Source organism: Priestia sp. KCTC 13724 (assembly GCF_056820425.1).
This window is the reverse complement of record NZ_JBXDLD010000040.1, coordinates 1-52,901: the sequence shown is the minus strand read 5'-3', so window position 1 is coordinate 52,901 and position 52,901 is coordinate 1. Positions and strand designations below refer to the sequence as shown.

Sequence of the window (52,901 nt, the reverse complement as noted above, 5' to 3'; positions counted from 1 at the left end):
CCGTATCATACCAAGAGGGCTCTTTTTTGTTCAAGTCCCCGAAAATCCTTCTAACAGGAATGCTCCTTTTAATAAATTACTTCGCTAACTATCTCTTGAACCAACAGCCTAGTCACCAGTAAAGAAACAGGATAATAGAAATGAATAAAAAGTTTTAAACAAACCGAAGTTTAAATGTTTTTATCACTTACTAATCTACTTATCCTTGGCGACGTGCTGAAAAAATCACTCAGTTAGACCTACTTCTTATTGTATGGAAATTTTATGTAGTTGTAAACCGAAGCAGGAATTTTCAATATAAACTTCGAATTTTAATAAAGTGAACAGATATCCATTTTCTAAAGGAGAGGTCTTCATGACAATGTATACGCTAACAGTTTTTGGAAAAGACGGAGAAAAACTATTGGATGAAACGTTTGAAGCTGCAAGTGAACGTGATGCAAAAGAAATTGGAATGAGTAAACTAACGGAGCTAAATTACCATGAAAAAACGCACCGATGCGTACAAGCTAACGGGAAGCTTGTATTATTTCATCGTTAAAATAAAAAGAGTTTGGGACACAACAAAATGATGGCTTCTAAAAGACGAACACTAGCTGTTCCCATCTCTTTAGTTTATCTCAACTCGTTCGTTCCATTGCGCTACGGCCACTCGCTTTCCTCGGGGAGGAACCTGAGCTTTCTCGCTGCGCTGCGGGATCTCCGTTTTCCCTCTCTTTCCCGCAGGAGTCGAGTGTCTCACGCTCCATTCCACCCTGTTTCCAACATTGTTTTCACAATCAACCAAAAAACCTGAACGATTAAAAGTTATGAACTCTCAATCGTTCAGGTATAGTAGAAGCTGAACTATTTATGTCTCAGTCTCTTTTTTATTCACTTTACAGCTTCTTTTAATTCTTTACCTGCTTTAAATGCTGGTACTTTAGAAGCTGGAATTTGCATTTCTTCACCAGTTTGTGGGTTGCGCCCTATACGAGCTGCGCGCTCACGAACTTCAAATGTACCGAAGCCGATAAGCTGAACTTTTTCACCTTGACCTAATGTTGTAGAAATTGTGTCTAATAGTGCATCTACTGCTCTTGATGCGTCTGCTTTTGTTAATTCCGATTTTGAAGCTACTGCATTTACTAAATCTGTTTTATTCATCTTTCAATCACCTCATTAATTTCTATTATTATCTTTTGATACCACTGATGCTAATTTTTTAAACATGCTCTATCTACATGATAGACAAAAACACTTGCTTTTAAACTAGTTCACTTAATTTTCGGAAATATCTTTTGAACGCTGATTAAACACCGGCAAACGTTTCGCCAAAAATGCTTCAATCCCCTCTTGATGATCATCACTTTGGCTCATGCTAAACTGACTTCTTTTCTCTAACTGTAATACAGTCTTCAGCTCTTCAATTGACGTTTCAACGAAAATTCGTTTCGTCTCTTTTAAAGCGAGCGCTGGCTTTTTGAGCCAGTATGAAACATAATCTTCTACATGCTTCGCCAAATCTCCTTCTTTTATTTCATCAATTATCCCAATTTTATACGCTTTTTCTGCTGATAGCGTTTCCCCCCGCCAAATAAGCTGTTTTGCACGGTGATTACCGAGGCGTTTTGCTAATAAGAAGTGGCCTCCTCCATCTGGAATAAGTCCGATTCCAATAAAATTCATAGCAATCTTAGCATCTTTTTGCGCAATGATATAATCACTCGCGAGCGCAATGCTAAGCCCTAAGCCAGCCGCTGCTCCGTGAATAGCGCTAATGGTAAGCTGAGGAAGCGTGTATAACCTTAGCGTCACTTCATTGATTAAATCCATTACCTTACGAAATGAGTCTGCTCTGTTTGGATCCAGCATCATTTTGATATCACCACCTGCAGAAAATACGTTTCCTTTTCCTTGCAAGACGACAATATCTGCTTGGCTCTCTTCTACTTCTTTTAAGCATTGAACAAGCTGTTGCAGCACTTCTATATTGAGAGCATTTAATGATTCCGGTCGATTTAAAGATAAAATAGCCACGCGTTCTTTCATTTCTAATTCAACAACTTTTAAATTTACAGTCATCTTCCTTCACCCTTTCAATTCATAGCGTTCTAGTACTTGTTCACGAAGTGCTCGTTTTAGAAATTTACCGACGGTTGTTTTCGGAATTTCATCCATAAAAATCACATCGTCTGGAAGCCACCATTTCGCAAATTGAGGCGAAAGGAAAGTTAAAATATCTTCCTTGTTTACTTGTGCTGTATATCCTTCTTTTAAAACGACGCACGCCACTGGGCGCTCTTGCCATTTTTCATGAGGTACAGCAATAACCGATGCTTCAAAGACACCTTCATGCCCCATCAATGCATTCTCAATGTCGACCGATGAAATCCATTCTCCACCGCTTTTAATCAAGTCTTTTGTACGATCAACAATTTTAATAAAACCTTCTTCATCAACTGTAACCACGTCTCCTGTATATAACCAACCATCTTTAAACGCTTCGCTCGTACGGTCATCTTCATAGTATTCTGAAGCAATCCAAGGTCCCCTGAGCAAGAGCTCCCCCATTTCATTACCATCCCAATCTACTTCTCCATTCTGACCGATTACTTTCATTTCAACGCCAGGAACAAGGAATCCTTGCTTAGCTTTTAACGCTAATCGCTCGGGAGCAGACTTCTCTTCTTGATAACTTTTTAATCTAGATATCGTGACAAGGGGACTGGTTTCCGTCATGCCGTACGCATGCATAAATGGAATATTAAACTTTTCTTCAAAACGCTGAATAACGCTCAGCGGTGCCGCAGACCCTCCGCATAAAAACGCACGCACATGACTGGTATCATACTCACCTTTTTCAAGCTCTTGCAGCAAACCTAGCCATATTGTTGGTACTCCAGCTGCAATCGTCACTTTTTCATTTTGAATCATCTCCGCTAAGATAGTCGGAGTGAAAAAAGCTCCCGGCATTACAAGGGTTGTGCCAAGCCAAACAGCAGCAAACGGTAAGCCCCATGCATTAACGTGGAACATTGGAACTACCGGCATAGCAATATCAGCTTCAGACAGCTCTGCACCATCTCTTAATCCGAGTGCCATGCAATGCAAATAAATGCCTCGATGTGAGTAAACAACGCCTTTTGGCTTACCTGTGGTAGCGGAAGTGTAGCAGATTCCTGCTGGCTCTTCTTCTTGAATATCTGAAAGAAAAGCAAACGTTTCATCTCCACGCTTTAGCAGCTCTTCGTAATGATAAATTGGCTTTACACTACTTTCAGGGAGCGAGGGTTCGTCAGACATAATAATATAAGCTTCTACGTGAGGTAATTCTTGGTGGATTTTTTCAAAGAGCGGTAAAAAGCACTCATCAATTAAAAGTACTTTATCTTTTGCATGATTAATAACATAAATAATTTGCTGAGGATCTAAGCGAATATTAATCGTGTGCAACACGGCACCGATTCCTGGAATTGCAAAATAAGCTTCTAAATGGCGATGATGATTCCAAGCAAACGTTCCAACACGGTCACCTCGTTCTACTCCCAGCTCTACTAGCATGGAAGACAATTTTCGCGTTCGCTTTCCCGTTTCTTCATAGGTAAAACGTTCCATACCTTTTGTGGACCTTGAAATAACCTCCTTCTTCTTAAAAAACGTCTCTGCTCGCTCCATCATTGAAGGAATCGTTAATTGTACATTCATCATTGAACAGCACCTCACTTATTTTTAGAAAACGCTTGCAACAAATTATATATTCAATCGTCTTCGACATATTTCCTTCTCTTTATGCAAATTAAAAAACTGCCATGTATTTTCGGAATAAATACACGGCAGTTTCTATTAAACATTGAATAAATCAGTTAGAATTTTAATTTTTTCTTCTGTATAATGCTTAAACCCATCATTATATGACTTCGGATCTTTCGGATTAGCAAAACGCGTAATCACACCTGTCTTTGGATGAACAAATTTACTAGAAGCCCCGCAACCTAATCCAATAATCGTCTGTTTCTCTTCCATAATCATGATATTATAGATACTCTCTTGGCCTGGAAAAGCATAGCCCACATTTTCAAGATTACCTAAAATATTTTTTTGGCGATATAGATAGTAAGGCTTATAGCCGTTTTCTTTTGTCCACTCTGTTGCCATATCCATCATTTGGCTGATTTCATAACGATCAGCCACTTTATATTTACGCTTATTTTGCGTCATTTCAGATGCACGCTTAAAGGAAAGCGTATGAACCGTCAGCGATTCAGGCAACAGCTTCTGTGATTCTTTTAACGTATGTGAGAACTCCGTTACGCCTTCATTTGGTAACCCAATAATCAAATCCATATTAATATTGTTCATGTTCATTTCACGAGATAAATGGAATTTTTCAATCGTCTCTTCAACCGTATGATGACGCCCAATTGCTTTTAACGTCTCTTGCGTATACGACTGTGGATTGACGCTAATGCGGTCGATATTCCATTTTTGCAGCACTTTTAACTTATCAGCTGTAATGGTATCAGGGCGCCCTGCTTCCACCGTAATTTCACGAATGTTTTTCACATCAGGAAAAGATTCATACATTTCTTCATACAGCATGTCCATTTCCTCAGCAGTAATGCTTGTTGGCGTCCCTCCACCGTAATAAACAGTTGTAATTTTGATATTGTTTTCTTTTAACCATTTTCCAATTTCACGCATTTCGTAGTGAAGGCCACCCAGAAATGAATTAACCGAACCTTGACGCCCGTTAATCGCATAAGCAGGAAACGTGCAGTATGCGCACTTTGTCGGACAAAAAGGAATGCCAATATAAATGCTTACTTCACCAGATAACTCATGAAGATCAGGAACAGCGGCTAGTTGGCGATCGACGATATCCTGCATCAGCTGAATTTTATCGTCCGTAATTAAATACTGCTCTTTCAACTCCTGGTGAGCTTCTTCTTTTGTTTTTCCAGCTTGAAGCTTCATATGAAGAAGCTTTGTTGGACGAATTCCCGTTAGAACTCCCCACTTTTGTACGATATTCGTATATTCTTGGAGCACAGATAAAAAGACGCGGAGGACAACATTTTTCACTTGCTTGAACTGTTCTTTTTCAGATAAACCTACTAAGTTTGGCTTTGTTAGTTCTTCTTTATATACTTTATCATGGTCTCGAGCCTTTAAAGCAATATGTGCTGAAATCTGCTCATTGACAGTTAGTGTAAACGTAATTTGTAGGTCTTCTTCTTGATTTGAAGTAAAAGAAACATCGCTCTCTTCAAAGAATAAGTCAGAAATGAGCTGAAGCGGTCGAAGAAATCGTTCGTCTTCTAACCCTTGAACATATATTTTCACGATAATCACCTTTCAATTTTAAACATAGATAAGCTTCTATCAGTTTACAGAACATCAATGACTCGGTCAATTGCTGCTAAATTAAAAAACGAATTATGCCTTTTCTAACATGTTTAGGTTATCATAACTAGTTCGTTCCATTGCGCTAGTTCTCTAAAATTGGTTTCACAATCAACAAAAAATCCGAACTATAAAAGAGTCATTACCTCCCAATAGTTCGGATTGATGATTGACTGAAATACTTATGTCCCAGCCTCTATGCCTTAGTTTAGTCTCGTTCCATCAAGCTGGTTCAAGTAACCTAATCGCTGCTGTTTTCTAAACAGCTCTTTAATCATATATGCCACTCCGTTTTCATTGTTTGACCTTGTGACCCAATCGGCCAGCATTTTGAGATTTGTTGGCGAATGCCCCATAGCTACACCCATACCGGCTTGCTCAATCATTTCGATATCATCATAGCAATTGCCAATTGAAACGACATCTTCCATCGGAATGCCTAGTTGACTTGCTACATAGCGAATACCGGATGCCTTATTCGCTCCTTTTGGCGTAATGTAGCATCGATTTTCGTTGGGGTAAGAAAACCATTCAATGTCCTTCACCGCAGATGCAATGGTTTGTTCTGCATATTCCTTTTCTCTTTTATCTGCAAAATACACTTCAATTTTTGGAGTCGATACTGGCTCATCCCTTAGCGTATCTCCCAATGAGTCTACAAACTGAACAGGATAAAAAAGTGGTTCTCCTGTTTTTAACATCGTTTTAGCCACGATATTATTTGGAAGCTTGACACGATTACCAATTGAAAAGCGTTCATGTAAAATTCGAATATGACAGTTAAAGTTCTCTAACAGTTGAATAAGGTTAAACGTTTTTTCTTCGCTTAATCTTCGGTCTAATACCGGCTTATCAACGGAAGAAGCGATAAACCCTCCACTGTGCGTAATGAGCATTGTTGGATGAATTTTCAAGGACCTTGCAATCTTTCGCGCAGATGGAAAATGGCGATTTGTTACGAGCGTAACGTAGACGCCTTTATTTTTGACGAACTGAATTGCTTCTTTCGTTTCTTTTGTAATACGGCCTTGACTATTTAAAATGGTACCATCAATATTTAACGCCAGTAATCGATATGTCATTGTTAAATCCCTTCCTTCTCAGATGTCTCTCAGCTTATTACTACGTTAGAACGTTGGTATTTATTAAAAAAAACTTGATAATTAGTTATATGAGCATATGACTATAATTAGAAGGGATTAAAATGTGATTTTATCGTACGTTATACGAAATCGTTGATGCTTTTCTGAGCAATAGCCATGTTGGAATAACTGTTAAAACGGCCAGTACCGATATTGTACCTAGGTTAGGAGTGACCTGAAACGAGTCATTTATTGTGACAAACAGTTCAACAATCCAGTCTCTTGTAGTTGAAAATAAAAACAGCCCAAATAGAAAAGCAATGACACTTGCTCCTCCAATCAAACCCGTTCGGTAAAAGACGCTTCCTAACAAAAGCCCCGCTGATAGCAAAAAGAAACAAAGAATGCAGTCAAATAGAAGTTGGTTATACCAAGTAGAATTCATAGTAGTAGCTTCAATGGTACTAAAAATCCTGACCTGTGTAGATGTAATGTCAATGACTAGACGAAATAGTGCATTTACAAAAGCTTGAATAATGGATATCCCCGCCGCTAACAGTATGTTGAATAAAAAAACGCTTGTTAAAAAACTTTTTCGCGTCATGCCCATTTTAATACAAAAAGGTAGCGACTCTTTCACCATTACAAACCCTGCAATCCCGCAGAAAATAAGGATTGGTAAGCTTGGTGATACGACCATAACAGAAGTATCAGCAGCCGTCGTAATTGTTAAAATAGCCAAGATGCTCCCAATAAAAATGCCCCAAAAGATCAAAATTGACGAGCGATGGTCAAGAAATAAATAATACAGCATTGCTTTTGTATCTTTAAACATAAAGCTTTCCACTCCTGTTCTCTTCTGTGAGATAAACCATCAACTGCTGAACGTTAATACTCTCAATCGTTAATCTATGCTCACGTACTTCAGCAAGGTTATATGGTCCTCCAAACAACACTGCTGATTTTCTACCTGCGATAACAGATTGATGGATGACGTTTTGGTTTTTAATAAAAGCGTCAACTACATCTTCTTTCCCGCTAATATGAAGAGCCTTATTCATCATATTTTCTGCTGTTTCATGCAGCAACTTCTGTCCTTTTTGAATAACGACTACTTCTTCAAATAAATTGCTTACTTCATCAATTAGATGGGTAGATAGAATAATCGTTCGTGGCTTTTCTTGATATGCTTCCAAAATCAAGTCGTAAAACAAATAGCGTGCCGACGCATCTAAGCCGATGTATGGTTCATCGAAAATGGTAAGCGGTGCTTGACTAGCCAAGCCAATTGTAATACCTAAAGCAGACTCCATTCCTTTTGATAAACCTTTGGTACTCATTTTGCCATTAAGATTAAAGCGTGCTAATAAATCATTAGCAACCTCTTGTGACCAGTTTGGATACACAAGAGATGACACCTTCAAGACATCTTTAATTTTAAGCTTTTTCTTGAAGTTGTTATTTTCACTAATAAAGCAAATATTCTTCAAAACCTCACGATTTTCAAAAGGTGATAGCCCCTCAACTTTTACCTCACCATCAGTTGGCGTTATGTGTCCTGCTAGCATTTGCATAAGCGTGGTTGTTTTTCCTGCTCCATTTCGTCCAAGCAGACCATAGATCTTATTAGCTTCTAGACTTAAACTTAAGTCATTTAATGCTTTTTTCTCCCCAAACGTTTTTGTAACGTGTTCAACCGTAATATTCACCCTTATTCCTCCCTCTTTAATAAAGACTGTAGTTCTTCAAGTTGAATTCCTAACTTTTCAGCTTCCTGCTTTGGCGGGACAATATATTGATTAAAAAATGCTTTTTTTCGCTTTTCTAAAATAATACTCTTAGCTCCATCTGCTACAAACATCCCTACGCCCCTTTTTTTAAACAAAATCTCTTGGTCAACAAGCTGGTTAACCCCTTTAGCAGCAGTGGCTGGATTAATTTGATAGTACTTGGCAAACTCATTCGTAGAAGGAACGCGATCACCTTCCTGAATGGATCCGTCCAAAATACTTGTTTCAACCTGCTCTGCAATCTGCTGGAAAATTGGCAGATCCTCTCTTAATTTAAAATCCATACGACCACCTTCTAAGTTAATTGGTTAGTTACTAATGTAACTAACCAATTAACTTATGTATTTATTTGTAAATAAGTTCCTGTTATTTTTTTGAAATTTTTGCATGTACATGATCAAGCCCCTATCTTCTAGCAAAAAGGTACAAAGATGAGTGCTTCTTTTCCTATAACAGAAGCTGGTGATTGAAACGAAGGATGCTTGACTCCTACGGGACTAGCGAGGCTGCTTGAGACCCCGCAGGAGCGTAGTGACGAGGAGGCTCAACGCTCGCCCCGTGGAAAGCAAGCAATCCGGAGTGAAGATCAACCTTTTTGCATGTGTTCCTTCTATACAAAAAAGCGACTAGAACTAAAATTAGTTCTAATCGCTTTGATTTTCCAAGCTATTATTCAGCGTATAACTCTTCTAATGGCTTCATGATAACTTTGTTTAGCTCACCGATTACCATGCTCATACGTTGCTCAGCTTCCATTAACTTCGCGATATTTTCATCTTGTTGAACAATCGCTACTGTTTGCTGTGCTCGTTGAACTTCTTCTTCCGTAATCTCTTGACCCGTCATTTGTTTTTGCTGTAACTCCATTTGTAATGTACGAAAGCGCTCAAATAATTGTTTTGAACCTTCGTCATTGTTTACAGCCGCATACAAGCTCTTTAGATTTGTATAATCATCGCTTTGACGAATGGCTCTTTCTAATTCATTTGCTACATCGTACAAGTTTACAGACATATAAACGTCCTCCTAAATTTTTTTACTATAATCATCTTCCCAACTACTATAACAAATTATGGCGAGAAATTCAGCTTAAGACCTTTATTTCTCAAAATCAATCAAATAAAGTAAAAGCTCAATTAGTAAGATCGTTTTTTCTCTCTTGAAGTAAATACTTAAGCAATAAACAAAGCAATAACTCCTTGAACCACTCCAATTATCCCTCCAAGTAACGCTCCTAGATACGTAATCATCTTAAACTCACGTTTTGAAATCCCTAAAATCAATTCCTCAATGCGCTCCACTGAAAACGACTCTACCTGTTCACGAACAATATCTTCTAATTTAAGCTGGCTCATTAACGAATCAATGCGCTCTACTAAAAAATCCCCTGCTTTTTCAACGACTACCGGAACAACCTTCTGCACATACGAATGAGCAGGTGCCACAAGCTCAGAAACAGGCTTCGCAAATAAGGTATCTACCGATATAGTTCGATCAACAATACTCTGAATGCCTTCTAACATTGTTTCTCTGCCGATAAACTCTTCCGCTTCATCCACCGTCTTCTCTTGCAGCTTCTTCCACTCTTTTTCAATCAAACTTTCAAAAAGCTCACTCGTTCCTTCATGCTTGAAAAACTTAATAATTTCTGGCTGGACCTTATCGATGACTTTTGTATTTCCAAGAAACATTTGAATCATGTTTCCAAGCATCCCTTTTTTCATTAAAAAGTCATCAATCATGCGTTCTAAGCGACGTTTTCCCTCTTCGCTTTCAAAATACTCCACCGCTTTTTCACAAATTTGCTTTGCGATAACAGGAATGACTTGATCTACCTTTTGCTTTGTTCCCTCACTTAATAAAGAAGAAAGTGACTCACCTGATTTGCTCGTCATAAACTCAATATACTTCTTTTCTACAAGCTTACGAACAGCGTTCTTTGTTTTATCTTGAGCTTCTTTAATACCAATAGCGTCAAGCACCTCGGCTAACGTTTGCTTCGTTGTAAATACCTTTTCAAGCCCGTCATTTGCCATTCGTAATAAGATTTGATGAAAGGCTGGATCTTTTAACTTTCTCTTTAAACTTTCTGGTGTTAATAAATGATCAACCACCGTTTTCCCAAGCTGAACAGCAAGTTCATCTCGCCTTTTTGGAATAAGCCCAGGAGTAAATGGAATTCTTTTCCTAAATAAATATTTGGCTTCGTATGGGTGAAACAACATTTTAATAGCCAAGTGGTTCGTAACACCACCGATGACCGCCCCAATGACGGCCATAATAATGATTGTAATAAACTGTTCCATTATTTTCTTCGACCTTTCTGTAACAAATTCTCTCACATATTCTCTTTGCAAATCATACCATATATCAGCATTCGCCTATAAAATTAAAAAATGAGGACGTATTTATGAACCCTCCATGCGTAATGATTAAAGCATCTCAGTCAAAACTGGGTAAGAATCAGATCTATATGAGTCAGGGACTTTGCCAACAACTTAGCTGCGATACTCATATTACCATCACATTCGGTCGTATGCACCAAGAAGTAAGCATTATACCATTTACAAGCTCTGATTACTCTATTATGTGTTGCAAAACCCTTTTACAAGAATGGGGGCTATTTGAAGACGAAACCGTTCTACGATTTTCTTCTCCATCTAAGGATGAACTATTAATTGGTCCCGTTATTTGTGTCGTCACGGAAATTAAGTCATCGCTAGATCTCTTTGGAAGTATAACAACCTTCTGTAAAGAGTTTGCATCTCTTAGCGATTTGGAAAACTGCTTCTTTTATGTCAGTACACTAGATGATTTACTTAACGGAACGAAAAAAGGCTATACGCTTCAATATAATTCTTGGGTACTACAAAATGTACCTCTCCCAAATGTCATTCATAACCGAATCCATAATCGAAAAACGGAGCATACGGCTAAATTTCAAGAGCTTACTACAAAAGCGATTGAAAATGAAATTCCCTTTTTTAACGCTCACTACTTAAACAAGTGGAAGGTGTTCGAACGCTTGTCTCAAACAGTGCACTTAAACACCTATTTACCCGATACGTATCAGCTCCGGTGTAAGCAAGATCTATTGGATGCACTATCATCTTACCAAACCATTTTTCTAAAACCCATACACGGTAGCCAAGGTAAACATATTTTTAAAATCGCGCACGTCAATGAACAATATCACCTTGATTATACTACGATTGGACACGAGTATAAAAAAGAATACGATTCTGCACACGACGTATTTGAAACTTTATTTCACACGTTAAAAAAACAAGGGTTTATTATCCAAGAAGGAATCGACCTTCAAACATATAAGGGGTGCCCCTTTGACTTTCGTATCCTTTGTCACAAACACTCCCACTCCAAATGGAAAGTAACATCGGTTATAACGCGAGTTTCTCAAAGAGGTTGTTTTGTTTCAAATGTTGCACGTGGAGGAGAAATCTATTCACCCAAACATATACTCACTTCGTTATACGATGAGCATACTGCTAAACATATCATCGCTTTATTAAAAGAGATTGCGCTTGAAATTTGTATTAATTTACCATATCAAGACGAAATTTATGCGGAGTTTGGCATTGACTTAGCTATTGATGCCAACGGGCAGCCTTGGATTATTGAAGTGAATACAAAACCTTCTAAACAAAGTGACGAAGCTTCTCAAACGATTCGTCCATCCACTAAAGCCCTTATGAATTATTGCCTTACCATTACACGTTTTCATTAAGATGAGGAGGTCTTTCTTATGATTTCATTAGGTTTTATTACCATTCATCCCGAACAGGAAGTAGAATATGCAACCAATCTTGCAAAATACGCAGCTGCGTACAATATTGAATTTTATCGATTTACTCCCTTTCAACTTCAGCCGGTATCGCAGAAAATAACAGGATATAAATATAATTCAGAAATAAATGAGTGGCAGTACGATACATTCTCTCTTCCTATGTTTATTTATGATCGATGCTTTTATCGCGGTGATTCCCTCTCTAAAAAAGCTATACCCATTGTCAACTGGCTGAAACAGAATCCAACGATTACGTTCCTTGGATATGGTCTACCAAATAAATGGGATGTTTACACAGAGCTCATAAAAGATGATGACCTGTCTCCTTATCTTCCTTCGACAACTAAAATCACGGCTGAAGAGCAGATAACGCAGCTGTTACGCTTACATGACGCTCTTATTCTAAAACCGATTGCAGGTGCACAAGGAAAAGGAATTGTTAAGCTTGTTCAACGCTTTCGAATCATTGAAGCATCTTTTCATTCCAAAAAAGGTCTTCAAACAAAGCAGTTCACACAGCTAGCGGATTTTCATGCTTGGCTATTTAACATCATGCAAAATGCAACTTATCTCGCTCAGCCTTTCATTCCACTATTATCACTTCAGTACTCTCCTCTTGATGTTCGCGTTTTATTGCAAAAAGATGCAAGCGGAGATTGGAATGAGATTGGAAGAGGCGTTCGAAAAGGAAAAGAAGACTCATTTATTACAAATATTAGCCACGGGGCTTCTATTTCACCATTTGAAGAGTTAATGAAGCGACTTCCACCTCATAAAGCTACATTTATCACAGGTGAAATTAGCAGCTTATGTGAACGAATACCGCTTGTGCTAGAAGCTCAGCTCCCTTCTCTTTTTGAACTTGGCTTAGATATTTGTATCTCTAGAGACTATAGCATTTGGCTTCTTGATTTAAATTCAAAGCCTGGAAGAAAAACAATCATTGAAACAACTCCAGAATCTACTGAAAAGATGTATGAAAATGTGATGGCCTACTGCTCATATTTGGCTACTTTACCTTCATCTCAACATAAGGAGTAGAACAATGACGAACTTACTTTTTCAATTAAAAGTGTTACCAGAACAAGAGGATGTACTCTATGTACCATCCTCTCTTTATCATCATCAACTAAACACTATTTATTTCGGTACGTTTTCTTCTATTTGTCAGGTTTACGAAGACCCTGAAGCGGTGAATGAAATCAAAATCTCACAAAACCTGTTGGACTTATTACACCTTCCTATCCATAATGATGTTCACATCTATACCGATGAACATAGCGTCTATATCGGTCCTTTAATCGGCATACTATCAGCAGGATTTACCGGTTCGTTATTACGCCCAATCGGCAAACGATCTTTATTGTTTGCAAAGCTTTTGTCAACTGCTTCCATTACGGGAGGAATTCCATTTTTATTTGGCATTCATCATATTCAATGGGATTCTGGCACAATCTTAGGTTATTTTTATACATCAAACGGCTGGGAACAACGTGAAGTTCCTCTTCCAAACGTAATTTACAATCGATTACCGAATCGAAAAACAGAAAGCCTTGATGCCTTTCAAACGATTAAAGAAAAATTAGCCGATGAATATCAAATTCCACTCTTTAATCCTAACTTCTTTAACAAATGGACGGTCCACACCCTGCTACAGAAAGATGCGACGGTAAGAGATTTCTTACCTTATACAATTGATGCACCTAGCCTCGAGCAGCTGTCTGAGATGTTAGAACAGTACGAATCAGTCTATTTAAAGCCAAAAAACGGTAGTCTCGGACGTGGTATTTATACACTTTCTTATTGTTCTACTCAGCACGTTTATCAAATTTGTTTTAAAGAAGAGAAACTCATAAAAAAAACACATGCTTCGTTAGCTGTCTTAGTCGATGAAATATTTAAAACAAACGAGCGCGACCACTACATTGCACAGCAAGCAATCCCACTATTTAAAAAGGATAACCGAATTGTTGATTTTCGCGTCCATACGAATAAAAATTTACACAATGAATGGGAACTATCTGCCATTGCAGCAAAAATTAGCGGTGGCGAAACGGTCACGACGCACATGACAAACGGAGGGGAAATTGAATCCTTACAGCGGGTTTTTACGAATCCAGAAACACGAAAGAAAACAGAAAAGCTATTAGAAAGTACGGCTCTTCTCATCAGCTTAGCATTAGATCATCAGGTAGAAGGCCTTATTGGTGAAATCGGATTCGACTTCGGCGTTGATACGAGAGGAAACGTGTGGATGTTTGAAGCTAACTCAAAACCAGGTCGTTCTATCTTCTTACACCCATCTCTACGAAAAGAAGATCAATATACAAGAAAGCTGTCGTTAGAATATGCCATTTTCTTGTCAAAGCAAGCCATTTTATCCCTTGAGGCTTCATATCCATGATTACTGTTTCTTACAGTAAAACAGACGACACTTGGTATCATCAAGAAGCACATTCCTCCTACGTATGGGGTTCACAAAACATCGAGCTTCCTGTTAAGCTTGAACCTACTGAGGCTTCCGTTCGCTTGCGAACTAGAGGAAATAAAGCAGGTCCCATAATTGGGATTGTTACGAGCAGCGCTGTTTTAAACAGCTTGAACCAGAAGCAACACCTCTACTTCAAGGAAATCCATCGAGCGCTGCAGACAACCGGAGGAATCCTTGTTTTATTTTCTCCTGAACAGTTCTATGAGCGCTACGTATATGGTGTTTATTTTGAGGAGATAAGCGGTGAATGGCGACAAGCCACGCTTCCTCTTCCTGATTTTATCTACAATCGCTTTCCCAATCGCTATACCGAACGTGAAAAACTTAAAGAATTAATGTCTCAAAGCGAGCATCTTCATATTCCTTTTTTTAACACCAGCTTTTTTTCAAAATGGGAAACGTATGAGCTATTATCAAAAAACACCGTTACACAAAAGCACCTCCCTGATACTCGGCTACTTTTATCGATTGAAGATGTACGTATTATGCTTAAAAAACATCAAAAAGTTTACTTAAAACCAATTCATGGTAGCAAAGGGAGAGGAATTTTCACCTTAACAACTCTTCAAGATGGAAGCATTCACTATGAAAGCTCTCGTCAAAAAAAGATTTATTCTTCCCTTGAACATGTGCCTCTCCCTACTCGTTCTTACATTGTCCAAGAAACGATTGAAACCGATACCCTTCAAGACATGCGCTATGACCTTCGCATACTAGTTAATCGCTTTAAGAAGCGATATATCATCAGTGGAATCGGAGTTAGACAAAGCGAGCGTCAGAGTGTAACAACTCACACATTAAATGGAGGAATTCTTAGATCTATTGAGGAGCTACCTTTTGATATAGACACTTCTTTTTTAACATCTCTAATAGATGCATGCGGTCAGCAGCTTCATCAGCATTTTCAATTTGTTGGAGAATTTTCGCTTGATATCGGAAGAACAAAAACCGATGATTATTATATCTTTGAAATCAACGCAAAGCCGATGATTTTTGATGAACCTCACATTCGATCCATTGGAATTAAGTACCTGATACGGTTATTCTATAAATTAACGAATTTTTAAAATAGTTGCTTTCCATTTCCTCTTCTCATGATAAGCTTATTAAAAAGCAGTGAAAATGAGAAAGGGGATTTTTTATGATTACACACTTTCGAATCAAGCCTTTGTATCAGCAAAAAGAAATGCCAGGATGGTTTATCTCCTTTTATATAAGCGGTACTTACTACGAAGCGAACTATCTAAAAACAGGAGAAATTCAGTTTAAACATCAACTCTCTCCCGCTATCAATCAAGAGGAAGTTACTTCCCTTATTCATGAACTAATGTTATTTCATGTCTATCAAGACTAGTTAAAAGTACAGAGCAGAAAGGAGTTTCATGATGGAGCAACTAAAAAGCATCTTTGGCAATAAACTACTATATTCAGATGTTCCCTACCACTTTCACCAATATAAATGGTTTCGAAGCGATGAATATCATTTTATTGGAATTGAACAAGACGCACTTTCTGAGAAGGAACTTGCTCTACTCTCAGCGTTTCTTATTCCTTACGAAGCAATGACCACCACGCTGTCAGCAGAACAATCATATTGGTATCAGCTACTATTCGAAGACAAGCCTGCGGTGATAGATGAGCTGGATAAATTCAAGCTTATTCGCTTTACTTACTTTTCAATTAAACGTTTGTTTGAACAGCGCACAGAGTTTGAAGATGCCCTTTCATCCATGTATGCAACGCCTATTACCATCTTATGGGACAACTTACAAAGCGGAGTAATTATTGAAAAAGTAGCGGACTCATCAGAATTAACAAGAGATTTACAGGACAGCGTAACGATTTTATCACATGACTTTGAAAGTGATATGCAGTTTTTTGAAGGACAGCTGCACTCTTTTCCTTTCTCACCCTCTCGTGCTTTTCACATGGAGAAAAGCTGGTTTGAACAAGTTCAAAAAGTGTTTGAAAAAGAAAAGGTGATCAAGCTTTCAACGACGCTCCCCTATTGGTTGATTAAAGAGATGTCTCCCGCTGCCAAGGAACAAATGAATACCATTTTATCGTTAATAAAAGATGATGAAACTTTGCTTAACACTGTTAAATGTTATTTAGAGTGCAACCTGAATGTATCGCTTGCTGCAAAGAAGCTATACATGCACCGGAACAGCTTGCAGTATCGCATTGATAAGTTTATTGACCGAACGGATTTAGATATTAAAAACTTTCAAGGGGCCGTTTCAGCTTACCTTGCTATCTTAGCAGCTGAGTCTCTAAATCAATAAAATGAAAAGGTTTTCGTAAACATGCACGAAAACCTTTTCATTTTTTTGTGCACATCTTCCATTTACCAGTTTTTCTATTCATCGTACACTATTCATACAGAAAGCGGTTTCATAATAACAAGGGCACATATTCAAGGGGGAGAATGAGAAATGGCTGAATTAAAATTAGAGCATATTTATAAAATTTATGATAAAAACGTAACGGCTGTAAAAGATTTTAATCTTCATATTGAAGACAAAGAGTTTATCGTATTTGTTGGGCCATCTGGCTGCGGTAAATCAACAACTCTACGTATGGTAGCAGGTTTAGAAGAAATTTCACAAGGTGATTTCTATATTGATGATAAGCGCGTGAACGACGTTGCTCCAAAAGACCGCGATATTGCGATGGTATTCCAAAACTACGCATTATATCCTCATATGACTGTATATGACAACATGGCGTTTGGATTAAAGCTTCGTAAACTTCCAAAAGATGAAATTGACCGTCGTGTAAAAGATGCTGCGCGCATTCTTGGGTTAGAACAATACCTAGATCGTAAGCCAAAAGCTTTATCAGGAGGTCAGCGTCAGCGTGTAGCATTAGGACGTGCAATCGTTCGTGATGCAAAAGTATTTTTAATGGATGAGCCGCTATCAAACTTAGATGCAAAACTTCGCGTGCAAATGCGCTCTGAAATTGCTAAGTTGCACCAACGCTTAGGTACAACAACAATTTACGTTACGCATGATCAAACGGAAGCAATGACAATGGCTAGTCGCTTAGTTGTTATGAAAGACGGTATTATCCAACAGGTCGGAACGCCTAAAGAGGTATATGAAAAGCCAGAAAACGTATTCGTAGGCGGATTTATTGGTTCACCTGCAATGAACTTCCTAAAAGGAAACTTATCAGATGGTAAAATTACGGTAGGCGATTCTGTTCTGGCAGTTCCAGAAGGAAAAATGAAAGTATTACGTGACCAAGGTTATGTAAATAAAGAGGTTATCCTAGGTATTCGTCCTGAAGATTTCCATGACGAGCCTGTCTTCATTGAAGCTTCAGCTGGCACAAAAGTAACCGTTAATGTTGATGTGTCGGAGCTAATGGGAGCTGAAACAATGGTTTATGCTAAAATTGGCGAACAAGACTTCGTCGCTCGCGTAGACGCTCGTTCTGAAGTAAAAGCCCAGCAAAAGCTTACTTTAGCATTAGACTTAAATAAAGCTCACTTCTTTGACGCGGAAACAGAAAGCCGCATTCGTGCAGAAAAAGAATAAGAATAAAAAAGAGAAGAGGAAAACTCTTCTCTTTTTTATTCTTTAATGAACTTAATCTCTTCGTGCTGACATCTCTGACAATAGAAAAAATGTGTGCACATATGCTGCACGTAATCATTTGAAATGCCATTTTCAAGCTTTAATTCATCAATTTCCATATACGCGCTGTAATCATCGAAATAGTCGCTAACCTTTCCCATATCGCTTAACTCATAGCCACATACCTTACAATATTCAGATAAAGTGGACAGCCCATTGCAAAGCTCACATATATGCATCATTTCCTTACCCCTTCTTCACTTCGATAAGATATACATAATATGTGCAACTCCATTATTTCTACTCTACTGATTTTCCTTTAATTTACCAATAATTACTAATATTTTCTGATGTATAAACTTTTGAATGCTTTATCATACTACTAGTAACAACAAAGCAAACATCTACTACTGGGCTACGCCTAGGTAGGCAGATAAGTTTCTTGCTAAACTTATCCACGCTGGTTCAATTCCAGCTAGCTCAACCATACTACTATTATTTTATCTAACGAGGAGATGAATAAACATGGCAAACTACCAAAAAGCATCAAACAGCAATTCATCAAACAAGTTAGTAGCACCTGGAGCTCAAGCTGCTATCGATCAAATGAAATTCGAAATCGCAAGTGAATTTGGCGTAAACTTAGGGCCAGACACAACAGCTCGTGCAAACGGATCTGTTGGTGGCGAAATCACTAAGCGCTTAGTACAATTAGCTGAGCAACAATTAGGTGGCGGCAAGTACTAATTTCACACAATTTTATAACATGGCTAGAGCACCTCAACAGCTGTTGAGGTGCTCTTTATTTTCACGACAGTAAGATACCGTCTTTAGTCTGCTACTTCCATTTCGCTTTCGTTGTTTAACATTGACTGAATTTGAACGTTGACTTTACGAATCCGACGATTTTCAACCTCTTTAATTGTAAACGTTACGCCTTCATAACTAAAGAAATCTCCTGCAACAGGAACTCGTTCAAATTGTTCGAAAATCCAGCCGCCAAGCGTATGGTAAGAACTTTCTAGTGCCGGTACCTCAACATACTTTAAGAAATCATCAAGCGGAATTTCTGTATTAAATTCAAATTCTGTTTCACTAATTTGATCAACATAGCGAACAGCTTCATCATGTTCATCCCAAATTTCGCCTACTATTTCTTCTAAAATATCTTCAAGCGTCACTAGACCGGAAGTGCCACCAAATTCATCTACAACGATTGCCATATGTACTTTGTTCTTCTGCAATTCAGGTAGTAAAACAGAAATCTTCATTGATTCGACTACAAACATTGGCTCACGTACTAATTCACGAAGATTTACTTCTTTTTCTTGAACTAAGTATGTTAAAAAATCGCGCTCTGATAAAATCCCAATAATATTGTCAATATTGTCCTCATAAACTGGAATTCGCGAATATCGTTCTTCTAAAAAGATTTCTTTTATTTCATCAATCGGCTGATTGACCTCTATCGCTACCATATCGATTCTTGGTTTAAGAATTTGTCCAACAACAATTTCATTAAACTCTAACGAACGATGAACAAGCTCTTTTTCTTGATTATCAATAACGCCTTCTTCTTCACTTAAATCAACCATTACTTTAATTTCTTCTTCAGTAACCGAAGGGCTATATTCTTTACCTGTAAATAGCTTTGACACACCAGACTTCAGCAAAACAAAGAGATAAGAGATTGGTGTTAGTACTTTGATTAAAAAGTATAAAATACCGGATATCATCAATGTGAAGCTTTCCGCATGCTCTTTTGCTAATGATTTAGGTAATACTTCACCAAAGATTAAAATTAAAATGGTCATAACTACTGTACTGATGACAAGCGCTGAATTACCGCCGAATAAATCAATTGCTACTTTCGCCGAAATAGACGATGCAGCAATATTTACAATGTTGTTTCCAATTAAAATGGTGGATAACGCTTGGTCAAAGTTTTCAGTAATCAACAGCGCTTTTTTGCTTCCTCGTCTTTTTTCATCAGCATAGTTTTTCAGACGTATTTTATTTACGCTCGAAAAAGCTGTCTCAGCAGATGAAAAGAAAGCTGATAATAAGATAAGAACTGCCAACAAAATAATTTGACTCAGGGGTAGGTCTACCAAAGGTCATTCACTCTCCTAAAAAAATAATAAAATTTTATACTACATAATTGCGTTTACCTTTTAGTGCAAAATAGTACAAATATATCATATCAGAAACCTTCTTATTTGAAAATGAATGTCAACTGCTATTACAAACCATTTTTCATTTGGTTATTTCTAGAAACTACTTTATTATATTCTATGAAAAAAAGATTCATGCCCTTCGTATATTTACATAAAGGAGAGATGAGATATGAACATTGCTTTATTAGGCACAACAGGCCGCGTTGGCCAACAGCTTCTTGAACTATTATTGGAAAACAATCACAAAGTAAAAGCTTTGGTTCGGAACATACAGCGCCTATCTATTTCACATGCTAACCTCACAGTCATTGAAGGAGACGCTCGTGAAGAAAAAGTGCTGGATTGCTTATTTCACGGGCAAGACGTTGTCATTAGTACACTTGGTACAGACGGAGCTAACGTTATTTCAGAAAGCATGCTTGTTATTGTGAAAGCAATGAATAATCAAGGTATTGAACGAATTATTACTGTCGGCACAGCAGGGATTTTACAAACACGAACGGAACCTTCACTATATAGATTTCAGTCTAGTGAATCAAAGCGTAAGCTTACAAGAGCTGCTGAAGATCACCTAAAAGGGTTTCTGACTTTGAAAGAGAGTAACCTTCTTTGGACGATTGTATGCCCTACTTACTTACCTGATGGACATATTACAGAGCGCTACCGCGTTGAAAAAAACGTCCTTCCCTTAGATGAAAAAAAAATATCCACAGGTGACACCGCTCATTTTATTTATAAAGAACTGTTAGATCCTCAATTTATCCGTTGCCGAGTGGGTCTGAGTGAATAGTAAACAGCATCTCAAAAGTAGAGATGCTGCTTTTTGCTGTCATGTTGTTTTACGTAAGCTTGCGATAAGCCCAATGGTTTGTAGGTCCATGCCCGCTTCCAATTTGTAACGTGTCCTTAATCGCAGCTTGAACAAAATCTGAAGCAAGCTGGACGGATTCTAGAAGAGTTGTCCCTTTAGCTAACTCGGCTGCTATACAAGCAGCAAACGTACAACCTGTTCCGTGCGTATGCTTCGTATCTACACGCTTATGAACAATTTCATGAAAGAACTGACCGTCGTACACTAAGTCAACCATCTCCTCTTGTGATTTGTCATGTCCCCCTTTTATCACCACATTTTTCACTCCAAGGCTATGAAGACTTTTGGCTGCTTCTTTGCGCTGTTCCATTGTTGTAATTTCATATCCCGTCATAATTTCTGCTTCAGGAATATTAGGCGTCACGACTTCAGATAATGGTAACAGTACATCATTTAGCGCAGCAATAGCTTCTTGCTGAAGTAGTGATTGTCCCCCTTTTGCAATCATAACCGGATCCACTACTACATTTTTCAGTTCATACTTACGTAGCTTATCCGCAACAATACGAATAATATCAGAGCTAAAAAGCATGCCAGTCTTAATAGCATCCGGACGCAAATCGGTAACAACTGAATCAATTTGCGTGGCAATTGCTTCTTCAGTTAACGGATACACACCTTGAACACCTAAAGTGTTTTGAGCCGTTACTGCTGTGATAGCGGACATTCCAAATACCTTACGCTCTTGAAATGTTTTTAAGTCTGCTTGAATTCCGGCTCCTCCTCCGCTATCAGATCCAGCGATTGTCAATGCTTTTGCTACACTCATAAAAATCTTCCTTTCGTCATTTACCCGATATAACGGTGATAAAGATTCTTTGCTTCTACTGTATCTTTTGTGCCGTGTACAAAGATTCTTCCATCTTGAAACACAACAAGGCGATAATCATCAATTGCTACGGACAAAAGATACGGATTTCGGTCCACTCGGTACCCTTTACCTTTTAAATGCTGTTCTAACTCCACTATGTTAGGTGCTTTTGTTGCCTTTGCAGGGCGAATTTGTACAGTATCACGTCCGCATAGTACCGCTGTTTTTAACTGGTTTTCAAATTGAAGCGCAGGAAAAACTGGCTGTTGACCACACGATGAACATTCATCCGATTTTAGAGCATGAACATTTATGGTACGGTATTCATTTCTCCAAACGTCAAATGATACTAGCTGTGACCGTAGCGCCTCATGATCTTCTACAAGAATCTTTAGTGCCTCCGTGACTTGATGTGAAACAACCATTTGGACAGCAGGGCTAATAATCCCTACCGTATCACACGTAACTCCACCTAAAGGTACTGATTCCAGCAAACATGCTAAGCATGGGGTTTCTCCAGGAACAATCGTATAGCTAATTCCATAGCTCCCCACACATGCTCCATAAATCCAGGGAATTCGGTGTTTTTGTGATAAGTCATTTATCACAAGCCGTGTATCAAAGTTATCCGTAGCATCGATTATTAAATCCACGTTTACCAACAGCTGTTCAATAAATTGAGAAGTCCCGTCCGCTACGTGCGCTTCAATATCAACATCTCCGTTAATTTCGACGAGCCTTTCCGAAGCAGCTACTGCTTTTGGAATACGATTAGCTGCATCCCTCTCGCTATAAAGCTGCTGACGTTGCAAATTACTCCACTCCACATAATCTCGGTCAATTATTGTTAACTTTCCAACTCCGGCTCGAACAAGCGCTTCCGCATTTCCTGTCCCTAACGCACCTGCTCCAATTAATAAGACATGCTTTTGTGATAACTTTTTCTGTCCTTCTTTACCTATTGGAGAAAAGAGCTCTTGACGTGAATAGCGCGCTGTCACCCGATGCTCATCCCTTCTGTTGGGCTACTGGCTACCGCATATTCTTTAAATGGAATGCGACCAGCTAAGTAAGCATCACGCCCCGCTTCGATTGCAAGCTTCATCGCGCGAGCCATTTTTACAGGATCTTTTGCACCTGATACAGCCGTGTTTAATAGAACACCATCTGCACCTAACTCCATTGCTTTGGCAGCATCAGAAGCTGTACCGATACCCGCATCTACAATCACAGGCACATTAGATTGCTCAATAATAAACTGCAGGTTCAGCGGGTTAATAATTCCTTGTCCTGATCCAATTGGAGAAGCTCCAGGCATAATAGCATGAACGCCTAATTCCTCGAGTCTTCTAGCAAGTACAACATCATCAGACGTATACGTTAACACTGTAAATCCTTCTTTTAGCAATTCTTTACTTGCTTTTAATGTTTCAATTGGGTCTGGCAATAGCGTTTTATCACAGCCAATTACTTCAACCTTGACCATATCACACAGCCCAGATGCTTTTGCCAACTTTGCAATCCGAACAGCTTCTTCAGCATTTTTGGCTCCAGCTGTATTTGGTAAGAGCGTAAATCTTTTAACATCAAGAGCTTCAAGTAAGTTAGGCTGAGACTGATCAAAAATATCCATTCTTCTCACTGCAAATGTTAAAATTTCTGTTTCTGATTCTTCCACTGCTTGACGCTGCGTTGTGTAATCTGGAAACTTCCCTGTACCTAAAAGCAAACGAGATGCAAATTCATATTTTCCTATTTTCAACATAACTTTCATCCTCCTCCTACAAATGAAACAATCTCTAATAAATCGCCTTCTGATAGCAACGCTTTTTCATGATCTTGCTTTTGTAAAATTTTTTTATTTAACTCGACAATAACCACTTTCTCGTGTAAATCTCTTGATTCCAATAGTTGAGAAACCGTCTGAATTGAGGAATCTATATCAACGCTTTTCCCATTAATTATTAAGTTCAATACGTTCCCTCCATTTCTCTTTGTAAGCGAAAAGCCGTAAAAAAGGAATGTTTTGGATGTTCACCCATCATTTGTTCCGCCATAATTTTCCCTGTAATCGCACTTAGTAAAATACCGTTTCGGTAGTGCCCACAAGCTAAGTAAACATTATCTAGCTCAGGGTGCTGTCCTAAATACGGCCACCCATCTACTGTTTGCGGACGAAGTCCTGCCCATGCTTTTTCAAACGATGCATTTGCAAGTGATGGAACGAGAGAAATCGCTTTGCTAATTAGAAATTCAATAGCTTCTGCAGATACGTGCTTCGTGTAATCATGGGCGCGCTTTGTAGCTCCAATCACTACTCTTCCTCCTGCTTTTGGAACAATATAAAATCCTTCATCTAAAAAAATAGTCTTTTGAATGCTTGGCTGATTCGTCGTGAGAGATATACACTCACCTTTAATAGGAAACAGATGCTTTGGATGAATAGCGGCCACCAGCTCTTTTGTCCAAGCACCTGCACTTACCATCACTTGGTCGCTGTAAAAGTTGCCCGCTGATGTCCGAACGCCAACTACCTTTTTGTTATCGTATATAAAGTGATGGACATGACAGTTCTCATAAATTGCCGCTTGATGGTATAAAGCTCCGTGTGCCAAAGCATGAGTTAGCTTAGCTGGCATCAGCTGTCCATCTTTTGGGATGCTAATCGCCCCGTATGTATCAGGGGTTAAGAGCGGTTCAGCTTCACTTGCTGCGTCAGGAGATAACCACCTAACGTCTGAATCCCACCGTCTGTGGCGCTCCGCTTTGTCTTGTAGCACGTTTGCTTCAGCTTCAGTTGTTGCTACTTTTAACAAGCCTTTTTGAATGAGCTCAACATCAATATTTGTTTTTTCTTTTAATTCAGCTACCAGATTCGGAAAAAGTGCTCTACTTCGAATGGCTAGTTCCAAAAGAGGCCCTTCTTCATCAATTTCAGCTTGTGCTCCTAATATTCCAGCAGCTGCTCCCGATGCTTCACAACCAATCTGATTTTTTTCCAAAATGGCTACCTTATACCCCATTTTAGAAAGCTGATACGCAGTTGAAGCTCCAATAACTCCACCACCAATAACGAGCGCATCATAATGTGCCTCCATATGTATCACTCCACTTTCGTAGTTGTTCACCGTATTCCTTTGCCGCTTGTAACGGGTTTTCATCTTTAAATACACCAGCCATGACAGCGACGCCATGTGCCCCTGTACTCAATACCTCTCTTACATTGCAAGGCATAACTCCCCCGATTGCAATTACCGGTATCTGCACTGAATCAACGACTTGTTTCAGCTGTTCAAGTCCCCGAGGTGTTTGACCCAGTTTTGATTGCGATGGATAGATATGACCATAAATGACATAGTCGACGCCTGATTGTTCAGCTTCCTTTGCTTCTTTAACGCTGTGTACAGATTTACCAACAATCAATTGCTGAAAATGTGCTTTTACTCCTTGAGCACTTAGACTGTGATAAGCCAAATGCACACCTTTGACTTGAGCAGCAAAAGCTACATCTACTCGATCGTTAACAATTAGCTTTGAAGCCGGAACTTCTTTTTTCAGGTCTCCAATAAGCACTTCTAACTCTCGTGCCGTTCGCTCTTTTTCTCGAATATGGATAGCTCCTACATATGGTTCAATGTCTCTGATAATTTTCAAAAGCTGTTCAAGAGGCTGTTTCCCTGTTGACACAGCGTGTAACTTGGGTACCATAGCATCCTCACCTTTATTTCGACATAAACGTAAAAAACCACTCTACAACGTAGAGTGGTTTGGCATGCATTAATTATGTAAACATGGCTCATCCACTTCCCTACGCTGGTACAAACCAGATCAGGTTCAAAGGGTCCGAATTTTTCGTCTCAGCCATAAAGGCTCCCCTAGTGATTTTTTCTAATATTTTCACTTTTCATTTAGAAGTATAACATATTTGTGAGTGATTACAACCTACTGGACCATTTTTCTCATGTATTGAGCTAATAATCTTCGAGCTCTTTTTCTTTTTCCCTATGCTCTTCCCACAGAAATGAGCTCAGTAAGATGGCAAATGTTAAAATATAAAATCCGTAGAATAACAAAGCAGCTATACTGTTGACCATTAAAAAGATAAAACTAATGACTTGTCCCGCAATTGTTACAATCAATAAAATATATTTCCATACTTCACGTTTTCTCATTAAACTTATCTCCACTTTTCAAATCCTAATTTCAATGCTCTTCTCTCTATTATAACAAGTTTCGAGTATGAGTAAGGAATATCTGATCAAAATAAAACAATTGTCCCAAAAACGATAAGAGAAGAGCGTCACGTTTGTTAAAGTATCATCGGCTATCTACTTATTCCCTTTCCTTTTTACCCTTAAACTAATCATCTTAAATGTGCTAAGCCCCCTCTTCCTTTTTTAGTCTTCACCCTTTTTCTGATGGTCTACAAAGTACATAAACCCATTGAAAAGCCATACTATCTATTAGAAGTTTTTTTATTGACTTTTAACTTCTTCTTATTTAATATCAATTACGCTATCAAGGAATATAATTCCTATCAAATTACTGGGTGTTTAACAAAAAATGAAAAAATCAGTTGCATTTTTATTCCTTTTATTAGCGTTCACAGTTGTCCTAGCAGCTTGTGGCTCAAATGACAAAGAAACAAATAACGCAAGTAAAAGTGATCAAGATTTATACGAAAAAGTAAAAGAGGATGGCGTTCTGACAATTGGAACAGAAGGTACGTATCCTCCATTTACGTTCCATGACGACGCTAATAAGCTAACAGGCTTTGACGTTGAAATTGCACAAGAAGTTGCAAAACGTCTTGGCGTGAAAGCTGAATTTAAAGAAACACAGTGGGATGGAATGTTTGCTGGTCTAGACGCAAAGCGCTTTGACATGATTGCTAACCAAGTTGGAATTCGCCCAGACCGTGAAGAAAAATACGACTTCTCTGACCCATACATTGAGTCTGCAGCGGTGCTGGTTGTTCGTGAAGACAATAATGATGTTAAATCATTTGAAGACATGAAAGGTAAAAAATCAGCACAATCACTCACAAGTAACTATGCTGATTTAGCAAAAAAATATGAAGCTGAGCTAGTGGGTGTTGAAGGATTCACGCAATCAGCAGAACTAATCGTTTCAAAACGTGTAGACGGTACAATTAATGATAAATTATCATTCTTAGACTATAAAAAGCAGCGTCCAAATGCACCTGTAAAAATTGTGGATGAAGCAGAAGACGCATCAGCAAGTGGATTAATGTTTCGCAAAGATAGCGGTAAGTTAGTGGAAGAAGTAAATAAAGCTTTAGCAGATATGCAAGAAGACGGCACATACGCTAAAATTTCTGAGAAATGGTTTGGTGAAGATGTTTCTCCTAAATAGTATCTTTACTGACCCTGAGCGTGCAGAGCGCTTACTCTCTATCGCTCAATCCTCCCTCTATCCAATGATAGAGGGAGCTATTCAATATACCATTCCACTAACGCTTATTTCATTTGTATTAGGCCTTATTTTAGCTATTCTTACAGCGCTTGGTCGCTTATCTTCTATAAAAATATTTACTATAATTGCGCGCGTATACGTGTCACTTATTCGTGGGACACCTTTACTTGTGCAATTATTTATTATTTTCTATGGATTGCCAACGCTAGACATTACAATTGATCCATTTATTGCTGCAATCATTGGCTTTTCATTAAAAAAGGAGTTTATTAGCGTGATTAACATTACGAACCTTCATAAATCATTTGATGATTTACACGTATTGCGAGGAATTGATTTAAACATAGAGCAAGGTAAAGTAGTGGTTCTAATTGGTCCTTCAGGTTCCGGAAAAACAACGTTTCTTCGCTGTTTAAACTTACTGGAACTTCCTACTAATGGTAAAATCATCATCGATAACCAAGAAGTCAGCTTTGAGAAAAATTTACCGAAGCAAAAGATAACGTCTTTTCGCAGCTTAACGGGAATGGTTTTTCAAAGCTACAATTTGTTTCCTCACAAAACAGCGCTTGAAAATGTCATGGAAGGACCTGTTATTGTAAAAGGTGTTCCAAAACAAAAGGCAAAAGAGCGCGCTGTTTCCCTACTACAAAAAGTTGGTCTAGGAGACAAAGTAAACTTTTATCCATTTCAATTATCAGGAGGACAACAGCAGCGTGTAGGTATCGCGCGTGCAATGGCTATGGATCCTAAAGTCATGCTATTTGATGAGCCTACATCTGCTTTAGACCCTGAGCTTGTAGGTGATGTGCTAAAAGCTATGAAAGATTTAGCAAAAGAAGGTATGACCATGGTCGTGGTTACACATGAAATGCGCTTTGCTCGCGAAGTGGCAGATGAAGTAATCTTTATGGACCAAGGCGTTATTATGGAGCGTGGAACACCAGAAGAGATCTTCCAAAAACCTAAAGAAGAGCGAACTCGTCGCTTTTTAAATATGATTCAGTAAAAGGCTGCTTAACCGCAGTCTTTTTCATTATCTGCATTACATTATACTTTTGACTTTTTGTCTTTTATAATAAACATAAGATTTATGATATGAAAGGAGACAAGAGGACATGCAAAATTTTAAAGCTCTTGTATTAACAAAAGAAGAAGAACAGGTTCATTCTCATATCAAAACGCTCACACTTGATGATTTACCACAAGGTGATGTCCTCATTAAAGTTCACTATTCAGGTATCAATTATAAGGATAGCCTAGCTAGCATTCCCAATGGAAATATCGTCAAAGCGTATCCATTTGTACCAGGAATTGATTTAGCAGGTACGGTTGTTACTTCGGATAACCCTCGCTTTAAAAGCGGTGATGAAGTGATTGCAACCAGCTATGAAATTGGAGTGTCTCATTACGGTGGCTATAGTGAATACGCTCGTATTCCTGCCGACTGGATTGTTCCTCTTCCCGATGGATTAACCTTAAAAGAAGCTATGATAATTGGAACAGCTGGTTTTACAGCTGCTTTATCTGTAAAGAAGCTAATTGATTCGGGCTTGAAACCACAAGATGGTCCTGTCCTAGTCACTGGCGCTACAGGTGGTGTGGGAAGCTTTGCGGTTTCTATTTTATCAACGCTGGGCTATGAGGTTGCTGCGAGCTCTGGAAAATCTTCTAGTGCCACCTATTTAACCAATCTTGGGGCTACCACTCTTTTAACTAGAGAAGATGTTTACAACGGAAAGGTCAAAGCACTCGCCAAAGGAAAGTGGGCTGCTGCAGTCGATAGCGTAGGCGGTGAAACGCTCGCAAGCGTGCTATCACAACTTCAATACGGTGGATCTGTTGCAGCTAGTGGCTTAACGGCTGGAACAGCTGTCCCAACTACAGTTTTCCCATTCATTTTACGTGGTGTGAACTTACTCGGTATTGATTCTGTCTATTGCCCAATGTCCCTTCGAAACGAGACATGGAGGCTGCTAGCAACAACTTTTAAGCCCTATCAGCTTGAAGACTTCATTCAAGAAGAAATCTCTCTTAATGATGTACCGAACCATCTTCCAACACTGCTTGAAGGAAAGGCTCAAGGTCGTATCCTCATTAAACTGTAAATACGCTAAAAGGAGAAGCGAATGCTTCTCCTTTCATTATAAGTGCTTTCGATGCACCGTTTTCCCGTCGTACGTAAATGCAATTGGCTTTTCTTCCATTACGGTTTCTAGATGCACTGGTCTCCCCCACAATTGATACAAGTATGGCACAACTTTTTCTAGATATTTAACATCCAGTTCAATTCCTTCATACCAATGTTTTAAGTATAACTCTCCATTTTTTAAGTAATCACCATTCGTGACTGTAATATATGGAAAACCACCATTTACGCGCATGTTAACAAGCTGATCTCGCACTTCTGTCCAGTCTTTATCCACAATTTTATAATCTTTCCCCTGTTTTTGAAATAAGTACATATCCTCTCTCATGACAAGGTCTTTTGTTAGGTAGTTTCGAATGAATGAAATATCAGATTCAACTTCCCTGACTTCAAACATTTTCTCTCGCCCTGAGCCTTTTTGAATGCCACGTCGTTGCATTTCAGCAGTAGGATTATCATAACGTTCTTCAATATCCTCAAAGATCTTCAAGCCTAAATAATAAGGGTTGATGCTTGTTCTGGACGGTTGGACAACACCTGCATTTAGCTTTGCAAACTCAATGGCCTCATCGCTTGTTAAGTCCATCTCACGAATGATTCGCTGATGCCAATAGGATGCCCAGCCTTCGTTCATAATTTTTGTTTCAAGCTGTGGCCAAAAATACAGCATCTCTTCTCTCATCATCGTTAAAATATCGCGCTGCCATTCTTCTAAATATGGGCTGTATTGTTCGATAAACAAAAGAATATCCTTCTCAGGTTGAGGTGGAAATTTCTTAAACGTTTCTACTTGACGGCTCTTCTTTTTCCCACGTGAATCCAGGTTCCATAAATCATCGTATGGTGATGACACCTCTTCCTGTTCTTCTTCTACATCATCCATGCTCCATGACAGCTTTGCTCTCATTAAGGATGGGTCAATATGCTCTTGAACCGATAGAATGGCATCTAAGAACTTCTCCACTTCTCGCTTTCCATATTGTACTTCATATTCTTTAATACGATCTGCAGTTGCAGCCATGCTTTCAACCATATCTCGCTTCGAGTTTGCAAAACGGCTGTTGTTTTTAAAGAAATCACAATGAGCTAAAACGTGGGCTACAATAAGCTTGTTTTGAATCAGTGCATTTGAGTTAAGTAAGAATGCATAGCAAGGATCTGAGTTAATAACCAGTTCATAAATTTTGCTTAAACCAAGGTCATAGTGGAGCTTCATTTTATAAAACTGCTTTCCAAAGCTCCAGTGAGAAAATCTTGTAGGCATGCCATATGCACCGAATGTATAAATAATATCAGCTGGACAAATTTCATATCTCATTGGATAAAAATCTAAACCAAAACCTGTTGCAATTTCAGTAATTTCGTCAATCGCTCGATGTAGTTGTTTATAGTCCGCTTCCTTCACTACAACTCCCCCTTTATATCCCTTAATTCAATCTATGTCCTAATGACACAAATCATGTGTTTTGAATCAGGTTCTTTATAAAAAATTAGGAAGGTAGTGTTTTACTTTTAGAAAAAATAATCGATTCTAATTTCATTTTGGCTCCCTAACCTTTATTTATACATTGGTCTTTTGACCAACATTTACAGGGGAACAAATTTCGTAAATGTCATACACTAATTTCAACTCCTCAAAAGGAGGACTGTTAATGGACACAATTGATTATGACCGTGCTTTATATTACACGAATCGATCACAATGGGATAACTTGTTAATTTTAATGGTTCGCACTCAAGATGATTTTCTTTCAAAGAAAATCGAACATTTTTTACACGCCTACAACTTTGAACGAAACTATCGAGTAATTCAAGAAGAACTGTATTCGTTATTGCGTTATATTGACCATGCTTCAGAGCTTTCAGAGCACAACCTGAATGATTTTGTGGCAGTGGATCCCTTAACGTAACATTACCTATAGATAAAAGAAGAGGCTTTCCTCTTCTTTCTTTTTTGTGAACCTGTATAAAAAATAAGTTGACATAAATAATCATTTACACGTACAATTTGAGTATCATTGACTATCTTACATATGAAGGAGAAGATTACTTTGAGTGGAAAACTTCGTTTTCGTACACTTGATTTAACATTAGCAGGGATGTTCGCAGCTCTCATGGCTATTGGTGCAAATATTACATCTTGGGCACCATTCTTACAGGTAGCTGGCGTTCCACTGTCTATGCAGCCATTTTTCGTAATACTAGCAGGGATTTTATTAGGAAGTCGCTTAGGGGCTATTTCCATGATTGTATACTTCCTTGTGGGGCTTGCAGGAGCACCTGTATTTGCTCAGTTTAAATCAGGAGCTAGCGTTTTATTTGGCAGTACGGGCGGCTTTTTATTATCATATATCGTTGCTGCCTATGTGGTGGGGAAAATTATTGAATGGAAAGGGAAACCTCACCTTTCAGTATTTATAAGCGCTTCGCTTGCAGGTATTGCCATTATCTATATCATTGGAACAACGTATATGTACATGGCCGTTAACTATTGGTTAGAAGCTCCAGCAATGAGCTACGCAACAGCTTGGAAAGTTATGCTTTGGTTTGGTGTAAAAGACATTATCTTTACGATTATAGCGGCGTTAATTGCGCCTCGAATTTATAAAGCTTTAACAGCTTCTCCTTATTACAAAGGAATTCATTCAAATAAAGCTGTATAGAAAAGAGGCTGGGACATAAGTAATTCAGCCAATGATAAACCTGAACGATTGAGAGTTTCTCACTTTTAATCGTTCAGGTTTTTTGGTTGATTGTGAAAACAATGTTGGAGTGGCCGTAGCGCAATGGAACGAACGTGTTGAGACAAACTAAAGAGATGGAAACAGCGAGTGTTCGTCTTTTAGAAGCAATCATTTTGTTATGTCCCAAACTCTTTTTTTAAGCGTTCACGCGATTAATAACTTCTTCTACTTGATTCATAACGGCTTTTTGAACCTCAGCTAACTGGTTAGCGCTCGCTTGCTCATCCTTGGTTACGACACCAAAATAAAACTTAACTTTTGGTTCTGTACCAGATGGACGTAAGCAGAACCATGAACCATCTTCTAGTACATATTTAAGTACGTTTGATTTTGGAAGCTCAATATCTTCTACTTTTCCACTTTCAACAAACTGACGAGTTCCTAGCGTATAGTCTTCAAGAACAGATACTTTAAGACCTGCAATCTCTTTTGGTGGCTCATTTCTAAACGTCGCAAGAATATGTTGAATTTGTTCAGATCCTTCTTTTCCTTTTAACGTTAATGACTTTAATCCTTCTTGATAGAAACCGTATGTTTCAAAAATTTGATGAAGTGCTTCGTAAAGCGTCATACCTTGCTTTTTGTAATACGCGCATACTTCAACTGCTAACACAGCAGCTTGCACCGCATCTTTATCACGTGCAAAGCTACCAATTAAATAACCATAGCTTTCTTCATAACCAAATTGGAATTCGTATTCCCCTGTTTGCTCGTATTGCTTGATTTTTTCTCCAATAAACTTGAACCCTGTTAGCGTGTCGACAACATGTAAGCCAAACGAACGAGCAATCTCAGCTCCTATTTCTGATGTTACGATTGTTTTTAATACAACACCGTTTTCAGGAAGCACACCTTGTTCTTTTTTCTGAGAAAGCAAGTAGTGAAGTAAAATTGCTCCCGTTTGGTTTCCTGTCAGCAATGCATATTCACCGCTTGAATCCTTCACAGCAATTCCTAATCGATCGGCATCTGGATCTGTAGCAATCAATAAATCTGCATCGATTTCTTTTCCTTTGTTCACAGCATATTCAAACGCTGCTTTCTCTTCAGGATTCGGTGATTTTACTGTTGAGAAATTAGGATCTGGTAACTCTTGTTCTGCAATAACAGTTACGTTCGTATAACCGATTGTTTCTAACGCTTTTCGAACCGGTTTATTAGCCGTACCGTGAAGTGGTGTAAAGACCACTTTTAATTCTGGACCTATCTCTTGTGCTAAGCTAGGATTTAATAAGATGGTTTTGAGCTTCTCATTATACGCTTCATCTATGGAAGCACCAACCATTTCAATCAAACCAGCTGACTTCAACTCTCGCTCTTCTTTTACTGACAGCTCAAGTTCGTTTTCAACAGCATTTACGTATCCTACAAGCTCATCTGCTTCTTTTGGAGGCAGCTGACCACCATCTGGACCATATACTTTATAACCGTTGTACTCAGGGGGATTATGACTCGCTGTAATAACAATCCCACCAAAAGCACCTAATTGACGAACTGCAAAAGATAGCTCCGGCGTTGGGCGAAGCTCATCAAATACGTATGTTTTAATCCCTTCAGTTGCAAGCGTTTTAGCAGCTTCCATCGCAAATTCTGGCGATTTATGTCTTGAATCGTAAGCGATAACAACTCCTTGCGTTTTCGCTTCTTCACCTGCAGCAGCAATGTAGTCTGCAAATCCTTTTGATGCTTTACGAATTGTATACAGGTTCATACGGTTAGTACCTGGACCAATTTCGCCACGCATTCCACCTGTACCAAACTCTAAGTTTTTATAGAAACAATCTTCCAGCTGTTTCTCATCCGCTTTAATGTTTGCTAACGCTTCCTTTAACTCTTCATCTAAATGTACATTTTCAATCCAAGATGTGTATACTTGCTTCCAGTTCATGAAAAAAGCCTCCTCATCAATACCTTTATGTATGAAAAGAGAAAAACGACAAATGTCGCCTTTCCCTTTAAAATGACATGTCATACCTTGTCAATATTGTAACGCAATATGATAAAAATTCGATGAAAGAATCGAATTTTCTGCTATTACTTCTTACGCAATTGACAATTTTTGAAATACAGTACTATTGTATCATGAAATATCAGCGATTTGGCTACCTTTTTCATCAACTGGCACAACTGCATCATGTAAATGTTTGTTAAGCTCTTGGCTATACTCAGACGTTTGCTGAGGCGTCCAGCTTAGCTCTTGTGCCATGTATTTAATAACGGCTTCTTTCCACTCACGAACCCAAGCAATATCAAAGAATAACGCGCCTGTACGACGGATGAATAAATCGATTGGCTTTGTCACCATCTCTTCTTCTATTCCATACTGTACTTGTAAAAATACGCTTGTCGGTAAGTTACTTGCCTTCATTTTATCCTTGTAGTCTGTCATGTAGCGATATAATACATCAATGTTAGAACCATAACGCTTAACAAGCTTTGTAGCTGCTTCAGGTGACAACCCCAGCTCTACGCCAACTTTCACTTTTTCCTCGACAAATTTCGGGAAGTTTTTAGAACCACCCACATCTCCTCCAGAAATTGGTAAATATTTTGTTTGACTTGGCTTAAACGTAGCTCCTTCTGCTTTTAACTGCTCTGCAACTGTGTTTACCACAAGCTCTGCCATTTTGCGATACCCAGTTAACTTACCTCCAGCAATCGTAATTAGACCTGAATGTGATGTCCACACTTCATCTTTACGTGAAATCTCAGATGGATCTTTTCCTTCTTCATGAATTAATGGTCGCACACCAGCCCAGCTTGATTCAACGTCATCAACAGTAATGTTTACTGTTGGGAACATGTAATTGATTGCTTCAATTACGTATTCACGATCTTTCACAGTCATTTGTGGATGTCTTGCATCTTCTTTATAAACTGTATCCGTTGTTCCAACGTATGTTTTACCATCACGCGGGATAGCAAACACCATACGCCCATCTGGTGTATCAAAGTAAATAGCTTGTTGCAGTGGAAAACGCTTTTGATCAATTACTAAGTGAATGCCTTTTGTTAACTGTAACTGCTTTCCTTTTTTTGAATTGTCTTTTTCACGTAGAGAATCAACCCAAGGACCAGCTGCGTTAACAATTTTTTTCGCATGAATTTTGTACGATTTTTTCGTGATTTGATCAACAACAACTGCGCCAATAACCGTTCCGTTGTCGTAAATAAATTCCTCTACTTTTGTGTAGTTCACTAAATCTGCACCGCGACTTGCTGCTTCTTTCGCTACTTCAATTGTTAGTCGTGCATCATCTGTCTTGTATTCAACATAATAGCCGCCACCTTTTAAGTCCTGTGACTTTACAAGAGGCTCACGCTTTAATGTTTCTTCAGCACTGAACATTTTACGGCGCTCAGAGCGTTTAACACCTGCTAGATAATCATATACGCGTAGTCCTACAGATGTTGAGTACTTTCCGAACGTACCTCCTGTATGAAACGGTAGTAGCATCCACTCTGGTGTTGTTACGTGCGGACCATTCTCATACACAATTGCACGCTCTTTCCCAACTTCCGCAACCATTTTAACTTCAAACTGTTTTAAATAACGCAGACCACCGTGCACGAGCTTTGTCGAACGACTTGATGTTCCAGATGCAAAGTCTTGCATCTCAACTAATGCTGTTTTCATTCCGCGATTTGCTGCATCTAAAGCAATTCCTGATCCTGTAATACCTCCACCAATAACAAGTAAATCATATTTTTGAGTTGTCATTTCTTCTAATTTATTTACACGCGTTTTGCTTGAAAACATTTGTCATTCCCCTTTTCTTTTTTCATTTTTTTACAGTTATCTAAAAAAAGAGACCACAAATCGCATATGTATAACATATGGATTCGTGGTCTCTCCGATTCTCCAACCAAATTATTAACTTGTTTTTAGTATAGCATAACCATGATTCATTTTAAAGGTTTTTCCTCTATCTCAGTAGGAATTTTTCAATTTTAAAACGCAAAATAACAATATTTACATTTACTTTTATTTAAACGCCATCGCTGCGTTAACTGCTTTTTTCCAACCTGCATATAAGTCCTCACGACGGCTTTCTTCCATATCAGGTTCAAACGACTTTTCCATATTCCACTGCTGCGCAATCTCTTCGCGATCTTTCCAGTAGCCTACAGCCAGACCTGCAAGATAAGCTGCTCCTAACGCCGTTGTTTCATTAATTTCAGGACGCTCAACCGGCACGTTTAACAAGTCGCTTTGGAACTGCATTAAGAAGTTGTTTTTAACTGCTCCACCGTCTACACGAAGGGTTTTTAATGTAATGCCTGAATCAGCTTCCATTGCGCTTAGCACGTCTTTTGTTTGATATGCTAATGCTTCTAGCGTAGCTCGAATAAAATGCTCTTTTTTTGTACCTCGCGTTAAGCCAAACATGGCACCGCGAACATCACTATCCCAATACGGTGTGCCCAGACCTACAAAAGCAGGAACCATGTATACACCATCTGTTGAATCTACGCGATTAGCATATTTTTCTGTTTCTTTTGCATCCTTAAACATGCGCAGCCCATCGCGAAGCCACTGAATGGCAGAACCAGCTACAAAGATACTTCCTTCTAGTGCATACTCAACTTTTCCATCTACGCCCCAAGCTAGCGTTGTTAAAAGCCCATGATCAGACTTAACGGCTTTTTCACCCGTGTTCATTAACATGAAGCACCCAGTTCCATACGTGTTCTTCGCCATTCCTTTTTCATAGCATGCTTGTCCAAATAAAGCTGCTTGCTGGTCCCCTGCTGCTCCTGCAATTGGAATGTGGTGACCAAAGAAATGGTAATCAACCGTATGCCCATACACTTCTGATGATGGCTTGACCTCAGGTAACATTGATTTTGGCACTGATAAGATATCCAATAGCTCATCATCCCATTGTAAATCGTAAATATTAAACATTAGTGTACGAGACGCATTCGAGTAATCGGTTACATGAGCTTTTCCTCCAGATAACTTCCAAATCAGCCATGTATCAATTGTACCGAACAAAAGCTCACCGTTTTCAGCTTTCTCGCGTGCACCTTCAACATTATCTAAAATCCATTTTACTTTTGTACCTGAGAAGTACGCATCAATTAACAAACCTGTTTTTGAACGAAACGTATCGTTGTATCCTTTTTCTTTTAGCTCTTCACAAATGCCTGCTGTTTGACGAGATTGCCATACAATTGCATTATAAACCGGCTTACCTGTTGCTTTTTCCCACACAACTGCTGTTTCACGCTGATTTGTAATTCCAATTGCTTCAATTTGTTTAGGCGTTACCCCTGATTCTGATAAGCAAGAAGCGATAACTGATAAAATAGAGCCCCAAATCTCGTTAGCATTATGCTCTACCCAACCTGGATTAGGAAAGTATTGAGTAAACTCTTTTTGAGCAACGTGAACAATTTCTCCTTTTTTATTAAATAACATTGCACGAGAGCTTGTTGTTCCCTGGTCCAATGATAAAATGTATTTTTCCATATTTTATTTCCCCTTTTCGTATCATTTCTTTTATTTTACTCTGGCTCTGATTAAAACGCATTCATTTATTTAATAGCGCTTTTCTTTACCATTCCTGGTGCATTTTTTTCTTTTGATAAACCATATATTCCTGCAAATACTATTACTACAATTGTTAATACAATCCATAATGCACTGCCTGTTTGGTTTTTAAATGCTGCAAGGTAAAATACTGCTCCTAACGATCCACCTATTACAGGTCCTAACACAGGTACCCAAGCGTAACCCCAGTTTGATGATCCTTTTCCCGCAATCGGTAAAATTGCATGTGCAATACGGGGACCTAAGTCACGCGCAGGGTTAATAGCATAACCAGTTGTACCACCGAGTGATAAACCAATACTTATAATAAGAAAACCTACAATTAATGGGTTTAATCCTTCTGTAAACTCGTTTGCTCCAATTGTTAATAAGCCAACCACTAGAATAAATGTGCCAATTGTTTCACTTAATAAGTTTGAAAATGGATTTGGGATAGCTGGCCCTGTTGCAAAAATACCTAATTTTGTTCCTTGGTCAGCTGTTTCTCTCCAATGCGGTAGATAGTGTAAATATGTTAATGTTGCTCCTAAAATTGCACCAATCATTTGTGCTAGTATATAAAGTGGTACTTCCTTCCACGAAAAATCTCCGACAATGGCTAATCCGATTGTTACAGCTGGATTTAAGTGAGCACCACTAATGTTACCAACTGCGTATACAGCCATTGCAACAGCTAGTCCCCAACCAAACGTAATAACAATCCAACCTGAATTTGCTGCATATGATTTTTTTAAATTAACGCCGGCACAAACTCCAGCACCTAATATAATTAAAATCATCGTGCCAATTACTTCACCTAAAAATGGACTCATATAAAAACCCTCCTTCGGTCTAATAAGAAATCGTTTACAACGATAAGAGAATAAAAAAATCCACCATACTTCCCTCTAAATTCATGTATATAAATTTAAAGAGCTATATCGTGGATCTCCTATTCTCCGTCACATGTATTAACTTGTTTACAAGTTTACTAGCTATTGAAAGCGTTGTCAATACATTTCCGACAAAAAATTCAAACTTCATAACTCTTTATTTAAATGTATTCCACAATTGTTTATTCGAAGTAGTGACTGCAGCTGCACCTGCAGCGATTGCATTCTTTACTTCTTCTTCCGTTCGAATAAGACCACCTGCGAGAACTGGTATCCCGGTTTCTTCCGCTACCTCTTTAAGAAGTGATGGAATAATCCCTGGTAGCAGCTCAATAAAATCTGGCTCGACCTTTTTAATGAGTTCATAGCTTTTCTTAAGGGCTGTACTATCTAGCAAAAAGACGCGCTGAATGGCATAAATACCTCGCTGTTTCGCTTTTAAGATCACGTTGGTACGAGTGGAGATAATGCCAGCTGGCTTCAATTCTTGACATAGAAAGTCGACTGCATATTCATCTTGCTTTAGGCCATGTATTAAATCGAGATGAATAATCATTTTTTTTTGATGACGATGAACTTCTTTCATAATGCCTCGCAGTAATCCCACTTGGTTATCTAACAAAACGCCATACTCATATTCACTTGCTAAAAAACGTTCCAACTGCTTCATATCACGTACAGCAGGCAAAACGGATTGTCCATGAAAACTCATGTTTTCCCCTCACTCTGTTTATTTATTTCTTTATATTATGACAAAAGATGAGCAAAAAAACACCATGCATTTGCATGGTGTAAAATAATTTACTTTTTATATTTAATATTATAGACGTCATGTCTACGATCTTTTAACTGACGAACTGTTCCTGACTGGCGCTGTCTGCGTAAAATCTCAAGATCAACGTCCCCAATCACAACCATCTCAATATTTGGATTACATTCCCCTACAATACCATCTCTTGCAAACTCAAAATCGGAAGGGGCAAAGATAGCTGATTGCGCGTATTGAATATCCATATTTTCCGTTTCTGGTAAATTCCCTACTGTTCCTGCAATTACGGTGTAGATTTGGTTTTCCACAGCGCGTGCCTGAGAACAATAGCGAACACGTAAGTAACCTTGACGGTCTTCCGTACAGAAAGGTGTAAAGATAATGTTAGCTCCTTTATCCGTTGCGATACGTGCCAGTTCAGGGAACTCAATATCGTAGCAAATTTGGATCGCGATTTTCCCGCAATCTGTATCAAATACTTCGACATCATTTCCTGGACTAATGCCCCACCATTTGCGTTCATTTGGCGTAATATGAACTTTATACTGTTTCTCAATTGTTCCATCTCTGCGGAATAAATACGCAATATTAAAGATATCACCGTCATCTTCTTCAACAAAGTGTGAACCGCCAATAATGTTTACGTTGTATTTTACAGCTAACCCTGTAAAAAGCTCAATATATTCTTCCGTGTACTCTGTAAGGCGCTGAATTGCTTTACTTGGAATTTGCTCATCTAAAAATGACATAAGCTGCGTTGTGAATATTTCTGGGAATACGCAAAAATCTGCTTTTGCATCATACGCAACGTCTGTATAGTACTCCACTTGAGTAGCAAATTCTTCAAACGAATTGATTTGCTTCATCATATACTGCACAACACAAATACGCACTGGGAATGATGTTTTAAAATGACGCTTTGAACGTCGTACATAGTCTACGTTATTCCATTCCATGAGCGTTGCGTATTTATTAGAAGCTAAATCATCTGGCAGGTAGCCAGGATTGATGCGCATCAAAGTAAAACCGTTCATTAATTGAAACGATAAAACAGGGTCATAGATTTTATGATGAATTACCTGTTCTACATATTCACGAGGGGACATTTCTCCTGAATGCTTATGGTAGTTAGGAATGCGCCCCCCAATAATAATACTCTTTAAGTTCAGTTCACGTGCTAAATCTTGGCGCGCTTCATATAGTCGTCGTCCAATTTTCATGCCTCGATAATTTGGATGAACCATCACTTCAATCCCATATAGGTTATAGCCTTCTGGATTATGATTTGTAATATACCCTTCGTCTGTAATATCATCCCATGTATGCTGGTCATCATACTCATCAAAGTTGACGATCAAGCTTGAACATGAACCAATAATTTCACCGTCAAACTCTGCGCAAATTTGACCTTCTGGAAAAATTTCTAGGTGGCTTTCTAACTGTTCACGCTTCCACGGCTCCATCCCTGGGAATGATAGTTTTTGAAGTGCTAAAATTGCATCTATATCAGAGTGTTTAACGTTTCGGATAATCATTTTTTTCTCAAACTTTGACAAATCTATTGTTGACATATTTAACAACCCTCTTTCGCACATAGCTGAGAATTTAGTTTCCCTTTTTTTCATTATATTAAACAAAATTAAAAATTCTAACTATTCAACATCCTAAAAGAGGCTGGGACATAAGTAATTCAGCCAATGATAAACCTGAACGATTGAGAGTTTCTCACTTTTAATCGTTCAGGTTCTTTTGATTGTGAAAATAATGTTGGAAACAGGGTGGAATGGAGCGTAGGACACTCGACTCCTGCGGGAAAGAGAGGGAAAACTGAGATCCCGCAGCGCAGCGAGGAAGCTCAGGTTCCTCCCCGCGGAAAGCGAGTGGCCGTAGCGCAATGGAACGAACGTGTTCAGACAAACCAAAAAGATTGGAACAGCTAGTGTTCGTCTCTTAGAAGCAATCATTTTGTTATGTCCCAAACTCATTTTAATGATAATATTCAGTTTGAGATGAGGTCTGTGAATAGGATACAAGTAAATTTTCTCGTTCAAATAGTTCAATAGATAAAGGAAAGATAAACCCGAATTTACTGAGTATTCTAACATTTTTACTGAATCGATCACGATCACTCTTTTCAATTGGACGATGTTGAATCGATTCAACTAAAGCAATAACCGTTTGTAAACTACTAATGACTTGCAATGCTTCATCAAGTAATCCATTATATAATGGGTTAGACTCATCATGATGACCAAGTAAATAATGATTATGAATATGCTGTAGCCGTTCATCTGATACATATTGAGGTAATAAATCGTATAGAAGTTGTTCCGTTAATTCTTCTATGTAATGTTCCATCTCAGCTGGAGCTGCACATGCAATTTTCAACGTTGCCCCTCCTTTTATAAAACAAGTTTATATACGTAGGATAACATAAATAAAAACAAAGAAGGTAAGGTAGTTATTTCCTCCTAAAAAAAGGAACTTCCGCACTTGTTGAAATCTACCATAATTCATGAAAGAAAAGGATGAGATAAGCGTGAATGTACAGAGTGAATGGGTAACAATTCCCATTACTAAGCAAGACAATCAGTTAACAATTGAAGAATATTTAAAAGAAAAGTGGCATCTTCCTAAAAAAACGATGCATTTATTTCGAATGAATAAAAGCATCAAAATAAACGGGGAAACGCTATCGTGGAATTACGTGCTACAAGAAGGAGATAAAGCCGACCTTCATCTTTACAGTCCAGAAGAGCATACGATTAAGCCGTATCCTCTGCAGCTTGAGATTTTGTATGAAGACCCTCATGTGTTAATTATAAATAAACCGCAGGGCCTGGATACGCACCCTTCATCTCCTGAGGATACTAAGACGCTGTTAAATGCCGCTGCTTATTATTTTTCTAAGCAAGGTTTATATACAAAACCCCGACATGTTCATAGGCTTGACCGCGATACGTCAGGAGCTATTCTATTTACAAAACACAGTATTGCTAGTTCTGTATTCGACCAACTGCTTGCGCAGAGAAAAATTAAGCGATCATACGTTGCTCTTGCACATGGACTATTTGCTAGAAAACAAGGAACAATTTCAGAACCAATTGGGAAAGACCGTCATCACTCTACAAGGCGAAGAGTCTCAAAATCCGGGCAAGCTGCAGTTACTCATTTTCAAGTGTTGACACAAAATAAGTCAAAAAACGAAACGCTCGTCTCACTTATGCTTGAAAGTGGACGCACGCATCAAATTCGCGTGCATTTAAGTTTTATTGGCCATCCTTTAATCGGTGACACCTTGTATGGTGGACGCAAACAAAGTGGTCAAAAGCAAGCTTTACATGCCTTTAAACTAGCCTTTTGGCACCCGTTTACAGATGAACATATTTGCATAACAGCAAAAACGAATCAGGCTCCGTTAATTCCTTACAACCAGTATTTTCAAAGATAAAACAGCTTTGTTCTACACGCTTAGTGTTGAACAAAGCTGTTTTTATTTGCCCTGAACAAAATTCCCTCTTAACATTTCGTTACTCTTTCTGTATAATACATTCTTAGAAAACATTTGTACTTCACAGGAGGACATCATGAAAAAAATTGGGCTTTTACCACGGATTATTCTGGCCATTTTTGCCGGTGTTGTAATCGGAAGCTTTATGCCGGGATGGTTTGTTCGTATATTCGCTACGTTTAATGAAATATTTGGAAACTTTTTAGAATTTGCAATTCCTCTCATTATTCTTGCATTCATTGCTCCAGGAATCGGAGAGATTGGAAAGGGAGCAGGAAAGTATCTCGGATTAACAACTGCTCTAGCCTATGGATCCACAGCAATAGCTGGATTATTGGCTTATCTTGTTGCCCATAATTTATATCCGGTTATGTTGAATAACTCCATTCAATCCTCTGCGTTTGAAAACCCTGAGAAAGCATTATTAAAACCTTTCTTAGAGCTTGAAATTCCGGCTCCAATGGAAGTGATGACAGCACTTGTTTTAGCTTTTACTCTGGGGCTAGGCATGGCCGCTATTAAAAATGATTCATTAAAAAAAGTAATGATTGATTTCCGTTCGGTTGTGGAACTACTCATCGGTAAAGTCATTATTCCTTTATTGCCCATTCACATTCTGGGGATTTTCGCTAACATGACACAAGGTGGTCAAGTGCAAACAATTGTGAGCGTTTTTGCAAAGGTGTTTTTGATGATTTTAATTCTGCATTTTGCTATTTTACTTATTCAATACAGTGTATCTGGCACGTTGATTAAGAAAAACCCGCTTGCTTTATTAAAAAATATGATGCCAGCTTATTTTACAGCACTTGGTACGCAGTCATCCGCTTCAACAATTCCCGTTACAATGGAACGTGCGAAAAAGAACGGAGTAAGCGATAAAGTAGCTGATTTTTCAATTCCATTACTAGCAACGATTCACTTGTCAGGAAGCACTATTACCATTGTTTCATGTGCAATGGCGGTACTGTACATCAATGGTACAGAAGTGGCGTTTGGGACAGTCTTACCTTTCATTTTAATGTTAGGTGTTACAATGATTGCTGCACCGGGTGTACCAGGTGGTGGCGTTATGGCTTCTTTAGGTTTACTGCAAACAATGCTAGGTTTTGATGCGACGATGGCTTCTCTCATGATTGCACTATACATGGCTCAAGACAGCTTCGGAACAGCGTGTAACGTAACTGGAGACGGAGCGATTTCACAATTAGTTAATCGCTTTACTTCTAAGAAACCCAAAGCTGAATCCATTCAAAAAGCTAGCTGAATTTGACACTAAAAAGCACAGCCTGTGAGGCTGTGCTTTTTAGCTGTTTATTCTGCTTTTGCGCTCTCTTCAATTTTAAATTGATGAATCATTTTCATTAGCCCTTCACTTAGCTCTTGAAGATGTTCAGCTGATTCAGACACGGTGGAAATAGCTCGAATTTGCTCTTCAGTCGATGCAGTAATTTCTTCTGTTCCTGCAGCTGACTGTTGCGCTATGGCAGCAATACTTTGAATCGATGCTACCACACCATCTTTATGGGTATCAATTTCTTGCATATTATTCATTACATCTTGAATGGATGTAACGACCTGTTCAATATTTTGAGCGATATCATGGAACGATTGCTCTGTATCCGTTACAGCTCCTTCTTGCGCTACTGAAAGCTCTTTTGTGTGATCAAATTCTTGACGAGCCACGGCAACTTCTTTTTGAATACTAGCAATTGTTTGACGAACCTTCTCTGTTGCAGTAGATGACTGTTCAGCCAATTTACGTACTTCTTCCGCCACTACAGCAAACCCTTTTCCATGTTCCCCTGCTCTAGCAGCTTCAATGCTCGCATTTAACGCAAGTAAATTTGTTTGATCTGAAATATCATTAATCGTATGAATAACATATTCAATTTCTTGCATTTTATCCGTCAGTTCATTGATAACAACTTGAACTGATTCAATCGTTTTAGCAGATTGATTCGTTTGTTCACGCAGCGACTGTACTTGATGTAAGCCATGCGTATTTGCTTGAATGGCTTCATTAGTTAGCGTATTAATCTTCGTATTTTTGTCAATTACCTGCTCAATTTGAGCTGATAAACTCATCGTTTTATGGTTGGTTGAATCAGCATCAGAAGCCTGCTGCGTCGCTCCGCTTGCAATTTCATGAATCGCTCTTCCTATCTCTTCACTAGATGCCGTCGCTTCTTCTGATACTGCACTTAAATTTCCCACAGAAACCTTGACTGTTTCCACAGATTCTTGAACGGCTGCAATCAATTGGCGATTGCGCCCTACCATCACGTTGAACAAATTGGTCAGTTGACCAATTTCATCTTTAGATTTGGTTTCAATATGAACCGTTAAATCTCCCTCTGCTACTTTCGCAACTTCTTCTTTTAATCGAACGATTGGCTTTGTCATGCTTTTTGAAATAAAGAAGATTAGTAGGATTGATAATAAGACCCCAACAGCCGCGATAATCATAATGATGTTCAGAAGTTGCTTGTCACTGCTGAGCATCTCATCATAAATAAAGGCGTTTCCTATTTTCCATCCCGTGTCTTCGATTGTATCAAAAGCTAAAATACACTCTTCTCCTTTAAACTCATAGCGAATGAAGTCTTTATCCTTTGCATAAACAGCATCCATAAACTCTTCTTGTCTCAAGTTGTTTCCTCTTTCTGTAGGATGAGCCAATGCGACACCTTGTCGGTCAAATAAAAAGCCGTATCCACCATAATTCACTTCAGCTTCTGTAATCATGCTGTTTAATGCGTTCAGCTCTAAGTCCATTGCTATAACACCCAAGCGTTGATTTGTTTTGGGATCATCAATGGTTTTAGCAATAGTCACGACAGTTTTGCCAGTAGATGCATCTTCATAAGGCTCTGTATAAATAACTTCTCCAGGACTTTCAACGGCTTGTTTATACCAAGGTCTAGCAGTTGGATCATAGTCTGCATCATATTCTAGCGTCGGAACCGTGTACATTCCTTTATTTTCTGTTCCAATATACTGAAGCGCCATATTTGGATATTTTTCACTGACTTGCTGAAATTCCTTTTGAACCGTTTGCCAGCTAAAGTAGCTGTCTTTTTGTGGCTCTTTTTCTTCTTTTAGAAAATTAACCAGTACGTCGTTTTCACTATACTCAGCTACTTTACGACTATACATTTTCAAATAATTACCGATATTTGTTTTGAGCTCTCCCACGAGCGTTTGTGATTGTACCTGCACATCGTGTTCAATTTGCTTTTTCGTAAATTGATAAACAATTCCTGAAACCAGCAATAATAAGATGATGATAATCGATGTGAAGAATAAAATCATTTTGGTGCTTAATTTTTTCATGCTCTCACCCTTCTACATTACATTCATTAATTCACTGTCCTCTTTTATAACGGATACTTGTCTGAAAATGTGAAGAGTTTTAAAATACTTTTTTCTAACAATCAATTTTTCTCAAAAGAAAAAAGAGTGCTTTCCCTAAAGAAAAACACTCTTTTCACGTTAACTTTCTTGATACATCCGGCTCAATATGTACCAGCGTATCTTTAATTTGATACTCGTCGCTCATCATATGTTCTATCTTATCAGCAATTTGATGACTATTAATGACATCTAGATAAGGATCGACCTTCACCGTTACATCTAAAACAACGTGATTCCCTAGCATTCTTGCTTTAACATCGTGAACTTCATTAACTCCGTGAACTTCAGAAATAACTTCTTTATAATGCAACAACTGCTCTTGATCAAACCCGTCTGTAAGGGAATGTGTCACTTCTTTAAAGATTTCTACAGCCGTCTTACAAATGATGAGTCCAACAATGATAGCTGCTACCAAGTCAATCCACGGTAATCCAAACTGAGAGCCGACAATTCCAATAACAGCGCCAATGCTGACTAATGCATCTGATAAATTATCTTTTGCTACGGCTCGAAGCGACTGACTGTTTAGCTTATTAGCAAGCATAATGTTATAACGATAGACAAAGAACATAATAACTGCGGCTGCCAGCCCTACCCATGCAGCTAACAGATTAGGAGCTTCCACTTCTTTTAGAAAGATAGATTGTCCTGCATCAGCAAGAACTTGTAAACCAATAACCATCATAATAAATGACGCGATTAAAGAAGCGATATGCTCTGCACGCGAATGTCCATATGGATGATCATGATCTCGAGGCTTTTGAGAGATTTTCAATCCAACTAATACAGCGATTGAAGCAATAATATCCGTTACGTTATTTAAACCATCCGCTTTTAAAGCGAATGAACTAGTAATGAATGCAATGACTAACTTACAAATTGATAATGTAATATATGAGACAATGCTAACCCATGCACCTTTTTGAGCTTGTTCATAATAATTTTCCACACTGTTCGCAACCTTTCTCAACAAAATGAGCAAAACTAGTGTACCAAAGGAGTTTCGTGTGGGTCTATAGAAACATTGTTGACTCTTAACACGTAAATAGAGCCTATTAAACTATTTAGTTTTATGGAAAAGAAGTTGTATTTGTACAACTTGAAAAGAGGCTAGGCCATAACTAAATGATTCTTTCTCAAATACGAATCATGACGTCTCTACAATAGTTAGATTGTAAGAACAAATTCGTTCCATCATGCTACAGACAATCCTTCTACTCTAATAGTTTTTTAACTTATTTTCGAAACCAACAAAAATATCCGAACTACCAAAAGGATTTACCTCTCAACAGTTTGGATATCTCATCAACTGAAATAATTATGTCCCAGCCTTTCTCATTTACTTATATCCTGCTACTCATTTCCAAATCATCCGTCATAATAACCTCTACACCTTCATTGATAAGCTGAAGAAACAAATGCTTGTCGTTAACCGTATATACGCGAAGCTCTAGTCCAGACGCTTGTGCTCTTTTTCCTTCTGCTGAAAATGCATACTGAGGCTCACAGTGAAGGCCACTTGCCTGAATAGTCAAAGCTTTTTCAACCGCTTTGTTATCGATTCCTTCAAATAGAAATCCTAGTGAAATATGTGGATGTATAGACCTAACTTTCACCAAGCTTTTGTAGTTAAAAGATGAGATAATGACTTGGTTCACAAGCTCATACTCTTCTATAAGCTCTAGCACCTTTTCTTCCAGAGCTTCATACGCTATCACATCATTTTTTAACTCAATATTAAGGGTTAACTGACTCTTTGTACTAACTATCCATTCAAACACATCTCGAAGCGTAGGAATAGCCTCCTGGTGAAACGCCTTATGAAACCAAGTTCCGGCATCAAATAAAATAATTTGCTTTAAGAAAAAGTCTTGAACATAGCCGATACCATTAGTAGTTCGATTTATTTCTTCATCATGAATAACAACGACTTCTCCATCTTTTGTGAGCTGTACGTCTAATTCAATACCACTTACGTTTCTCTGCCTAGCTTCTTCAAATGCTCGCATCGTATTCTCTGGAAATTGGCTGCTAAACCCTCTATGAGCATACACCTTTGTTTTTTTGATCATACCGATTCCCCTTATTATGTAGAATAAAAGCCCGCTTGATTTTTCATAAACGGGCCTTATACCATTTCTTATTTTTGATTCGCTGCTTCAAGAGAACGATTGGTCTCTTCTGCTGCTCGATCTAAAGCTTCTTGTGGTTTAACACCCTGATATAAACTTTCCATCCCCGATACAATTTTCTGACGAGATTCTGGGAAAACAGAAATCAGCGCACCTTGTGTTGCTGGAGACGGCTTTGTCTGGCTCAATTGGTCAACCGTTACTTTTAATTGAGGATATTTCTCCCATTCCTTTTTTACAATATCCTGCTCGTATGCTTTTGGATTAATAGCAAAATACCCTGTTTCTACATGCCATTTCGCCTGAGCTTCAGGTGTTGCAAGATATTTCATAAAATCCCATGTTGCCTTTTGCGTTTCTTCACTGATTCCATTCGACATCCATAAAGAAGCTCCCCCAATAATAACACCTTGGCGATCTTCTTCTTTTGGAACTGGTAAATAGGCTACCCCCACTTCGAACGGCGCATTATCAATCAACGTTTTGACACCTGCTGATGAATCTAAGAACATCGCAACTTTCTTCGATTGGAACGCGGCTCGAATGTCATCCCAATTCTGACCTACATTATAAAAAGTACCGTCGTTATACATATCTGAAATCAGATTAAAAGCGTTTAACCCTTCTTTTCCATTGAATACTGCTTTCTCAGCGTTACCGTTGCGTCCGTTTTCATTATCAACATACAAACCGCCTTGTGCAGCTACTAGCTCTTCAAAAAACCAACCATAATTTAAAATAGAGAACCCGTACTGCGTTGTTTGATTTCCTTTTTTCTTTGTTAATTTTTCTGCTACTTTTTGTAGCTCATCATAAGTCGTTGGTGCTTTTTCAGGATCTAACCCAGCTTCTTTAAATGCATCTTTGTTATAAACAAGAACAGGCGTTGACGAATTAAAAGGCATTGAATACTGTTCACCATCTACTTGATAGTAGCTTGAAATATTTTGTTCCCACTGAGAGGTATCATAGTTTTCTTCATCAATAAACTTCTGAACAGGCTGAATTTTCCCGCTATCAATCATATATTTTGTTCCTACTTCAAATGTTTGCATAACAGCAGGCGCATCTTTTGTGCCTGCTACCGTGTTGAATTTTGTTAATGCCTCTTCATACGTTCCTTGAAACATTGGTTTTACTTCTACTTCATCCTGTGATTTATTGTAATCGTCTACCATCGTATTTAAAACTTTTTCTAAGTCACCACTCATCGCATGCCAAAAGACAACTTCTGTTTTACCATCCTCTGTTTTCTTTGTTTCTTGTACTTCAGAACCACTACTCGAGTTTGAACACGCTGCAACAAGCATTAACATACAAGCACTAAGTATTGCTAACCATTTTTTCATTACTGTCACTCCCTTATTTAATTGCACCTTGTGTAAGACCTTTTTGAAGTCGTTTTTGACCTAAGAATAGAAGCAATAATGTCGGTAAAATCACCACAACAACCGCTGCCATCACCACCCCCCAATCAGTTGAAATCTCTTGTGTTTGCATTTGCTTTAAACCAATTTGTACTGTTCGTGCCTCTTCAGTGTTGGTAACAAGAAGTGGCCACAAGTACATGTTCCAAGTCGTTAAAAAGCTATAGACTCCTAATGTAACTAAGCTCGTCTTTGAAACTGGTAGTACGACCTTCCAAAAAAATCGAAATCGACTAATTCCAGCAACTTGAGAAGCTTCATACAGTTCATGAGGGATTGTCTTAAACTGTTGTCGTAATAAAAACGTTCCAAACGCTAAAGCAAAAAACGGAATCGTTAAGCTAAGATGGCTATTTAACCAACCAAGCTTTTGAACAGTTAAAAAATTTGGAACCATCGTCGCTTCCCACGGTATCATCATCGTGGAGATAAAGAGAAAAAATAATGCTTCTCTCCCTTTAAATGAGATAAACACAAAAGCAAAAGCAGCAAGACTGGAAACAATAATCTGACCAAACATAACTGAAATGGATACGATAAAACTGTTAACTAAATAGTTTAAAAGCGGAACTCGCTCAAAGGCCGCTCTGTAATTATCGAACGTAAAGGAAGTTGGTAAAATCTTTCCTTCTAGTACTTGTGCCCCGGTCATAAAGCTGATGGAAAAAGCGTATAGAATGGGAAATACGATAATGAAAGTCGATATAATTAGCAACGTATACGTGATAAACTTTCTGGTTTTGCTCATTGATAGTGAACCTTCCTTTCGCCTAGTTTAAATTGAAGGACGGTTAAAAGCAGAATGCAAAAGAATAAGATAACGGCCTGTGCACTTGCAGATCCAACATTATAATTGATAAAGGCATCTTTATAGATAGAGTACACGATTACGTTTGTTGAATCTGTCGGACCTCCTTTGGTTAAAATGTCGATTTGCCCAAAGGTTTGAAACGCGTTAATAAACGAAACGGTAATGATAAAAAAGAGTGTTGGAGATAGCATTGGAATTGTGATTTTCCTTAGTTGATACCAATAACTTACCCCTGCAATTTGTGCGTTTTCATATAGCTTTTCATCGATATTTTGCAACCCACCAAGCAAAATTAAAAATGTAAAACCAACGTTCATCCAAATGGTTGAAATCGAAACTGCAATAAGCGAAAACTTTGGATCAAGCAGCCATTGAACTCCTTGAACCCCTACCGTATTGAGGGCTTTATTTATAATGCCAATGGCCGGATTGTACATAAACATCCAAATAACAGATGATGCCGCTACGCTCATACCCATTGTCGATGAAAACATCGTGCGAAAAAAGCCAATTCCTTTTAACTTTTCATTGGCGATTAAAGCTAAAAATAAAGCGATAATAATCCCAATGGGGACCGTGTATAAAACAAATAAAAAGGTAGCTTTCATACTTTGTAAGAAATTAGGATTCGATAGTAAATTCACAAAGTTATCCACCCCTATAAACCTTATGGGAACACCTTGACTATCTGTTATAAATAGGCTTAAATACAGCGTGCGAAGCATAGGATAGAAAAGAAACACGCCAAATAAAAGGATAGACGGCAATAAGTAAATTAAGCCTTCTAACAACGATGAACGTTCTCGAGAAGCAGGCTTTTGTTGTATCACCTCAGCATTTGATAGCTTTGGTATAGCACTCATGCTAACTCCTCCTCAACCGTATGTGACGTAATATGCTTTGTATCTTGATGCACGCATTCACCGGTTTCAGAGTGAAATAAAAAGATATCTTTCGGATCAATATAAATCGGAATCTCATCGCCGACAGCAATGTTCCATTGACCATTCCATCTTGCAACCCATTGTTCAGTTGAACCAACTGTAAAAGTAATTAGTGTTTCCGTTCCTAAGATTTCTACGTTTACAACCTTTACTAACAGACTTGGCTCTTCCCCTTTTGCCAGCTTCACTTTTTCTGGTCTTACTCCAACGATTAAATCTTTGTATTCCGTCATCAATTCAATAGACATGGGGTATGAAAGTGACTGGCCCTGTTCAAAGACTAGCTGATGTGAATGCACCTGTACCGTTGCTAGATTCATAGGAGGCCCTCCAATAAATGAAGCAACGAACGTATTGCTAGGTGAATTATAAATATCTAAAGGCTTTCCTACCTGTTGGATATGTCCACCGTTTAAAATCATCATGCGGTCTGCCATTGTCATAGCTTCTGTTTGATCATGTGTTACATAAATCATTGTGATACCTAGCTTGCGCTGAAGCTGCCGAATTTCGGACCTCATTTTGGCACGAAGCTTTGCATCTAGATTTGATAATGGTTCATCCATTAAACATATGGGTGCCTGCGTAACAATTGCTCGTGCTAGCGCAACACGCTGACGCTGTCCACCAGAAAGCTGTTTTGGTTTACGATTCAAAAGTTGGTCAAGCCCCAAAAGCTCAGCAGCTTCTTGACAGCGCTTTCTTTGCTCTATTTTAGATATCTTCTTTGTATGCAATCCAAAGGTGATGTTTTGTTCTACGGTTAAATGCGGATATAACGCATAATTTTGAAATACCATTGATAAGTTGCGCTGACTTGGTAACAAGCCATTTGCTTTTTCTTCTCCAATAAACAAATTTCCTTCTGTAATTTCTTCAAGTCCAGCAATCATGCGGAGCATCGTGCTTTTTCCACATCCAGATGGTCCAACCAAGACGAAAAATTCTCCTGCTTCAATGGTGACGTTGATATCGCTAATGACATTTGTTTTTTGATCATATGATTTTTTAAAATTTTGCAGTTGTACTCTCTTCATATCATCACTCCCTTTTTTTACTTTACGGACCTATATAAGTTGAATTAAAGGATTACGATTACTCTCTGTTGAAGTATAAGGGTAACACTTACCAATGAA

The 52,901-nt window shown here is 38.4% G+C and carries 53 protein-coding genes, 1 tRNA gene, 1 pseudogene and 1 riboswitch; of the genes and pseudogenes, 20 read left to right on the top strand and 35 right to left on the bottom strand.

Annotated features, from left to right (window positions below; all coding sequences use genetic code 11):
- Window positions 1-355: 355 nt before the first annotated feature.
- Window positions 356-541 (top strand): YhzD family protein, encoded by a 186-nt coding sequence (locus AC1UFB_RS06430; RefSeq protein WP_482588800.1) that lies wholly within the window; start codon window positions 356-358, stop codon window positions 539-541.
- A gap of 69 nt (window positions 542-610) precedes the next feature.
- Here AC1UFB_RS06430 and AC1UFB_RS06425 read toward each other — a convergent pair whose 3' ends face one another.
- The 11 genes from AC1UFB_RS06425 to AC1UFB_RS06375 form a co-directional block, all read right to left on the bottom strand.
- Window positions 611-754 (bottom strand): hypothetical protein, encoded by a 144-nt coding sequence (locus AC1UFB_RS06425; RefSeq protein WP_482588798.1) that lies wholly within the window; start codon window positions 752-754, stop codon window positions 611-613.
- Window positions 755-873: 119 nt separating this feature from the next.
- Window positions 874-1,146 carry an HU family DNA-binding protein gene (locus AC1UFB_RS06420; protein WP_482588796.1) on the bottom strand — a complete coding sequence of 91 codons (273 nt, stop codon included), beginning with the start codon at window positions 1,144-1,146 and terminating at the stop codon, window positions 874-876.
- A 114-nt stretch (window positions 1,147-1,260) separates the two neighbouring features.
- The gene (locus AC1UFB_RS06415; RefSeq protein ID WP_328100927.1) at window positions 1,261-2,064 is read right to left on the bottom strand and encodes an enoyl-CoA hydratase; all 804 of its coding nucleotides are present in this window, start codon (window positions 2,062-2,064) and stop codon (window positions 1,261-1,263) included.
- Between the two features lie 6 nt (window positions 2,065-2,070).
- Entirely contained in the window at window positions 2,071-3,690 is a 1,620-nt protein-coding gene (locus AC1UFB_RS06410) for a long-chain fatty acid--CoA ligase (protein ID WP_482588794.1), read from the bottom strand.
- Window positions 3,691-3,825: 135 nt separating this feature from the next.
- Window positions 3,826-5,325 (bottom strand): coproporphyrinogen III oxidase, encoded by a 1,500-nt coding sequence (locus tag AC1UFB_RS06405; protein WP_061784688.1) that lies wholly within the window; start codon window positions 5,323-5,325, stop codon window positions 3,826-3,828.
- 263 nt (window positions 5,326-5,588) lie between these two features.
- The gene (locus tag AC1UFB_RS06400; RefSeq protein ID WP_251385466.1) at window positions 5,589-6,467 is read right to left on the bottom strand and encodes a Cof-type HAD-IIB family hydrolase; all 879 of its coding nucleotides are present in this window, start codon (window positions 6,465-6,467) and stop codon (window positions 5,589-5,591) included.
- Window positions 6,468-6,597: 130 nt separating this feature from the next.
- A complete protein-coding gene (locus AC1UFB_RS06395; protein ID WP_025907799.1) occupies window positions 6,598-7,302 on the bottom strand; it encodes a hypothetical protein in 705 nt (234 codons plus the stop codon).
- On the bottom strand, window positions 7,295-8,176 hold the full coding sequence (locus AC1UFB_RS06390) for an ABC transporter ATP-binding protein (RefSeq protein WP_482588791.1): 882 nt from the start codon (window positions 8,174-8,176) through the stop codon (window positions 7,295-7,297). The genes AC1UFB_RS06395 and AC1UFB_RS06390 overlap by 8 nt, the downstream gene beginning before the upstream one ends.
- A gap of 2 nt (window positions 8,177-8,178) precedes the next feature.
- Window positions 8,179-8,541, bottom strand: coding sequence for a GntR family transcriptional regulator (locus AC1UFB_RS06385; protein WP_482588790.1), 363 nt, complete (start codon window positions 8,539-8,541; stop codon window positions 8,179-8,181).
- A 385-nt stretch (window positions 8,542-8,926) separates the two neighbouring features.
- Window positions 8,927-9,271: a YlbF/YmcA family competence regulator gene (locus tag AC1UFB_RS06380; RefSeq protein ID WP_100348068.1), complete on the bottom strand. Its 345-nt coding sequence runs from the start codon at window positions 9,269-9,271 to the stop codon at window positions 8,927-8,929.
- 158 nt (window positions 9,272-9,429) lie between these two features.
- Entirely contained in the window at window positions 9,430-10,563 is a 1,134-nt protein-coding gene (locus AC1UFB_RS06375; protein ID WP_062686563.1) for a DUF445 domain-containing protein, read from the bottom strand.
- Between the two features lie 104 nt (window positions 10,564-10,667).
- Between AC1UFB_RS06375 and AC1UFB_RS06370 the strand changes: the two genes are divergently transcribed.
- The 7 genes from AC1UFB_RS06370 to AC1UFB_RS06340 all read left to right on the top strand — a co-directional run bounded on the left by AC1UFB_RS06370 (window position 10,668) and on the right by AC1UFB_RS06340 (window position 18,098).
- Complete coding sequence (locus AC1UFB_RS06370; protein ID WP_253346670.1) at window positions 10,668-12,002, top strand: YheC/YheD family endospore coat-associated protein; 1,335 nt, start codon at window positions 10,668-10,670, stop codon at window positions 12,000-12,002.
- Window positions 12,003-12,020: 18 nt separating this feature from the next.
- A complete protein-coding gene (locus tag AC1UFB_RS06365; protein WP_100348069.1) occupies window positions 12,021-13,103 on the top strand; it encodes a YheC/YheD family endospore coat-associated protein in 1,083 nt (360 codons plus the stop codon).
- Window positions 13,104-13,107: 4 nt separating this feature from the next.
- Window positions 13,108-14,466, top strand: coding sequence for a YheC/YheD family endospore coat-associated protein (locus AC1UFB_RS06360; protein WP_482588787.1), 1,359 nt, complete (start codon window positions 13,108-13,110; stop codon window positions 14,464-14,466).
- Complete coding sequence (locus tag AC1UFB_RS06355) at window positions 14,463-15,620, top strand: YheC/YheD family endospore coat-associated protein (protein WP_482588785.1); 1,158 nt, start codon at window positions 14,463-14,465, stop codon at window positions 15,618-15,620. Before AC1UFB_RS06360 ends, AC1UFB_RS06355 begins: the two co-directional genes overlap by 4 nt.
- Window positions 15,621-15,694: 74 nt before the next feature.
- A complete protein-coding gene (locus AC1UFB_RS06350) occupies window positions 15,695-15,907 on the top strand; it encodes a DUF5342 family protein (RefSeq protein WP_025907807.1) in 213 nt (70 codons plus the stop codon).
- Between the two features lie 31 nt (window positions 15,908-15,938).
- The gene (locus tag AC1UFB_RS06345; RefSeq protein ID WP_025907808.1) at window positions 15,939-16,838 is read left to right on the top strand and encodes a PucR family transcriptional regulator; all 900 of its coding nucleotides are present in this window, start codon (window positions 15,939-15,941) and stop codon (window positions 16,836-16,838) included.
- 150 nt (window positions 16,839-16,988) lie between these two features.
- Entirely contained in the window at window positions 16,989-18,098 is a 1,110-nt protein-coding gene (locus AC1UFB_RS06340; protein WP_025907809.1) for an ABC transporter ATP-binding protein, read from the top strand.
- 35 nt (window positions 18,099-18,133) lie between these two features.
- Here AC1UFB_RS06340 and AC1UFB_RS06335 read toward each other — a convergent pair whose 3' ends face one another.
- Window positions 18,134-18,376 (bottom strand): hypothetical protein, encoded by a 243-nt coding sequence (locus AC1UFB_RS06335; protein ID WP_025907810.1) that lies wholly within the window; start codon window positions 18,374-18,376, stop codon window positions 18,134-18,136.
- A 172-nt stretch (window positions 18,377-18,548) separates the two neighbouring features.
- Between AC1UFB_RS06335 and AC1UFB_RS06330 the strand changes: the two genes are divergently transcribed.
- A tRNA-OTHER gene (locus AC1UFB_RS06330) sits at window positions 18,549-18,624 on the top strand.
- A gap of 38 nt (window positions 18,625-18,662) precedes the next feature.
- Window positions 18,663-18,884 (top strand): alpha/beta-type small acid-soluble spore protein, encoded by a 222-nt coding sequence (locus tag AC1UFB_RS06325; protein ID WP_025907811.1) that lies wholly within the window; start codon window positions 18,663-18,665, stop codon window positions 18,882-18,884.
- Between the two features lie 83 nt (window positions 18,885-18,967).
- Here the strand turns inward: AC1UFB_RS06325 and AC1UFB_RS06320 are convergent, their stop codons facing one another.
- On the bottom strand, window positions 18,968-20,251 hold the full coding sequence (locus AC1UFB_RS06320) for a hemolysin family protein (RefSeq protein WP_482588781.1): 1,284 nt from the start codon (window positions 20,249-20,251) through the stop codon (window positions 18,968-18,970).
- A 232-nt stretch (window positions 20,252-20,483) separates the two neighbouring features.
- On the opposite strand from AC1UFB_RS06320, the gene AC1UFB_RS06315 reads away from it, so the two are divergent.
- On the top strand, window positions 20,484-21,104 hold the full coding sequence (locus AC1UFB_RS06315) for an NAD(P)-dependent oxidoreductase (protein ID WP_138117382.1): 621 nt from the start codon (window positions 20,484-20,486) through the stop codon (window positions 21,102-21,104).
- A gap of 49 nt (window positions 21,105-21,153) precedes the next feature.
- On the opposite strand, the gene thiD is transcribed toward AC1UFB_RS06315, so the two are convergent.
- The 7 genes from thiD to AC1UFB_RS06280 form a co-directional block, all read right to left on the bottom strand.
- Window positions 21,154-21,954 (bottom strand): bifunctional hydroxymethylpyrimidine kinase/phosphomethylpyrimidine kinase, encoded by an 801-nt coding sequence (gene thiD, locus AC1UFB_RS06310; protein ID WP_482588779.1) that lies wholly within the window; start codon window positions 21,952-21,954, stop codon window positions 21,154-21,156.
- 20 nt (window positions 21,955-21,974) lie between these two features.
- Window positions 21,975-22,997, bottom strand: a complete 1,023-nt coding sequence (locus AC1UFB_RS06305) for a thiazole biosynthesis adenylyltransferase ThiF (protein ID WP_482588777.1) — start codon at window positions 22,995-22,997, stop codon at window positions 21,975-21,977.
- Window positions 22,994-23,761: a thiazole synthase gene (locus tag AC1UFB_RS06300; protein ID WP_482588775.1), complete on the bottom strand. Its 768-nt coding sequence runs from the start codon at window positions 23,759-23,761 to the stop codon at window positions 22,994-22,996. Before AC1UFB_RS06300 ends, AC1UFB_RS06305 begins: the two co-directional genes overlap by 4 nt.
- 5 nt (window positions 23,762-23,766) lie before the next feature.
- On the bottom strand, window positions 23,767-23,970 hold the full coding sequence (thiS, locus tag AC1UFB_RS06295; protein WP_025907817.1) for a sulfur carrier protein ThiS: 204 nt from the start codon (window positions 23,968-23,970) through the stop codon (window positions 23,767-23,769).
- The gene (gene thiO / locus AC1UFB_RS06290; RefSeq protein WP_025907818.1) at window positions 23,967-25,094 is read right to left on the bottom strand and encodes a glycine oxidase ThiO; all 1,128 of its coding nucleotides are present in this window, start codon (window positions 25,092-25,094) and stop codon (window positions 23,967-23,969) included. The genes thiS and thiO overlap by 4 nt, the downstream gene beginning before the upstream one ends.
- Window positions 25,078-25,704, bottom strand: a complete 627-nt coding sequence (gene tenI, locus AC1UFB_RS06285; protein WP_025907819.1) for a thiazole tautomerase TenI — start codon at window positions 25,702-25,704, stop codon at window positions 25,078-25,080. The genes thiO and tenI overlap by 17 nt, the downstream gene beginning before the upstream one ends.
- An 80-nt stretch (window positions 25,705-25,784) precedes the next feature.
- A riboswitch (TPP riboswitch) is annotated at window positions 25,785-25,883 on the bottom strand.
- An 84-nt stretch (window positions 25,884-25,967) separates the two neighbouring features.
- Complete coding sequence (locus AC1UFB_RS06280) at window positions 25,968-26,168, bottom strand: hypothetical protein (protein WP_035319942.1); 201 nt, start codon at window positions 26,166-26,168, stop codon at window positions 25,968-25,970.
- Between the two features lie 391 nt (window positions 26,169-26,559).
- Between AC1UFB_RS06280 and AC1UFB_RS06275 the strand changes: the two genes are divergently transcribed.
- The 4 genes and pseudogenes from AC1UFB_RS06275 to AC1UFB_RS06260 all read left to right on the top strand — a co-directional run bounded on the left by AC1UFB_RS06275 (window position 26,560) and on the right by AC1UFB_RS06260 (window position 29,540).
- Complete coding sequence (locus AC1UFB_RS06275; protein ID WP_061784697.1) at window positions 26,560-27,372, top strand: amino acid ABC transporter substrate-binding protein; 813 nt, start codon at window positions 26,560-26,562, stop codon at window positions 27,370-27,372.
- Window positions 27,356-27,679 (top strand): annotated as a pseudogene (locus tag AC1UFB_RS06270) (ABC transporter permease subunit); the annotation flags it as partial. The gene AC1UFB_RS06275 and the pseudogene AC1UFB_RS06270, both read left to right, overlap by 17 nt.
- 27 nt (window positions 27,680-27,706) lie before the next feature.
- Complete coding sequence (locus tag AC1UFB_RS06265; protein ID WP_025907822.1) at window positions 27,707-28,441, top strand: amino acid ABC transporter ATP-binding protein; 735 nt, start codon at window positions 27,707-27,709, stop codon at window positions 28,439-28,441.
- 109 nt (window positions 28,442-28,550) lie between these two features.
- On the top strand, window positions 28,551-29,540 hold the full coding sequence (locus AC1UFB_RS06260; protein ID WP_138117384.1) for an acrylyl-CoA reductase family protein: 990 nt from the start codon (window positions 28,551-28,553) through the stop codon (window positions 29,538-29,540).
- Between the two features lie 36 nt (window positions 29,541-29,576).
- Here AC1UFB_RS06260 and AC1UFB_RS06255 read toward each other — a convergent pair whose 3' ends face one another.
- Window positions 29,577-30,986, bottom strand: a complete 1,410-nt coding sequence (locus tag AC1UFB_RS06255; RefSeq protein WP_119544112.1) for a SpoVR family protein — start codon at window positions 30,984-30,986, stop codon at window positions 29,577-29,579.
- Window positions 30,987-31,233: 247 nt separating this feature from the next.
- Here AC1UFB_RS06255 and AC1UFB_RS06250 point away from each other — a divergent pair, with 247 nt between their 5' ends.
- A complete protein-coding gene (locus tag AC1UFB_RS06250; RefSeq protein ID WP_061784700.1) occupies window positions 31,234-31,491 on the top strand; it encodes a YhdB family protein in 258 nt (85 codons plus the stop codon).
- A gap of 189 nt (window positions 31,492-31,680) precedes the next feature.
- Complete coding sequence (locus AC1UFB_RS06245) at window positions 31,681-32,244, top strand: biotin transporter BioY (RefSeq protein WP_224840310.1); 564 nt, start codon at window positions 31,681-31,683, stop codon at window positions 32,242-32,244.
- A 217-nt stretch (window positions 32,245-32,461) separates the two neighbouring features.
- Here AC1UFB_RS06245 and AC1UFB_RS06240 read toward each other — a convergent pair whose 3' ends face one another.
- From AC1UFB_RS06240 to AC1UFB_RS06215, 6 genes are all read right to left on the bottom strand, one after another.
- On the bottom strand, window positions 32,462-34,213 hold the full coding sequence (locus tag AC1UFB_RS06240; RefSeq protein ID WP_061784701.1) for a phospho-sugar mutase: 1,752 nt from the start codon (window positions 34,211-34,213) through the stop codon (window positions 32,462-32,464).
- Window positions 34,214-34,405: 192 nt separating this feature from the next.
- Window positions 34,406-36,085: a glycerol-3-phosphate dehydrogenase/oxidase gene (locus tag AC1UFB_RS06235; RefSeq protein WP_061784702.1), complete on the bottom strand. Its 1,680-nt coding sequence runs from the start codon at window positions 36,083-36,085 to the stop codon at window positions 34,406-34,408.
- A 225-nt stretch (window positions 36,086-36,310) separates the two neighbouring features.
- Complete coding sequence (glpK, locus tag AC1UFB_RS06230; protein WP_025907829.1) at window positions 36,311-37,801, bottom strand: glycerol kinase GlpK; 1,491 nt, start codon at window positions 37,799-37,801, stop codon at window positions 36,311-36,313.
- A 65-nt stretch (window positions 37,802-37,866) separates the two neighbouring features.
- The gene (locus AC1UFB_RS06225; RefSeq protein ID WP_025907830.1) at window positions 37,867-38,694 is read right to left on the bottom strand and encodes an MIP/aquaporin family protein; all 828 of its coding nucleotides are present in this window, start codon (window positions 38,692-38,694) and stop codon (window positions 37,867-37,869) included.
- Window positions 38,695-38,911: 217 nt separating this feature from the next.
- Window positions 38,912-39,466, bottom strand: a complete 555-nt coding sequence (locus tag AC1UFB_RS06220; RefSeq protein WP_025907831.1) for a glycerol-3-phosphate responsive antiterminator — start codon at window positions 39,464-39,466, stop codon at window positions 38,912-38,914.
- Window positions 39,467-39,555: 89 nt separating this feature from the next.
- Entirely contained in the window at window positions 39,556-41,094 is a 1,539-nt protein-coding gene (locus tag AC1UFB_RS06215; protein WP_100348078.1) for a GNAT family N-acetyltransferase, read from the bottom strand.
- A gap of 207 nt (window positions 41,095-41,301) precedes the next feature.
- On the opposite strand from AC1UFB_RS06215, the gene AC1UFB_RS06210 reads away from it, so the two are divergent.
- Window positions 41,302-41,463: a hypothetical protein gene (locus tag AC1UFB_RS06210; protein ID WP_156413469.1), complete on the top strand. Its 162-nt coding sequence runs from the start codon at window positions 41,302-41,304 to the stop codon at window positions 41,461-41,463.
- A gap of 46 nt (window positions 41,464-41,509) precedes the next feature.
- On the opposite strand, the gene AC1UFB_RS06205 is transcribed toward AC1UFB_RS06210, so the two are convergent.
- A complete protein-coding gene (locus tag AC1UFB_RS06205) occupies window positions 41,510-41,911 on the bottom strand; it encodes a DUF5365 family protein (RefSeq protein ID WP_025908490.1) in 402 nt (133 codons plus the stop codon).
- 151 nt (window positions 41,912-42,062) lie between these two features.
- On the opposite strand from AC1UFB_RS06205, the gene AC1UFB_RS06200 reads away from it, so the two are divergent.
- Both AC1UFB_RS06200 and AC1UFB_RS06195 read left to right on the top strand, forming a co-directional pair.
- Complete coding sequence (locus tag AC1UFB_RS06200; protein WP_281998576.1) at window positions 42,063-42,974, top strand: RluA family pseudouridine synthase; 912 nt, start codon at window positions 42,063-42,065, stop codon at window positions 42,972-42,974.
- Window positions 42,975-43,110: 136 nt separating this feature from the next.
- Window positions 43,111-44,301, top strand: a complete 1,191-nt coding sequence (locus AC1UFB_RS06195) for a dicarboxylate/amino acid:cation symporter (RefSeq protein ID WP_062686555.1) — start codon at window positions 43,111-43,113, stop codon at window positions 44,299-44,301.
- 47 nt (window positions 44,302-44,348) lie between these two features.
- On the opposite strand, the gene AC1UFB_RS06190 is transcribed toward AC1UFB_RS06195, so the two are convergent.
- The 7 genes from AC1UFB_RS06190 to AC1UFB_RS06160 form a co-directional block, all read right to left on the bottom strand.
- Window positions 44,349-46,370 carry a methyl-accepting chemotaxis protein gene (locus AC1UFB_RS06190; protein ID WP_482588768.1) on the bottom strand — a complete coding sequence of 674 codons (2,022 nt, stop codon included), beginning with the start codon at window positions 46,368-46,370 and terminating at the stop codon, window positions 44,349-44,351.
- Window positions 46,371-46,524: 154 nt separating this feature from the next.
- Window positions 46,525-47,400, bottom strand: coding sequence for a cation diffusion facilitator family transporter (locus AC1UFB_RS06185; protein WP_206783046.1), 876 nt, complete (start codon window positions 47,398-47,400; stop codon window positions 46,525-46,527).
- Window positions 47,401-47,794: 394 nt separating this feature from the next.
- Window positions 47,795-48,523, bottom strand: coding sequence for a glycerophosphodiester phosphodiesterase (locus tag AC1UFB_RS06180; RefSeq protein ID WP_061784705.1), 729 nt, complete (start codon window positions 48,521-48,523; stop codon window positions 47,795-47,797).
- 68 nt (window positions 48,524-48,591) lie between these two features.
- Window positions 48,592-49,932 carry an ABC transporter substrate-binding protein gene (locus AC1UFB_RS06175; protein ID WP_482588766.1) on the bottom strand — a complete coding sequence of 447 codons (1,341 nt, stop codon included), beginning with the start codon at window positions 49,930-49,932 and terminating at the stop codon, window positions 48,592-48,594.
- A gap of 13 nt (window positions 49,933-49,945) precedes the next feature.
- Window positions 49,946-50,758, bottom strand: coding sequence for a carbohydrate ABC transporter permease (locus tag AC1UFB_RS06170; RefSeq protein WP_076513341.1), 813 nt, complete (start codon window positions 50,756-50,758; stop codon window positions 49,946-49,948).
- Window positions 50,755-51,684, bottom strand: coding sequence for a carbohydrate ABC transporter permease (locus AC1UFB_RS06165; RefSeq protein ID WP_225002102.1), 930 nt, complete (start codon window positions 51,682-51,684; stop codon window positions 50,755-50,757). The genes AC1UFB_RS06170 and AC1UFB_RS06165 overlap by 4 nt, the downstream gene beginning before the upstream one ends.
- On the bottom strand, window positions 51,681-52,802 hold the full coding sequence (locus tag AC1UFB_RS06160) for an ABC transporter ATP-binding protein (RefSeq protein ID WP_100348081.1): 1,122 nt from the start codon (window positions 52,800-52,802) through the stop codon (window positions 51,681-51,683). Before AC1UFB_RS06160 ends, AC1UFB_RS06165 begins: the two co-directional genes overlap by 4 nt.
- Window positions 52,803-52,901: the final 99 nt, after the last annotated feature.

Excerpts from the sequence above, each read along its gene's own strand:
- AC1UFB_RS06215 (WP_100348078.1), bottom strand. The coding sequence starts at position 41,094 with ATGTCAACAATAGATTTGTCAAAGTTTGAGAAAAAAATGATTATCCGA.
- AC1UFB_RS06430 (WP_482588800.1), top strand. The coding sequence starts at position 356 with ATGACAATGTATACGCTAACAGTTTTTGGAAAAGACGGAGAAAAACTA.
- AC1UFB_RS06260 (WP_138117384.1), top strand. The coding sequence starts at position 28,551 with ATGCAAAATTTTAAAGCTCTTGTATTAACAAAAGAAGAAGAACAGGTT.
- glpK (WP_025907829.1), bottom strand. The coding sequence starts at position 37,801 with ATGGAAAAATACATTTTATCATTGGACCAGGGAACAACAAGCTCTCGT.
- AC1UFB_RS06315 (WP_138117382.1), top strand. The coding sequence starts at position 20,484 with ATGAACATTGCTTTATTAGGCACAACAGGCCGCGTTGGCCAACAGCTT.
- AC1UFB_RS06375 (WP_062686563.1), bottom strand. The coding sequence starts at position 10,563 with ATGGAACAGTTTATTACAATCATTATTATGGCCGTCATTGGGGCGGTC.
- AC1UFB_RS06385 (WP_482588790.1), bottom strand. The coding sequence starts at position 8,541 with ATGGATTTTAAATTAAGAGAGGATCTGCCAATTTTCCAGCAGATTGCA.
- AC1UFB_RS06380 (WP_100348068.1), bottom strand. The coding sequence starts at position 9,271 with ATGTCTGTAAACTTGTACGATGTAGCAAATGAATTAGAAAGAGCCATT.
- AC1UFB_RS06410 (WP_482588794.1), bottom strand. The coding sequence starts at position 3,690 with ATGATGAATGTACAATTAACGATTCCTTCAATGATGGAGCGAGCAGAG.
- AC1UFB_RS06300 (WP_482588775.1), bottom strand. The coding sequence starts at position 23,761 with ATGTTGAAAATAGGAAAATATGAATTTGCATCTCGTTTGCTTTTAGGT.
- AC1UFB_RS06360 (WP_482588787.1), top strand. The coding sequence starts at position 13,108 with ATGACGAACTTACTTTTTCAATTAAAAGTGTTACCAGAACAAGAGGAT.
- AC1UFB_RS06355 (WP_482588785.1), top strand. The coding sequence starts at position 14,463 with ATGATTACTGTTTCTTACAGTAAAACAGACGACACTTGGTATCATCAA.
- thiO (WP_025907818.1), bottom strand. The coding sequence starts at position 25,094 with ATGGAGGCACATTATGATGCGCTCGTTATTGGTGGTGGAGTTATTGGA.
- AC1UFB_RS06395 (WP_025907799.1), bottom strand. The coding sequence starts at position 7,302 with ATGTTTAAAGATACAAAAGCAATGCTGTATTATTTATTTCTTGACCAT.
- thiD (WP_482588779.1), bottom strand. The coding sequence starts at position 21,954 with ATGAGTGTAGCAAAAGCATTGACAATCGCTGGATCTGATAGCGGAGGA.
- AC1UFB_RS06165 (WP_225002102.1), bottom strand. The coding sequence starts at position 51,684 with ATGAGTGCTATACCAAAGCTATCAAATGCTGAGGTGATACAACAAAAG.
- AC1UFB_RS06170 (WP_076513341.1), bottom strand. The coding sequence starts at position 50,758 with ATGAGCAAAACCAGAAAGTTTATCACGTATACGTTGCTAATTATATCG.
- AC1UFB_RS06345 (WP_025907808.1), top strand. The coding sequence starts at position 15,939 with ATGGAGCAACTAAAAAGCATCTTTGGCAATAAACTACTATATTCAGAT.
- AC1UFB_RS06350 (WP_025907807.1), top strand. The coding sequence starts at position 15,695 with ATGATTACACACTTTCGAATCAAGCCTTTGTATCAGCAAAAAGAAATG.
- AC1UFB_RS06325 (WP_025907811.1), top strand. The coding sequence starts at position 18,663 with ATGGCAAACTACCAAAAAGCATCAAACAGCAATTCATCAAACAAGTTA.
- AC1UFB_RS06240 (WP_061784701.1), bottom strand. The coding sequence starts at position 34,213 with ATGAACTGGAAGCAAGTATACACATCTTGGATTGAAAATGTACATTTA.
- AC1UFB_RS06275 (WP_061784697.1), top strand. The coding sequence starts at position 26,560 with ATGAAAAAATCAGTTGCATTTTTATTCCTTTTATTAGCGTTCACAGTT.
- AC1UFB_RS06400 (WP_251385466.1), bottom strand. The coding sequence starts at position 6,467 with ATGACATATCGATTACTGGCGTTAAATATTGATGGTACCATTTTAAAT.
- AC1UFB_RS06245 (WP_224840310.1), top strand. The coding sequence starts at position 31,681 with ATGTTCGCAGCTCTCATGGCTATTGGTGCAAATATTACATCTTGGGCA.
- AC1UFB_RS06195 (WP_062686555.1), top strand. The coding sequence starts at position 43,111 with ATGAAAAAAATTGGGCTTTTACCACGGATTATTCTGGCCATTTTTGCC.
- AC1UFB_RS06175 (WP_482588766.1), bottom strand. The coding sequence starts at position 49,932 with ATGAAAAAATGGTTAGCAATACTTAGTGCTTGTATGTTAATGCTTGTT.
- AC1UFB_RS06190 (WP_482588768.1), bottom strand. The coding sequence starts at position 46,370 with ATGAAAAAATTAAGCACCAAAATGATTTTATTCTTCACATCGATTATC.
- AC1UFB_RS06335 (WP_025907810.1), bottom strand. The coding sequence starts at position 18,376 with ATGCATATATGTGAGCTTTGCAATGGGCTGTCCACTTTATCTGAATAT.
- AC1UFB_RS06370 (WP_253346670.1), top strand. The coding sequence starts at position 10,668 with ATGAACCCTCCATGCGTAATGATTAAAGCATCTCAGTCAAAACTGGGT.
- AC1UFB_RS06340 (WP_025907809.1), top strand. The coding sequence starts at position 16,989 with ATGGCTGAATTAAAATTAGAGCATATTTATAAAATTTATGATAAAAAC.
- AC1UFB_RS06220 (WP_025907831.1), bottom strand. The coding sequence starts at position 39,466 with ATGAGTTTTCATGGACAATCCGTTTTGCCTGCTGTACGTGATATGAAG.
- tenI (WP_025907819.1), bottom strand. The coding sequence starts at position 25,704 with ATGGTACCCAAGTTACACGCTGTGTCAACAGGGAAACAGCCTCTTGAA.
- AC1UFB_RS06280 (WP_035319942.1), bottom strand. The coding sequence starts at position 26,168 with ATGAGAAAACGTGAAGTATGGAAATATATTTTATTGATTGTAACAATT.
- AC1UFB_RS06225 (WP_025907830.1), bottom strand. The coding sequence starts at position 38,694 with ATGAGTCCATTTTTAGGTGAAGTAATTGGCACGATGATTTTAATTATA.
- AC1UFB_RS06415 (WP_328100927.1), bottom strand. The coding sequence starts at position 2,064 with ATGACTGTAAATTTAAAAGTTGTTGAATTAGAAATGAAAGAACGCGTG.
- AC1UFB_RS06235 (WP_061784702.1), bottom strand. The coding sequence starts at position 36,085 with ATGTTTTCAAGCAAAACGCGTGTAAATAAATTAGAAGAAATGACAACT.
- AC1UFB_RS06160 (WP_100348081.1), bottom strand. The coding sequence starts at position 52,802 with ATGAAGAGAGTACAACTGCAAAATTTTAAAAAATCATATGATCAAAAA.
- AC1UFB_RS06365 (WP_100348069.1), top strand. The coding sequence starts at position 12,021 with ATGATTTCATTAGGTTTTATTACCATTCATCCCGAACAGGAAGTAGAA.
- AC1UFB_RS06250 (WP_061784700.1), top strand. The coding sequence starts at position 31,234 with ATGGACACAATTGATTATGACCGTGCTTTATATTACACGAATCGATCA.
- AC1UFB_RS06180 (WP_061784705.1), bottom strand. The coding sequence starts at position 48,523 with ATGATCAAAAAAACAAAGGTGTATGCTCATAGAGGGTTTAGCAGCCAA.
- AC1UFB_RS06420 (WP_482588796.1), bottom strand. The coding sequence starts at position 1,146 with ATGAATAAAACAGATTTAGTAAATGCAGTAGCTTCAAAATCGGAATTA.